Below are 57,671 nucleotides of genomic sequence, written 5' to 3'. Positions count from 1 at the left end.
ATTAAACATAGAGTTGCCGAAATAATCTGGAAAAAGCAGCGTGTTTTCATCGACAACCTTTACAAATCCGGGAGCTCCTCCCCGGTGGGAAGCATCCGCGTTCCCTTCCGAGCTGATACTCCCAATAAAGAACGTGTCCGCATTGCGAATCCACTCTTGTTGTTCTGGACTTACATGATATCCTCGATGCGCGGACATCTGAGTTCTATGGAAACCGCCACTTGGCTGCAACGATCTTTTCTGTATGTACTTCGGGCAGTTTGCATACACTTGCTCCGTTGATACTGCCAATCGTCGATCCGCATCGAATTCTCCCTTTCCGTTAATCCTCATTCGAATCCTTCTGTTGAAATCAATCGCCAGCAAGCCGATCTCAGGGCTCGATAACAAATTCCCGACCAAGGGATCGCTCGTAACAGGGCTGGATGTTATGGTTAAAGCTGCCTCAGACTTTACGTCGATAAATCCCGGTTCGCCCGTTAGAAACGAACTCCATACTCTTCCATCCCGATCAACGGATGACGCTATGATGAGTGATTGCGTCCTTAGAAATGGCATCGCCCCTTTGAAAATAGTAGGCTTTATGTTCGTACCGTTATGTTGTGCAACGATATCCGCACCAGCTAGTTTTTGTACAGTCAATTCTCCTGTATGGTACACGCCGCTCATTTTTTCTCACCTCCTTTTAACCTTCATAAAGGTCATACGGGTATTATACATTAATTTATTTAACCTTCAAACATTATTTTTGGGTATTATTAAAAATAAAGCAAAAAAATGAGCCTTAGAAATAAATCTAAGACTCATACGTTATTGATTTCGACGCCTTTCCAAGAAAGCCGCCACCTTCATTCGGTTGCCGCACGTTTTTTGGCTGCACCATCGGCGGGTGTTGTTTTTGCTGTTGTCATAAAAGTGAAGCACACAATCCGGATTCTCGCACTTCTTTACGAGATGAAGATCGTAATGACTGAAAAAAACGATTGCCGCCTCTGCAATGGGGATGAGAAGATCGATCGGCTTATGGATCTTAACATGTCTTTCACTGGCAAATCGGTTATCCCTTCTAACCAGCCTAGTTGTAATGACCTGATCCGTAAGAAGGCTATTGATGTGCTCCATATCTTCCTCTGAAGCCTTGTCCTCTTCCTTACGTTTTTGAATCATCGCCAACAAACTGCTTCTGAGCGCTCTGGCAGCCGTCACGACCGGTTCTCCTTGTCCGCCACTCCCCCATCGTTGTTCATATTCCTCTGTTTCTTCTTTACTAAGAAGATCCGCTTTGGGTAACCAGGCCAGTACATCCGAAAAATTCTCCAGTAAATCTACAGGCTTTCCATCAACAACAATTTTCGTGTTTATAAAATCCAAGACCGGATGGTTACCAATAAAATAAAAAGCAGGGGCAATTTTTTTAGGCATGTTAAACTCCTTACTCCGCAACATCTTAAACAGCTTTTCGCTGCTCTTCTTCATAACAAAGGAAAAAGTACGACCTTATCCGAGGCTAATGCCTCGAGAATCATTATACACCGCGGAAGAGGAATAAAAATAGAGTTTTCACTTCTTCACCTAGGGTATTAATAATTAAGTTAAGGTATCTTTCCAATATATTTGCCTTCAATTCATCATACATATCAAATAATACCCAACCTGTAGCAACATCAAATAAGTAATCACCATACATAGTCATTAAGCCGAAATTGTTTAATCCAGTAATTTTACTTTCTTCATTAATAAGTAATGCGTTACGTTGGTTGCCTTCGATCCCAAGACCAATTCCTACCTTACGGCCCTTGCCCACTTTTGACCGGCTGCCTTCGTGTATTTATTTAGCTATCGTTCTGCGTTAGCTTAAGCTGCATTGTATGGTTCAAATCATAAAAACCACCCAAGTTTAACACGTTAATATCAAAAAAGGCAGCCAATCCCTTCTGGGCGGCTGCCTTCGATTATTTGTTGAAGTTGACTTTAATAAAATGAGAGGTTACTCATTTTTAGTCCTATAAGGATATTTTATTTTTATGCTTACTTCACTAATAAATGTTGACCCCAGTAGCAGGATAGCGCTGTATATTTGGAACACTGTCATACTAACACACGAACTTTAACTTGGTTACGCTATAAAATACCATATATCGATTCCCCGTTAACTTACCCGTTACTTGAATGAACAAATAAAGAAGTTGCCGCGAGACAAGCTTCCTCTCTATCGTATCCATTAGCTTTATCAACAGTGGTAGTAGTTTTCTGCAAACTCTCAAAAATTTCGATTTCTTTTCACTCCAAGTCCTTTTACTACATCAAAGGAGTAAAAAAGTACGACTCCCTTACTTCTTCAATCGTCAAACCTGACAGTACCGACTCGGGTTGTGTATTTAGCGGATCTCGACTCGCATCGGCTTCCTTGTCACGCATTTTGACGAAGAGCCACTGACTACCACCAGTTCTCGTCAGTGCGTAACCTCCTTTGAGTTTCTTTCCTTCAAGCCAGATCGCGATGTGCCCTTCCTGCTCAAGCTGATGCAGCAAAGAGGAATCACCAGGGTCTTTTAAGCTGTGAAACGTTCCTTTATCCCACACAATCACCGTTCCTCCCCCATACTCGCCAGCAGGAATAACTCCTTCAAAATCCGCATACGCCAAAGGATGATCTTCCGTTCGAATGGCCAGCCTTCTATCCCGTGGATTTGTGGAAGGGCCTTTCGGAATCGCCCACGATTTTAATACACCATTAAGAGCGATTCGGAAATCGTAATGAAGCGTGGTTGCGTCATGTTTTTGAATGACGAACGTTTCGTTGTCTGCTCCCAGTACCCGTCCCCTAGGCTCACTTGTTTTCCGGAAATCCCGTTTTTCGTTATATCCCTTCAGGAACGATTTACTCATAAATTCGCCCTCCATCCCGGTTTTTCATTAATTTAACCATTGACACGGTTTTCAATCACAGCTAATGAGACCATGTCACGGCGTTCACCCCTGAAACATCTGAATGTTCTTTATAGGTTGGGGTACGCTACTAATGGAGGTGTGAACAAGTAAATGAGAAAAATCATGATAATGCTCTTGTTGTTTCCTGTGGTTTTTGGAATTTCGACGGTGGAAATTTATGGTGAGTCATATGAAAAGCAAGGGGAATTGGAGCAGAAGGACACGATAAAGCCTTATAAACGCGGCGGAATTCGTTCGCCCAGAGGAAGCTATGATCCCGGAATCGGCACCCCCGGCCGTACTGCTCCGACGAGACCGGATAATGCGGCTCGCAATCCTACTCCTCCAAGAACGATACCCGCACCTCGAACCGGTTTCGGTGGATTTTTCGGCGGAATGTTTGGGGGATTGGCACTGGGGACAATCCTAGGATCGCTGTTCAATCCGTTCGCTGGTTTTTCGCTCGGTTTTCCATTGCTCTCACTGCTCAGCTTCGCGTTATGGATCATCTTTATTTTTGCCGTCTTTCGGATGTTTCGCAAGCGTAAAGGATATTAAATGGAATTCTGCGTTGTAAACCGATAAGATTAACCTAATCCTGATTTAAATCAATCTAAGAAACCGACATCTGTCCCACTCGGCTTTGATCATTCCATCGTCTCCTAAATTATTTAAAAATTTCATTATTCTATATGCGGGCGCTTCACCCTTTTTTTAAAATGAATGTCACCAGAGTTTTGAATAATGTTTGTTTTAATTTGGTCTTCAGCTAATTCAACCTCTAAGAATGAATATTAAATCCACTACCCCGTGGCTCCTTAATTGGTACATGGATATCACTTACTTCCCTCACGCAATGTCCGCATCTCCCCTTCCGCCTTAGATGATAGGCGCAAATAGCCAAGCCAAGCGCCAACCCCCAGATTGGCCATGTAAGCTCAGGAGCATAGGTAACTATATTCCCTTCTGGAAAAGCTCCTTTTATCAAAAGGCGGTTATACATCAGACCTGATATAAAGACAACAATGGATATGAACGTCGCGGGTATAATTGTCATCGTAGGCGGGACTTGCTTGCCGGAAATGAAGGGGAACCATCGAGGAAAGCCTTAACTACTTCTTCAGCCAAGTGTATTCCCCTTCCTTAGCAGAATGTCCTTATGAATCTGTCTGTAAATAAATCAATCTAGACTGTAGCACCCGTAGCATCGATCCACGCGGTGTTTGCCGCATTTCTCCAGATCGGTTTGCCTAGAGTTGAGTCTCCATAAAACTGCCACGGATACAGATTGGTCGTAGGACGTGCAGCGGTTGTTCCACTTAGGATCTGCATAGATGGAACCCATGTTAAACCCCAATCATAAGACACTTCAAACTTGCCAAGAATAGAGGCTCTTATCATCATGCCGCCCATAAGCATCTTATTAAATGAGCTGCTTCTGAAAAAGGCCGTGCCCATCGTGTTCTTAGACTGTTCGAGTAATCCAACACTGTCCGGATTCGTCACATCATTAAATGTAACCGTCCCGTTAACCATCGCTGTACCCGCTTCAAAAATGTTTAGTACACTGCCCTGTCCAGTGACGTCGATTGCTTTGGCCGCTTTCCATACCCCGGAAACCGCGTTGTTTAATAAAGTAATTCTTGATTGTAAACCATTGGTAGTTTTGATTATCCCTAATGGTTTCTCTGCGGCTGTTGCGCTTGCCGTAGACAGGAAGCTTGAATTGCTTATCGTTAAAATAGCTTGGCCGTATGCTCTAATTTGATGTATGTACTTCGATCCTTCGAAGTCGATTCCATTAAAGTCAATGTTCGCTACGTTCCCGACAGCACCCGTCAAGTAATCCTTCCCTAAAACAATAACTCCTATAGCGTCATTGTCCGCTCCCTGATTGTCTCCACCCGTTAATTGTCCGTGGTTAAAGTGGAATCCTCCTGCATCTGGAGCGACCCATACTGATCCGTCTTTCCCTCGGAACCAACAGTTAAGGAATGATAGGTCACTTCCACTTTGTAGACCTGTTCTGAGGTTAAGTGGGAGTCCTCCAAGATTAGATCGGCAATTAACGAACATGGAGCCGTAGCATTTATTTACTAAATCGAATGAGATCGGCATCCTTTGAACAGTTACGTTTTTCACTTCAAACTGTCGCATACCATCGAGCTTAAGGGCTGCCGTTGTTCCTGTAATCCAACTTGTGGTACCTTCAAAATCAATCTCGCGAATATATCCAGAAGGGTTAATACCGCTCCCTGATGCTCCCGGCCCTATCGTCAAACAATCATACGTATAGGCGTCCGGCTTTATCTTCGTGAGATTCCCACCTGCACCATAGATCATGACGTTATTGCTTATGACGTTAATACCAGCTGTTGTTCGATAAGTCCCGGCTGGAATAAATATAGGTACATTCTTCAGAACACCATCATTAAATGCGGCTTGCAGCGATATTGTATCATCGGCAATACCATCACCAACTGCAGAATAAGGTGGGTATTTGGCATTGATAATTTCACAGTGCATGATTTTTCAAGTACATTATGTTGCACCTCTCTTTCATAAAATTTCACGTCTTTACTGTTCCTTTTCTATACTTGAACACCGTTTTGCCTTGCGTAAACGATCATATTCAACCAAGCGAGCTCAGTTTGAGTTAACTTTCGAGAATAGGCTTTTTCTACCCAAGAGTATTCCGAAATTATCCCCTTGTTGTAGAGTCCATCCAGCGCATCTCCAAGCATCTGCCATTGCCAGTCATGTTCGAGAATCATAGTGTCCTCCTCCATCACACATGCGTTATATTCATTAATAACATCTTCTACAAATTCATTAAATGTCTTACCGATTAATTTAAAAGCATCCATAGGGTCTGTCTTATGTGCAGGATCAAGTATATAATGACCCGTAATCGCGGTTGCTGAGTTAAGACCGAATTTCCAACAACTATAAGCCATCACCCACACATACCGCTTGTACGCTTCCGATAGATCTACATTACCACCGTAACAGAGTTCTATCCCTCCTGCAGCATCGTTCGAATCTGCTCCATACCTTTGATTATCGGTCGTAACATCGTAGACCACATGCCATGCTTTCTCAGGTGGAGCTGTCAGAAAAGGAATACACTCAATGATCTGCTTGTCATCCACAAAGATATGCGCTGATGCTTCCATTTCATTGCGACTATTCTCATAGTATGAGACATTACTAGCTGCTGTTGATCCAGGGTTTCCGGTGTCGTGACTGACCACAAAACGGCATTGATCCAGCAACAAGCGAGGTCTTCTCTTGCTAGGTCCTGTTAGATATCGCGGGATAATTTCGTATTTCATTTTAAAGTCACTCATGCTTATTCACCTCACGTTTTAATTTACCTTATTCATCAACGGACTTGCCTGATACCATTAGTTGCCCTAGGTCATTTGCAGCATTTCCTTTATTCTTTAACGCCTAGATGACTTGTTTCAATTGAGTTGGTGAGCCATCACAACTACCACAGCCATGAGAAACTTCTTGAAAATACCTAGGAACATCGCTCCTAATACTCCTGTTGAGGTTGTTACCACTGCTTGTTGTGTGGTTGATATACCTAGTAGATAGATTAATGTTTTTTGAACATTTGAGTACACTCATCTCCTTGATATAAAAATAGCCCCAATCGGCTCGGAGGCAATTAATAAAATAAGCTAGAAAAATGGATGAAAATATATTTTACATCCATTAACAACATAAAAGGACCTTCTGAGGGCTCTCTCAAGACGGTCCTCTTTACGTTCGAATTGCTATCTTCTACAATGTGTCAAGAAATTAATAATTTCGATATTTGTTCAAGGAGGCTTAAAGACGTTTTAAAATCATCCTTACCGTTGGAAGCTGATTGCTCTTTTAATAGCAAGTGCGCGATATTTCCTCTCTGATATCCTATATTGCTACCGAATTCATAAGTACCAACAACTACGGGCACCTGCTTAAACAAAACAATAAACCGGCACCTCAATCGGGTCCCGGTCTTCATGATCACACTTATGACAATTCCACCTCGGTACTCATTTAGGTATACCGAAGTTCGGAGTTCCATCCTCATTCCAATTCAATACTTGCGCGTGTGTATGACGGTTGGGATCATACAGCGGATCTCCTACTATTTGCTTGTAGCTTCTGGAATGGTACACCAGAATATCGGTCGATCCGTCCTCCGACAAGGTGAAGCAGTTTTGGCCCGGGCCGTATTGTCCGGTTTCTTCGCTCGTCTGGAAAACCGGCTCCGGCGATTTGGTCCATGAATGCGGGTCCAACAAATCACTAGTGTCCAAAGCTGTCATCAGCCCCATGCAATAATTGCTGTCCGTGGCGCTTGCCGAGTAGCTGATAAATATTTTGCCGTTCTTCTTGAGTACCGCAGCCCCTTCATTCACCCGGAAGCCTATGGTTTCCCACGCATATTCCGGTTTCGTAAGCAGGACCTGCTGGTCTCGAATCGTCCATGGATCGGACATCTCGGCGATATACAGATTGGAATTCCCTTGCGTGTCAGGGCCCTGCTGCGCCCAAACCAAATACCTTACTCCACGATGCTCGAAGGTTGTAGCATCCAATGAGAAGGACTCCCAATGGGTCCGAAGCTGCCCTTTTTCCACCCATGTCGGTTCCAGCGGATTGGCCGCATCATTTTCAAGGACGTACATGCGGTGCTGCCATACTTCCTTCTCGTTCTCATCCGTGCTTCCGGCGGCAAAATAGATGTACCATTTGCCGTCGATATAGTGAATTTCAGGCGCCCAGATATGCGCGCTCATTATGCCCTTCACGTGTTTTCGCCAAATGACCGTCGGTTCGGCGGCCCCAAGCTCCTGAATCGTTCTTGCCCTTCTAAGCTCGATACAGTCGAACTCGGGAACGGAAGCGGTGAAATAATAGTAACCGTCCGTGTGCTTGTAAATCCAAGGGTCCGCCCTCTGCAGGGCAATCGGATTGCGGAATTGCCGCTGAATGCTTAGCCTGCCGTTCTCCTCAGTAATTGGCAAAAATAGCGGCCTCTCATTCGGAGTCTTATTCGGTCTATGAATGGCTAGCATTAATTCCCCCTCGAACGTGGTAAACAACATGCCGTGACCGCCGTCTTGCCCGAATAACGTCTCGCAGTCCTGCACCCAAGGCCCCTTAATGTCACCGCTTGCCGAACGGGCGATGCCGATCGCATAACCGTTCACTCCGTGGCTTGACCACAGCATCAGAAGATCCCCGTTTGCCGCTCGATGCAAGAAGGGCCCATCGGTTACGTAATTCTTTTGATTCCTCCCGCTCCCAACAGCCCACGGCGCATCGGAAGCATGAAATAGAAGCACCGGCTCTCCGGAAGCGGTTTTCAAGTCTTTGCTTAATGCAATAGCACACATCTCGCCGTCCTGTACCTGCAGCCATTCATGGCAAAATATCATCCAAGGATGGCCAGCCTCGTCGACATACAGCGTCCCATCCAAGCATTCCCAATCCTCAGGTGTAACAGGTCCGTCTGAATGAAGCCTGAAGGGCCCACCCGGATAATCGGATACAAGAATTTGCGTACCCCTGCACTTGCCGTTCGCCTTAAAGCTAGCAAACATAAAATACATGCCATCATAAAGGTACACTTCAGGCGCCCAGTAATGCCGATCCGCCCAGAAGCCTTCTTCCGGCCGAAAAGCGGGGAATGGTCCTTCCCAGTGGTCAAGGTCGTTGCTCACATACACATCAAAGCCAGTCGCTTTTCCTTCCCATACATTTTTATCCGTCGTTCCGTAGAGATAATATTTCTTTTCATCTTTGTCAGCCAGTACGAACGGATCACGGATTTGAATTTGTTCTTTGGTCAGCATAGCACTCCTTATCTCCAAGAGACAGTATATCGTTTCATAATTAATACCACAGAGTCATGGGAGAATCCTTTATTTCTAACCCTTAACTCCACTCGAAGCAATTCCTTCTATAAAATACTTTTGAGCGAATGTGAACAGGATGATGGGTAACAGCACGACAATGGAAGCCCCCGCCATTTGGAGCGAATAATTAGCTCCCGCAACCGATGTGAAATATTGAAGTCCCACGGTTACCAATTGTAGCTTCTGGCTCGAGATAAATATAAATGGACCCGCAAAATCATTCCAAATGTAAACGAAAGAGAAAATGACCATTGTCATTAAAGCCGGAACCGCAAGCGGGAGAATAATTCGATAATAAACACGATAATGTGAGCAGCCATCAATAATTGCCGCTTCTGTGATCTCTTTAGGAACCCCCATAAAAAATTGTCTCAAGAGAAATAAAAAGAACACATCGAACACAGCTGGAATAATAAGCGCCCAATGGGTGTTTAACATGTGCAAGTACTTATATTATAAGTATCTTGCAACAATTGTGGTATCAGAGGGTATAGCTAATGTAGATAGGGACAGGAAGAGCAGCACGCTTTTTCCTTTGAAATTTAAACGAACAAACGCATAGGCTGCCATTGTGACAACAATCCCGCGCAATAAAATAGAAAGTACTACCACTTTAAAAGGCAGTTAAAGACCATAGGTTATTTGCCATTTAGCTTCGTAATCAGAATATGTAAGTGCTCATTCAGGCAACTTCATTTTGATGTAAACTACCCCCAACCCCTTCAATACAAATAAAATAACCACCCTTCGAAGGTGGCTAATCTTTATACATTCGTTCAACTGCTCTCAGCTTATCTTCCTCAGTAGGTAAGTTATTCAGCTATTCTGACCGTTACTTGAATGAACAAAAAGAGGAGCTGCCGCGAGATAAGCTCCTTCACTATCGTTCACGGTTTACGTAAACAAAACTTGATGTTTATATAACTCCAATGTTAATCTTCTTTTTACACTTATTCATTCTTTCATTCATTACTTATAATATGAGGTTGATAGTGGTATAAAAACACCAGTTTCTTTTGTATCCTTATCAGTCGCATAGTGCACAGTAACTTCATCTAGTCCTGCGATAGTAGCTTCTATCACTTTCAAACCATCATCAACCGTTACAGTATCTTGTTTTAATAATCTTGAGTTACTATCTACAATTTTAATATCGACATCAGTTCCAATAGCAGCAACTTGCAAATAAAGGGTTTGGAACTTTTTCTTAGGTTTTAATGTGAAGTTAGAATCTGATGTGCCTATCTCTCTGATAACTTCGACATAATCTTTGTTTTTGTATTGTGTTAATTTAGGATCTTTAACAGCTTGATAAAAGACTTGATCGGCGTTAATAGGAGTGCCTTCAACTTTTTCACCAAATAATACGCTGCTAGTTGCAGCATCATAATCAACAGCCACATTCAAGGAGTTTGCTATGGCTCTGGCTGGCAAGTATGTGTTTCCGTTAAAGGTAATAGGAGTAACTACACTTCCATCTGCATCTAACAATTGTATCTGTTTCCCATTTACTTTTACTTTTAGGTCATTGTTTAAATATGCTTGGATTTCCTCCAAGTTCGCACCTGCGTAAACACCTGCGCTAGTACTGAGTAGAAGTGACGCTCCTATAAGAGTAATAATCGATTTTTTCAAGATGATTTCAATCCTCCTTAATTTTTCAATATAATGAAAACACTATTTGATAATACCACAATTTACCATATGCATGAACATTAAATTTAAAAATCCTTGTTAGGAAAAGTAGGCAAGATCACATTTTGCTCAAAAGGGGGAAGAGTTAGTGTATCCCAGTGATTTAGTTCTTCTTTTATGTCCTCGATTGTAAGTTCTTCTATTAATTTTGTTTGGATTTTTATTAAATCTCCATCCATTAAATCAAAAACAGTTTCTCTTAATAAAAACTCTAGTTTCTCTTTTGTAGTCATAATTTCTCCGCAATCTTATACGCTTCTTTTAAATATATTTCCTCGTCTCTACCAAGTTCCTTCTTCCGCTAAACTGCCCGTTAACTGAGAAGACTGCCCGATCTATTGTTTTCGGATGCCTTCTAAAATGGTATTTGTTAGTTCAGTTAAACTCTCGTTACTTTCAAACAAAAGAGGAGCTCCGAAAAGCAAGCCCCTCAACTATCGTTCCCCGGTAGTTGAATCGTTAAAATGCATCATAAACACCCATAAACTTACTCCAGAACGCTTGGATTCGGTCCTTTTATATTGAAATTTAGCGGTAACCAGAAGTTCAATAGAAATTTGGTTTTTCCCTTTTTCACATTAAAAGTCGCGTAAATCGCAGCTTTTTTGATTATTTGCTGGATGACTACCTATTGCTTTGCTCGTAAAATTATGTAAGCTTGTGGGAAGAATAACCAGCCACCAGTTGTAGGCATCAATATAACTAAGATCACTGCATATCCAAGTAAATACCATCCAACCATTTTCGGCACAGGACTGTTGTATTTTTTAATATAGAAATGAAGAACGTGTCCCAATACAATCCAAAAGAACCCTGACGATATAAGCCAAAAAAAAGACATCCGATCATCATGTGAGAAAAGAGTGTTCCATACTCCGCTATCGATAATGTCAAGAAAAATATCCCAACGAAGGATGAATCCAATTAAATTGTGCAGGATGCCAGTAGCAATCAGAAAAATGTCTGAGTATTTCCACAAAGATTTCATACATCTCACCTCATCAAATATATTTGATAAAAACAAACATGACCTACGGGATAGTACTTCGATGAAAGTCGTGCTAAACTCAAGGTATCCGCCTCCGTGCGTTGGTGTTTGGTCGTACTTTCATCAAAACCACGGTTTATGGCGGATTTTTCTATTTAATTGTGAAGAAACGGAGTCAAAATGATTATTCCGAACATACTTGATGTTAAGACCACCGGGTCCAACTTTTTTTTAAAACGCCCTAACTATCCTAAATTCAGATCGCAACTAAGGATGAGATTCAATCTTTAATGATGGAATATTTTCCTCTAAACACTCCCTTAGGCGCCTTTTTGGTGGGCTGGGTTATCCTAATGTTTACCCTCGCTTAAAACAAGCTGCGGCAAAGGAGCTAGAAGTTCCTACTGTCAGGCAAGGACTTCCTCTCAATGCTCTTCATTTTGCTTCTGCCGATTTGTATAGATGATAATCAAAATGGCTGCAAGCAGATTTGGCCAGAAGCCGCCTACCGGCGCCATAATGCAAGTGATCAGAGCGAACACCAGCAAAAGCCATCCGAGAAAACTCGGAAGTGCCTGACGTTTCGCTGCGTTCCAGACGATGAGACAACCAAGAATCGAAAGCGGAATAGCAAAGCTGCCGGGTTGTGTCCAAAAAGTGAGCTGTAGGGGTATATATTCATTTATCCAAGGAGGGACTATCGTATTCCAGAAACCGGACCTAGCAATCGTTGTCCATCGCTCGGGGGTTGTATTAAAGTCTCCTATGATCCCAAGGAGCAGGTGTAATGTTCCAATTACAATGAGAATGTAACCCGCGATCTTTGCAAGAAGATGTGAGGTGATTACTTTTGAATTCATGGCTTTCACTCCATTCTTTAATTTGAGCGGTGGAAGCCTGCTGGCACTCCTTGACCGAGGAGTTTCTTACATGCTGCTTCGCCTGCCGCTGCTCCAATTGCCCAAACAGCCTCTCCACCCTGTCAAAATGCTCCAGCAGCCGTTCCTCTACGAACTTTGCGCCTACACCGCACGGCTCATGAGCGACCGCGGCAACACAACCTTTCACTTGTAAGCCCCTACGTGCACCGTCAACTCATTACCGGTTTGCGTCAAATCCAAATCCGCCTTGGCGGCGAAAGAAATGGCCAGCTCGGGAATGACCGCTTCCCCTTCCTCCCGAATCGTCTCTGTGCGGCCCCGGTACATCAGCGCTGAAGGTTACGAACCGCCGAACACAATATGCCGGATCCGGTTCAAGTAGCCGACAACGTCCGCCAAACTGTGTGCCGCATTGTGCTGATAACGAGCGTGCGCAGCCCCTGCCCCGCCAGCTTAAACGCCATCGTTGCTGCGATGCTCGTCTTGACGACTCCGCCTTTGCCTCGTGTAAATGATGATCCGTATGTCGAACCGCCACTTTAGTACGATTTCGTAGTATTAGGATAAAAAATCCGACATGAACCGATCACTCCTCGATGGTGATTTTCCTAGACGACGCTTTCTTCTCTTGCGGTTTCAACGATCCATTATCTTGGAACGCACGCGCGACCTTGAGTATTAGAACCGTGAATTGTTCCAGCTCTTGTGTAGTAAGTACTTCCTCTACCCGACTTAACATCGCCTGCATGATCCCCCGCCACTCATTCGCGAGTTGCCGCCCTTCCTGCGTCAAGTTGACGAGTTTCACCCGCTGGTACAGCGGGGAAGTGGTGCGGGCGATATACCCTTTGCGTTCAAACCGCTTGGCGATGCTCGTCATCGAGCTGAGCGGAGCCCCATTTCGGCGGCCAGCCCCAACATCGGCATATCGCCTCGAAACAGCAGGATCAGCAGCGTAAACTAATCCGAACGCGTTAAAGGCTCCTTTAAGTCGGAAGTGAAGGGATTTAATTCCACTTTAGTACGAAATCGTAGTAATGTCAAATCTGAAAAATAAAGTTGTAAACAAAAGAGGAAGTGCCATTTAAGCTCTTAGCTAGTATAGTTCAAGTAAAACAAGGGTTCGTGGAGAGTAATATATCAAACAATCATTGGGAGACATCCGACGCAACGGTGCTGACTTGCCATGGGACGGTAGTGCATTTCGATGAGCAAAAACCATTCTTTTTCATTTAGTGCACCGAATCGCGGATGAGGCTTGGTATTCTGCATAGATGCCTTTTCAAGCTTCGGTATGATTTCTTTCATTCGATCGATCACGGTATTCAATTTGACGCCTGATGTGATTATATTAAAACGCTACTGACAACAGCATGTCAGTAACGTTTTAACATTTTTTCAGCTTCATCGCGAACCCGATTCCGGAAGGATTCCGGCTCCAGCACAACGACATCCGCTCCCCAACCGAGCACCCAATGCAGTAAGTCCTCGGGCTGACGAACGCGAAAGTTAACAAGTAATCCATCCGGATGATCCTCTGCTGTTTCCATGTAATAGTTGTTCGATTCCTTCACTTTATCCGCAATGTCACGATTAACCAGAATGCATACACATATGTTGCGGTCATCCTGGGGCTTGTAATCATACAAATTAAAATCGGACGGTACATTAAATCGGTACTCCAAAATGTTAAGTTCAGCCATCCTAGACAACCGGAAATGGCGAATTTCTTGCCGTAGATCACAATGGGCTATAAGCATCCATGTTCCTTGAACAAGCACAAGTCCATAAGGTGCGGCAACACGAACACTATGACGATTCCCATCGACTTCGGGCACACTCTTCGAATAACGGAATCTTACCTTCCGCTCCTCCAATATTGCGCGACGGATCGTTTCGATATACTCTTTCTCTTGTCTGTAAGTTTCGTCTTTACCAGAAGTCAGCAGCCGCATGGTCTTACGTACCCGACATGCCTCTCTGCGAACATTCTCTGGCAGGATGACTTCGATTTTCCCACGGGAAGTTTGGGCCTTGATGCCATAGTTGGCGTCAAATTTTTGTTCAATAAAATCCATCCCTATGAGTAAAGTCACAGCTTCTTCCACTGTGAAACTGATCGGCGGCAGGAAATACCCCTCCATTAAGGAATATCCCCGGCCGGTAGACCCTACCAATGGCACTCCCGCTTCGCTAAGAGCCTGCATATCTCGGTAGATGGTCCTCAGACTTATCTCGAATTTAGCTGCCAAATCCTCAGCTCGCAAAACCTCTTTACGTTGCAACTCAAGCACGATGGCTAACAAACGGTCTGTTTTGTTCATACTACTGCAACCCCCTCATGAAATCGTATCTTCTGTTACCATTCTAAACCAAAAAGGCAAGATTCAGCTCAGGTACGTGTTCTGGAGTATATTGCAGAAAAATTCAGCCGGCTACGGTTCAGGATATCTCAATTTAACTAATAACTCCCCGTTACTTCAATGAAACTAGGGAGCAAATGCCGCAGCAATTTGCTCCCTAGTTATTCCACTATCGTACTCCGTTAGTCCAATGATGTAATGTTTATCAAACTTAAAGCGGACTTGGAACGCTTTTATCTTAGTTTCCCGGTTCCTTATCATTCTGAAAATCTGCAGTCGACTACCTAAACCCGAATAAGCTTATCCAGGTTTCGTACGGTAAGAAAATTGAATCGTACCGAGGAAGCTTAATCGCAGCTGGGAGGCAATCACACTACAACCATCGCCTAATATAGATTCCTTCATCTAGAATGATCACCAATCTCCTCCACCCTGCTAAAAAAAAGCGTTCACCCGCATGAGTGGACGCCTAATTACCAGTTATCGATAAAGTACATGGCTGAGTAAAATCAAATCCATTGCTCCCTTGAATAGCAGTACCGGCAAATCCCGAAAGGGTAACATGGCCTTCCCTCGCAAGAGAGCTCAGGATCCTAACGGAATGGGGACGAGCTTCCACTGAATATTCGTGTCGGTATCAGCGGTGCCTATCAATCTAACGAGCCATTCTTCATCCGATTGCGCGTGCAGCCGGCCCTGGACGGCTTTATTTTCGATAAACTTCCACGTCGTATCCTTATCGGCCAATTTCCATTTGACGTTGTCGCTCGTCTCGGTGCCTGGCGCTTGATAAACGTCGGACCCGTCCGCTGTTGCATACAATCTCGTCCCAAATTTCATGTTCTGGATGTAATAATACCCGTCGCCTGCATCGATCAGCTGCCACCGGATATGATAGCCGCCCCACTGCGAGTCGCTAAGTGCCACGTCTCTGCCGATCGGCGTGTCGTTGTACAACCGGCGCAGGCCGTTCGTATTCCTCTTATCTCCTTCGTGCTCGATAAAATAATAGGTCGTCCCCACATCTCCGGGCTTCCAATAAGGTTCCGATTCGGTCGTCCAGTCGTTCGTGCCATCGGTCGAAAGCTTCACATCGGGTCCCTTGACGCCGTAATGCCCCGTCGTCCAATAGGGAATCTTCCGCTCTTGCAACGTATTGACGATCGTGACGGCAATGTCATGCGTACCGTTAGCGATCAAAACCTTCGAAACGCCGAGCCGATCCAGGAACTTCCCGCTGGCGGCCCACTGTTCGACGTCCTTGATCCCGTGGTGGCCGATTTTCAGAACCTGAATCCCGTCCAAATCGTCGTTTCGATCCGCTATCAAATCGGATTCGGTCAACGATTTCCCGTCGCCCATCATCAGAATGGATTTCGTCCCGTACGTGATTTTGAGCACGAGCGAAGCGTCATTGACGTTCGTATAATCGTCTCTGCCCCCGTCGATTCTCTTGGTAAGGGGTCCGATCACCTTGACGATCAGGGGTTTATCATTGTAGTTCGTGTTCATGATATAATCGTCTTCCGCGAGGTACTCGATGGTCAAGCTGCGGTTCTTGGCGGCGTTCTCCAAATTGGCGTATTCGGAGTTGGTTCGATTGATGGCCCCATGGGGATAATAAACTTTCGTGTTGTCGACCGGAAACCCGGTATAGAGGAAATCGAAGAAACCTCCTATATGATCGACATGCTGGTGGGACCCGACCAGATACTGGATCGAATCGATGCCCAGGTCGCCGAGTTTAGCCGCCAATGCTTCGCCATTCTGATTGTCTACGACCATGACTTCGCCGTTCGGGAGCTCGAAAATAAACGAATCATTTCGCCCGTCGTCATGCGACAGCATATGCACATTCAATATACCGTCTGTTTCCGATTCGGTCGAAGAAGATACGCATGCGGACTGCGCTAATAAGCCAAAGATCAGAAATAAACCAAGTATCATCCTTAACGAATGGAATTTCATAGGCTTCACCTCATCTCCCCAAAATGAAAGCCCCGAGAAAAACCCGGGGCTTTGTCCATATGTCGGCTATATTAGCCGTTCTGCAACACGAATTTTGCTGTCGTGTATGCGTATTGCAGCGCCGCGTCACGCATACCGTCCGGCAGTGTCCGCACCGAATTGTGCGCTTCATACGTGAAGTCGCCCGGGTAGCCGACTTCACGCAGCGTGGACACGACTTCCTTCCAATCGATCGTGCCCTGGTACGGCAGCAAATGCTGGTCGTAGATGCCGTTGTTGTCCTGGATGTGCAGCGTCTTCAGCCATTTGCCCAGCATGCGGATCGAAGGTGCCTGACGCAGACCCTGCCGGTGGCCGTGACCCGTATCCCAGCACGCGCCGAATAGCGGATGATCGAGCTTTGTTAGCAGCTCCGCCAGCTGTTCGGGGATCGCGCAATAGATTCTGCGGTAGAGCCCCGTTTCGCCGCCGGTCCGGTCGAAAATGTTCTCCAGCGCGATCCCGACGCTTGTCTCTTCCATAACGGGAAGCAGTTTGCGATAAAATTCGACGTTGTATTCGAGAACTTCCCGGTGCGATTCTTCCCCTCGGAGTGACAGTGGGCTCGGATGGAAGACGACCCACGGCACGTCCAGAATGCCCGCCATCCGCAGCGACCGCGACGCCATTTCGAGAAACGACTCGACATTCAGGCTCATGACCATTTCGGTAAAAGAGCCCCCATGGACAGGTCCGTGCATTTGCGTAAAGCGCACCCCGTGAGCATCGGCAGCTGCTCGGATGTTTCTCGCCCACGCCTCCTCCTCTTGCCAGGTCATTTTTGCGACAATCTCCTGATAATCCCAATAATTGAAATCCAGCGAGAGGAAGCCCGCTTCCTTGCATCTGCGAATTTGCTGCTCGATCGGATGATGGATTTCGAAAACGTTCAACGAGTTGGAAATATTCATACGTATATGCCTCCCAAATGATGTGAATGAATGTTACCGAATGTATTAAGCAAGCTGAAGGGACGTCACGAACAGGGTGCTGCCTTTTCCAAGCGAAATGGTTCTATTGCAACTCGCGTTCATCGTTTCCCCTCATGCTCAAGCTTTCTCTTCTAGCTTTTGACAGCTCCCGAAATCCCCTCGTAGAAATAACGCTGCATGAAAATGAACACAAGTATGACGGGAACGAGAGAGATCGTCGCCCCGGCGGCCATCCCGGTCCAGTCGGTGCCGTACAATTCTGTAAAGGACAGCATGCCGACCGCCAGCGTCTTCAGTCCAGGCTTCGTAATGGTCAGCACCAGCGGAGTCAGGAACGAGCTCCATGTCCAGATGAATTGCATGATCGCCGCAGTCGCGACAATAGGCATCGAGTTCGGCATCGCCACGCGCGCGAACGTCTTCACGAAACCTGCACCGTCAATGAGCGCTGACTCCTCGATTTCTTTCGGAAATCTGGAGAAAAAGGCGGCGAACAGCAGGATGAACAAGACATGCGCACCTGACGACTCCGCAAAAATCAGGCCAAGATACGAGTCCTTGATCCCCAAAAACTTGACGAGCTGGTACAGCGGAATGATCGTGTAGCCTTTCGGAATGAACTGCAGCGACACGATAAATCCGATCATCGCCGTCCGTCCCGGAAACGCCACCGTTCCGAGCGCATAGCCCGTCAGACAGCTTAATATCACCACGATCACGACGGTCGACAATGTAATGACGACAGAGTTCACGAAATACTGGGAGATGTTCGCCACATCCCATGCCCGAGAGTAGTTCTCCCACATGAACACCTCAGGGATTGGATTGATGGCAGCTTTATAAAATGTGACGTTGTCTTTCAGCGAGGACGACACCATCCACACGAACGGATAGATCCAGACAATACCGACGGCGATCAACAAGAAGTGAATGATCGCGCGTGCCGTTTTGGAGCTTGTCATGCTTCTCCTCCTCTTCCGGCGAGTTTGCTCTTCTTGCCGTCGCCTCCCGCTTTCATGCCCAGCCAACCGAAGAACAAGCTGATCAGCAACACGAACAATCCGAGATATACGCCGGCGGCCGAAGCGTAACCGACTCTAGCGCCTCCAAACTGGGTGGCAAACGCGTACTGGTAGATGAACAACTCGATTGTTTCCGTATGATGATAGGGGCCGCCGTCGGTTAACGTTTTGACCAGGTCGAAAACATGCAGGCTGCCTCCGAAGGTCAAGAGAAGAATGGTCGCCGATACCGGCTTCAGAAGCGGCAGTGTAATCTTCATCAGCATCTTCCAATAGCCCGCCCCGTCCATTTTTGCGGCTTCGTACAAATCAGCCGGAATCATTTGCAATCCCGCCAACCAGTAAATCATCACGACACCGATATGCTTCCACGAACCGACCAGAATGAGCATGATCATCGCCAGCACAGGGTCCAGCCAAAACCGGATCGGCTCGTCGATCCAGCCGAGACTTTGCAGAAACTGGTTTGCAAAGCCTTGAATCCCGAATATGTTGTTCATGATAATGCCGATGATCGACGAAACGGTCACGACCGGCAGGAAATAGAGCGTGCGGTAGATCGATCTCCCCTTCATGGAGGCGTCATTCAGCACGAGCGCCAGCAGGAACGAAACGACAATCGTCAGCGCCGTGGCAGAAACCCCGTAGATCAAGGCGTTGTAAAAGCTGTTCCAGAACATGTCGTCGCGAAGCAGCTCGGCGTAATTGGCGAAGCCCACGAAGTTGACGAGCGGCCCCAGACCGTCCCATTCGTAGAAGGAATAGACGTAGCTCATCACGATCGGATACATGGACGCAAGCAAAAAATAAAGTAACTGGGGCAATATAAAAATGTAGGCCCAAATATACTTACGGCGAAGCTGCGGATTGATTTTTGTTCGTGTATTCCCGGTCCGCATGCAATCCCTCCTGATTCTCCCGAAAAAAGAAAAACACGGCTGCCCGCAGTATCCCGGGCAGCTTAAGGTTGCGAGAAGCCGTGGCTCTTTTTTGTCTTGTTAGTCGTTACTTCTTGTAGTTTTCCCCCGGCACCCAATCCGAGAAAATAAAGTCTTCCGGCTTCACGGCACCGCCGGATCCGCCGATGGCGCGTTTCAGCGCGTTGTTGTTATCTTCGGTCAGCTTTTGGAGTGGTTTCTCTAAATCCTTGAGCTGGCCTTGGAGGTAACCGAGGAAGATCGTGCCGATGTTCTCTTTCGGCGCGTAGCCTCTGTATTGCGACATCACTTCAGTTGCGGCGGGATTCTTCTTGTAGACGGTCGGCGTCAGTCGCTTGAATTCCACCATCATTTGAGAGATTTTTTTATATTGCTCGAACCGCGGCTCTGCACCTTTAACCAGTTCGATTTTTTTGGAAGGCAGCGTTTGACCGGATTTGACCACTTCGGCATACATATTCTCGTTCAGATACTCAAGGAAGGTCTTCACTTCCGGCCAGTGCTTCGTTTCTTTCGAAACGTATAGGCTTTCACCGGAACCGCCTTCGAAATATTGAAACTGCGGACCGCCGTTTTTGGACGGGATAGGTACGACTCCCCAATCCTTGGCCGTGAAGGGTTCGGCGCCGCCTTTGTCATCCGAGCTCAGGTAATCGCCGCTCCAGTTGCCCCCGATCATGAAGGCGGCTTCGCCTGTTTTGATCAATGAGTATGCTTTACCTGTATCCGCATCGATCGTGGCGGGATGCAGCACTTTCTGGTCATAAGCCTTCTTTAAGTATTGCATCGTTTCGATATATCCCTGCGTGTTGTAGTTGTATTGACCCGTCTTGTAGTTAAATCCGGATTCCGGCGTAATCGGTGCCGAAAGCTGGTTCAGCAGGAACGTAGACAAATAGTTTGTCGCTGCGCCGAAAGCCAGCGCGTACGTTTTGCCGCCGGATTTCTTGTTGAGCTCTTTCCCGAACGTGATGAACTCGTCCCATGATTTGGGAATGTCCGCTTCCGTGTAGCCTAGACCTCCAAGTACTTTTTTGTTGTAATACATCATCAGCGCACCGTGCAGGGAAGAATACAATGGGAACGTGTAGACGGTTCCTCCGATGCTGCCGTAGCCTTCCGCGAACGTGCCGTCCGTATAATTGCCGTGGGTGTTCGCAGGGAACACCTCATTGAGGCTGTGGACTTTGCCCAGCTTGACCAGCTGCGAGATCGTATACCCGGTCGGGCGGACGAAGACGTCGGGTAATTCGTTGCCGTTGATCGCCGCCTGGAATTGTGCAACATCGCCGCCTCCTTCTGGCATATTTTCCAGCTTCACCATAATATTCGGATACTTCTGCTGGAATCCTGCGATCACGCTGTCAAACGTGGTTTTCCCCAGGCGGTTCCACATCGTGATCGTCACTTGCTGCGGCGGCGCCGCTGACCCGTCCTTCTTCGGCTCCGAGGCAGCATTTCCGGAATTTTCTTCCTTCGTGCAACCTGACAGAATAACGCCGATAAGCATGATGACCGATAACATTAAATGACCGTATTTTTTCATGACTCATGTATTCCCCCTCGTAATTCGAAATGGTTCAACCGTTGTACATTTGATTGCATTCCAATAAGGCGTTTACATGGTAAGGAACTTGAATAACCCTCCTCGCATGTTTCACTGGAAAATCAATCTGCATGCCTGATTGATATAGGTTCATTGTAACAACGAGATATGAGTCAAGTAAGTGACGAATCCGCTATTAACCTGTACGATTCTGCTGACTCTTACGGCTTTGTAAACGGATGGTAAAAAGCGTGTTAAATCGCTGTAAACATAGGAATATTGCGCACAAATAAAAAATCATTCAGGCTGAAGCCTGAATGATTTTTCTTGTTACACATCGATTCGGCTATGCTAACGAGCTCTCTTTCATCCCTTCCAACTTGTTCTGTTTCCGGTACATGCCGGGGCTTGTGCCATAGAATGACATGAACTTCCGGGTAAAGAATGCCGGCGAATTGAAGCCGACTTCCGTGCATATATCCAGAATCGATTTATTCGTGGATAGAAGGAGCCTAGCCGCCTGCTTCAGCCGATGCTTCTGGAGGATGTCCGTGATCGAGCGGCCGACCTGCTCCTTGAACAAATGCGTCAATCTCGACGGGGACAAGCATACCATTTGGGCAAGGTCGTTCAGCTGGATTTGCTGCGCGTAATTTTGCATCAGAAATTGAACGACTTCCTGAATCCGCGGATCCAGCACAGCTTGCTCTTTCTCCCTCTGATGCTTGGAGAGCAGCAATATGATTTCTTCTAGGGCATTCACGGCCAATTCTTCCGACATTGGTCCGCCAGACTGGTTGTGATGCAGCAATCGTTCGAAAGCTTTGTGCACATTGTCCCGGACAGAGGACTCGTCCAGCCGCAAATAGAGAACGCCACCCACATTCTCGGTGAAGGACAGCCAACTGTAGAAGCTCGGCCGCGGCGTGAAATGACACCACATTTTCTCCCATATGCTGTTTTCAGCGGTGTAAAATTCCTGCGGCGTTCCGGGAGCGATCAGTACGACGTCGCCGTACTTGCATTCGTACGCATGGGAAGCGCTTTCGACAATACCAGTGCCGGAAACGGTGTACATGATCAGCCAGTCCCGCGTTCCTTTGGGACGATGACAGAAGTAACCGTGCTCCTTACGGTAGAATTCCGTCGCAAGAACGCCCGGAGGCCGGTTTTTGGGAGTTACGAAATTTGCGGGATAATAAGGTTTTCCGCTCAAAGTCCTCATCCTTTCCTTACCGTTATGAAAGAGTTATTATCAGCGGTTGTTTTTATTATAACGCAAGTTTCTTAAGTTTTGCTTTAAAGAATCAGTAAAAATTCGCAATGATGCCTTGCCTGCTGACCGGCAGTTTGGTGTCATAAAGGTGGGAAACGTCACCGATGCCCAGGCAGCGGGGTACCGCCCACTGCTCGGAACGGGTATCCATTAGAATCGTCGTCACCGAGCTAGGCGCCAGCCAAAATCCAGACCACAGCAGCGGAAGCGGCATTTCCAGCAGGTGTGCAAGCCATGCGAGGGCAAAACCCATATGGCAGAAAACAGCAATTTTGCGCTCGTTCGGCTTCAGAATACGGTACCGCCCTCCTTCCCTGCGGAAACCCATTTCCTCCATAAAGCGGTCCGAATGGGACCGGATTTCTGCGAAACCCTGGCGGATGGCCGGGTTAGAGAAAGGCTCAGCCTCATGAAAATTGTCGCTCGTCAACAGCGGCATCCGGCCGCGTATAATTTCTCCATCCACATTCCAGGCCGGGATAGGGCGGCCCTTAGTATCGAGCGTTTGCCAGTTCTGAATCTCGGCCAACCAGTCTTGCGTTTCGAACGGTAAGCCTATCAATTCTCGGGTATAGTTCATCGTGTGCTGAGCTCTCTGCAAGGGAGAGCAGTAGATGCTGTCGATGTTTTCCCGGAGCATCCGCTGTGCCAGCGCTTTTGCCTCCAGGTGCCCACGAGGAGTGATAGTGTCGTTCTCGTAGTCCGGATCGGCGTGCCTAATGATGTAAATGCGCATGAGTACAACTCCTTCAATGATAACGAAGTAAATCGTTTTGTTTGTTCGGATGGGACGGCATCGATGTATCAAATTCCCAACTGATGAGAGCTGCGGTAGCATCCATCTCTTCCATAGTCTGGACAAGCGACTGGTCGCGGACGTTTTTCAGGTGAAAGCGGAAAGTACTGACAGGCCGCTCAGTTCCTCCCGAGAAGTCCTCATGCTCATGATCGACTTGACTTTGTCGATTTGAATGTCATAGCCGACAGCCTGCCTGCTGATGATGGCGCCCAGATTGCCCGGACGGTACTCCACCTGTATCTTAACCTCGCGATAGCGGCGATTGTGCAGAGTCCGACCGCGCTACTACCCATATCGAAGCTGCGATCGTGAGGCTCGAGATGTTCGAGCCGTTCCTCAGAATGGCGCCCGCGTCCCAAAAGCCAATCAGATCAAACCGTCGAGTACTGCCGCAAGCTCAATACGGAGAGGAACTCCCATCGGTAATGAGCCATATATCGTTCATCGATGCAGTCCCCCTGCCTGAAATTATATAGGACCTGGTCGGGGCGATGTAACGTCGATGCGGCTGTGAGATCTTCACAATTCCGCTAATTTTTCTTCGCGGGGTTGCGCAGAGAAACTTCTCCTTCAGCGTTATGGTATATATATGCGAAATGTAAAGGGCGCCCTACTGGACGCCCTTTGTTTTCTGATTTAAAAACGCTATCACTGCTGATTTTCGAAATTTCGCTCTAAATATGATACGGTTCAGCGCGCTGTCTAGGGGTCTGGATTTAATCCGCAAACTCCCTTATTCTCCATTAATGAAATCACTGAGTATTCCATTTTGCTTTGCTTTAACCATTTCGATGATGAATTTGATGGCGATCACAAGAGGTTCCGTTGAACCTTTTGCGCGGCATAGAATAAGTGCCCCTTCGACTGCACTGAGCAAAAATACAGAAAGCTCGTAGGCAGTATCCTTTTCGAAATTAAATTGAACAAGGAAGCCAGTGATGTCCTCGAGCCAACTTTCATATGCTTGCCGACAAACCTTTTGTAAAGCCGGAGAATCCGGAACTGATTCCAATGTCACTGTTGTTATCGGACAGCCCCGTAAATAATCCGATTCTTCTAAATCTTGAATAAAATGAGATGCCAGACGACGGATCCATTCTTCAACCGTATGACAATTGCTAGCTGCTATTTCAATTTGTTTACGAACCAATGATGTGGATTGTTTTATGGCTTCGATGGCGAGTTCTTCTTTACCACCTGGAAACAAAAAATACACCGATCCGCGCGGAGCACCACTCTCCTCAACAATTTGCGATAAACCTGTCCCCTGATAGCCCTGTTGTTGAAATAATCGGGATGCTGTCTCGATTAACCGATCACGCGAATCCGTCTTTGGTTTAGGCATATTTGTTCCCCCCTTGACCAATAACTATACTAATTGTTATAGTTATACCGAATGGTATAGTTTCCTTTTAGAATTATTATAGCACTTATCTCAATAAAGGTTAAATATGATGAGCTATGAATAGAGGAGTGTTGGAATCGTGAACATATTTGTAACTGGAGGATCTGGATTTGTTGGCAAAAATCTGATACGCCGACTCGTTTCTGAGGGTCATAATGTATGGGGACTGGCCAGATCCAAAAAAAGTGTTCAGTTACTTGAAGAGCTGCAAGTCCAGGTTGTACATGGTTCTTTGGAAGATATACCAACATGGAGCCAAGCATTGCAAGGAATAGATGTCGTCGTACACTGCGCTTCCATTATTGAAGTATGGGGAGAGTGGAATACCTTTTATACCTTGGTGACAAAAGCTACAGAGAATCTCTTGCTGGCAGCTGACAAACAACATGTGGGACGCTTCATCTACATCAGCTCGGAATCTGTTATGCAAGATCGCAAGCCGCTGCTAGGTGTCGATGAGACCACTATTTGTCCCAAGAAACCAAATTCTTTTTATGGTCAATCCAAACTTCTGGCTGAAAAGACCATACTTGCCTATACAGGTAATATACATTGTGTCATTCTTCGCCCAACCTTTATCTATGGACCCGGCGATTCCTTCTCAGATATGCTTCAAAACATGGTTGCGAGCAACAAATTCACATGGGTTGATCACGGCAAAACCCTGATCGAACGTGTCCACGTTGATAATGTGGTGGAAGCTATTCACTTAGCTCTGCAAAATGGGAAAGATAAAGGCATCTATCTTATAACGGATGGTCACGCAATTACGGCTCGGCAATTATTTACGCAAAGAGCAGAAAAAATGGGGATAACTTTACCACAGAAAAATATTCCTGGAGCACTCGCCAGTGCTTTCGCTTACTTGACCGAATTTATTTGGCGACTTTTTCATATAAAAACAGCACCTCCTCTTACCCGCTTTGAAGTCGCGTTTGTATCGATGCCAAGGCAATATCGAATTAATAAAGCAATACAAGAATTGGAGTATCAGCCACTTAAAACTAGCGACCATTGTTGAAACATAACTCAACTTTTGCAGCTTTAATCTTTGATCAAACCCTTGATGTAGCTGGGCAAACCGATCCACTCGCGGAGATGACTAAATACAGGACTCTCCTGTTTTGTCTTGGCTTTGGCCACCTATAGGAAAATTTCATCATTTACTACAACGTAGTTTGGTAATCCAAGTCAGTTCAGAGCAAAGGATATTTGTTCTTATCTTGCGAAAAAGACAAGAACTTACATCCTTAAAATAAAAAAAACCGCCAATTTATTTGACGGCCACTCCATTTTTTTGGGTTCAGTGGTTCTTGTTGTAACTTTCTGCTTTAATAGTCGAATATGCATCCATATAGTTTGTTTTTAACCAGTCAGCAGCACTGAAATCAACTTTTTTTGATATCCCAGCGTATTTTACTACTGTTGGTACAACACTGTTTAGTGGAACGGTTTTATACGCATAAGGCAATTGCTCATTGTAATCATAGGTGAAAGTAAAAGGTGTGCTTGGCGGGTTCGTTTTACTCATATTTTCTACCCCGACGATATGTGAAGACCAAGCCCATTTCCCGATTGTTGATTTGTCATACCAAGTGATTCCCTTGGTAAACAAATTATCACCATTATTATCCCAGCTGCTTCCTATATAAGATCCGCTGCTATTTGTTACTTTTGAATTTACAATTAAACTATGGTTGATCGCATCTTTAAATAACTCATTAAAAGGTGCACTCATATTTCCAATATCGTCACCTTGACGCTCTGCACCTATCAGCGGTTCATTAAAAGCATTATAAACATTTGTATCTGCTGCAATCGAAGCACCATTTCTTGCATTCACTCCACGTGATAATGTATCTCCGCCATATTTTGAGATAGCATATACACTATCCATTACATTCTGATGCGTCGAATTATCAAAATAATTATTAAATACATGGCCAGCTCCTTGACGAATCATTGGCAAACGTTGTCCAACATTCGTATAACGATTGTACGCCATAGTCAATCTAACTCTTTGATTTCCATCTTTGACCTCGACTCCAGTAGGACTAATATAGTTCGTATAATCCTTATCGCCGGAGCCTACCAAATGAACTTTAGAGTGATAGGCTGCATAAGCCATAATCTGATTTTTGGTAGCGCCTTCGTTACGCATTTTATAGTAAACGCTGGTTGATGGGTCCAATGCACCTGCTGCATACTTTTGCTCCATATATTCGATTGACTGATAAATAGAACTGCTCTCATCTGGATCTTCAGTTGCTTCTAATCCGAATTCATTCCAAGTAAACGATACATTGGATGAACCGTTTTCCATGTCAATCATTCCATCTGCCGCTATAGAAAACTTACAGTGGTCTATCCATACATTGTTAGCGCCATTCACCTTGATAAATGACCAACCTACCTCTTTATGCTTCCCCGAGTCGTCCCATTGCCACATTTCATCAAAATTGAGATTTCTAATGACAATATCGTTAGATGAACCCTGCAGTTTTATTTCCGCATGCCTAATAGTCTTGCCTGATGTTGAGAAGATGGTTAACCCATCTACATTTGAAATGCTTAATTTAGATATTCCAGAAGCGATTAACAATGGATTCGTGAATCCATTCGATGGTTTCGAATAATTTGTAATGAAACTATACTTTGATTTTTCAGTTGAATCTAGAGCTAATTCAGTCCATCCTAAGTTAATATTATCCGTAACTTCAATTACTTTAACAGTACCTTTACTCGCATCCAGAATGGCCTGTAAAAACTCTCTTCCATTACTAACTGTACGATAATAAGATGTTCCCACATAACTACTTCTATCATTTACTCCTAAAGAAGCATAACCAGGTACGGATAAAAAGCTAGTATCATAGCTCCTTTCAACCTTAGTCGTATTAGGTATTGAAGTAATCACTGCTGCCTCTACTTTACTACCTGCAACAATATAAGATGAAGTCATCAATAGACTTCCCATCACCAAACTACTTAAGACTTTTTTCATCATAATAAAATCCCTCCTTCAATTAGTAACTACACCCCGCAATCCCATTATCTATCACCTATTTCATTGTCGATTCCCCCTCTTATAAAAGCGCTTCCAATCTTCCCAATAACGATTCCTGATAATACCCGAAAAGATAAATCGATTAAGCGGAGTTATGTGCATCGTTGGGAAAAAAGGTAATAATTACTCGGATTATAGCATGGCGCATAGTATGATTCTATGGGGGGAAGCGCTCATCCTGTACATCAATCAGGTCATGTTTTAGAGGTTCATCAAGGAAATGGTGTTTGCATGCAAATTCCCTCCTAGGTTCGATTCTTTGTCTTCTCCACTGAATTAAAAAACCGCCCCAATGGCGGATTCCGAACCCTTATGATGTTTTTGCCTTGTTGCTTTTGTGAGTTCCCTTTCTCTTGGAGCCCACTAATTATCTCAGCCGTCTCGGTATTGCTGTTGAAGTGGTTGTATGAGCTCCATTCGGAAGCATCGATGCTGTAGGAAAAACAACAGGAGGAGTATCAGGAACCATCACAGCTGGTTGGCGGTGAGCCGCTAAGCTTTGTTGAAGTGCTTCCATCAGGTCAATGACTGGGGAAATTCGAGGCTGCTCAATCGCCCTGTTTTGAATCTTGGCTTGAATGAGCTGTTGGAGTGCAGCTTCATAGTTGCTTCGATAATCGTTTCGGAAAACCCCGCTGATTTGGTTGATTAATTGCACGGCCATTTGAAGCTCGGACTCGGTAAACTGCCCATCCCCTTCGAGTCCAGGCACTTCTCTCACTGCTCGTATTTCCGTTGGATAATAAATGAGATTCAGCACAAGACAATTGCGATACAATCTTAGGACGGCCAAATGCTCACTTGTTCGAAAGGAGATCTTAGCTACTGCGACCATTCCCGTTTGCCTCAAAGCAGCATGAAGAAGTTTATACGATCTGCCACCGAATTCAGCCGGTCCCAAGTAATATGCATTTTCGTAATAAATCGGATCTATGCTATCCTGGTCCGTAAAGTGAAGAATTTCAATCGTCCTTAACGAAGGAAGTGGTAACTTGTCCATGTCTTCGTCCGTCATCGTAATGTAATTCCCTGGAGTATACTCGTAGCCTCGTATGATCTCTTGCTGCTGAACCTCGCGGTGACATGAGGGACACCATTTTTTGTACTGTACGGGCTGCTGACAAGATGCATGCAAGCTACGAAAACTTGTCTTTTGTTCTTCCGACGCTTTATACATGCTAACCGGAATATTCACCAACCCAAAGCTGATTGTGCCTCGCCACATTGCCCGCATATTCAGTCTCCATTTCCATTTTTCCTTACATTTCCCTTAAGTAAGCAATATTAACCAAAGCTCGCGACAGCAGCCAGCTGGAGCAAATACTGATCGCGCTTTTTCGGATACGATATGCAAGTGAAATTCATGGGAAAACAAAAAAAGCCCCCACCAGGCAAACGCTTGACTTTATCAGGGTCATGCCCTTTAACTAAATATGCTCGAACTTCTTCACTCACCCTTACCATAGGGTGAAATCCTGCGAATTCACTTAACGATAAAAAGCCATTATCTCCATTGTCAATCTTTTCGACGGGCGACATGGAGAACAGCGCCCCAGTGGCGGCGAACCGACTTTTCTTGGCGACTATTAAGGCGAACTCGGATTTCGTTGAAGAGTTTTTCACGTTTCCATTCTTTCATAAGTATGTGTCCGGAGAAGGTTTCGAAGAGTTTAATGTACTCGTCAACATGATAAATGCGCTCCCAATCAAAATGTCGTATGTGAACAACCTCAAAAAGGCCGCTTTTCTCAATCTCATCTCTTTGCACGTGAAGTTCCCCTGGTCGCGGCCAATCGTTATTGTCTACCGATTTAACTTCGCCGATCTCATAGTAAACGGTTTGAATTTCACGGAAGAATGGGTCTCCACCGTCTGGAAAAACGTGATCTGCGTTCCAAAATGCCAGGTGTCCGCCGGGACGAAGGATCTCCCATGCCTTCATGTACCGAACTTCGGGATCAACCCAATTCCAAGCGGTTGCAGCGAATACCAGATCAAACCCATTCTCCACTTCCGGTTGCCAGTCTTCGAAGATCCCGTTGATTATGTCAATATCCATTCCGACAAGGTTTTGACGGGCAACTGCAGCGAGTTCAGCGCCAAGTTCAATGCACGTGATATTAAATCCACGCTTGGCTAACGGAAGAGTAGCCTTTCCTGTAGCACAACCCACTTCCAACAAACGATCACCAGGATTCAAATTTGTCGCATAGATTAAATCATCGAACAATTCTTCCGGGTAATCCGGACGTGCCTGCTGATAAATATTCGCGGCTTGTTCAAATGACTCGCGTAATTTTTTATTTTCATTCTTCGAGTTCATAATACCTCCTTATACTCAAGCTCATTTTAGATAACTTTGGGTTTCCAGATATAAAGTGATTCTGCGTTGTGTTGTATCCTGCACGTTAGCTGAGAAAGCTGCCGTTCTATTCTGTCGGAATCCTTCTCCTGATGTCTATTGAGCTATAGTTCCTCGGTAGTTTAATGAACAGTTCCTAAAAATGATACAAACATTTCTTTCTTCTGATGAAATTCAGGGGAATCAGAAGGTAACAAACCACATGCATACTCTATAACCACTTTCCGACCGAACAGAACTTTTTCTGAGGTTTTAACACCACAATCTTTGCAGTTGAAACCACATCCATCCGATACGTTTTTCCATTGTCCCTTAAACGTGTTTATAGCTCTGTGTTCCGCAAAGTTTACAGTTACCCATGGTGCTAATATAATTCCTGAAACGATAAAAATAAGGACTACACTAAAAACTATTTTTTTCATGTTTCCCCCTACATTGTCTTACCGTGCTTTTCATTTATTTGTTTCTTCAATATATTCAAGATTCCTGCCAGTTAACGTAATGAAGCTGCCGATAGTGCCGGCAGCTTCATCCATTGATGTTAATTCTATAGTTTTCCGTTAGCGTATTTGCCAATAAAATATATTGGATTCCATCATTTATTTAATCGACCAGGGAATGGGTGTAACCTGATTATTCTCCCAGTCTTCCCTGATTACCGCGTAACCGACGGAGTCGAACAACTGCCCGGCTAGCCTCCAAGATTTACGGTGATACGCTTCCAACACGAACAACGATTAACAAACAGTGCCTGCATAGGTAATCCAAAGTTCTTTTAGCAGAGTATCCGTATTTAATCTGGTTCATTTATTTTTTAAATTTGCTTTTTACATACATATAGAAATTTTTCATCAACGCAACAAAGCCGTCCTCTCGGACGGCTTTGATTGTTTTCACTTCTTACAGCATGCTCGCGAAGTCGATCAGTACTTGCGCTTCCTTGATCTTTCCTTCTCTTCCGAGTGCTTCGACCTGGTTGATATAAGCGTTAATATTTCCTTTACTCAGCTTCTCTTGAAGAGCGTTCACGATACCGTGAGCTCCAGGCCCTTCCACTAGCTGCTTGGTCAGGCGGCTGAGTCCGTCCAAGGTGACAATCACCTCGTAGGAAACTTGTACGTATGCCATATTGCCCGCCGCATCCTGCGCATGCACAGTCAGCGTATGGACGCCCGCGCCGAGTTTGTAAGCTTCCATGGAGACAAGCGGTTCGGTGCACGGATTATAGACGACTCCGGAAACCGAATCGGAGGCGGTGCATGCCACCGTAATCGTCTGGTCAACGCTGTAAGTGCCTGCTCCTGTCACTTCCACAATCGGAGCCGTTTTATCCAGCCGGATGACAAGCTCCTGCTCCCGCTCCTTGTTGCCGCTGTGATCAACAGCAGCGTACCGAATCGTTGTAACGCCTTCCTGGTTGATAGGAATCGCGGCAGCAGAGCCGCTTACGACCGTTTCCTCCTGTGTCATAGCGCCCTCGAGAAGGTAGACGATTTCCTTGACACCCCGGTTGTCCGTCGACACCAGTTGAACCGTCACGTCCTCCTTGAACCAGCCGGACGCATTTGTGGTGCCGTAAACCGCCGTCGTTACCGGGGGCACGCTGTCTTTCACCAGTAGGAACCGGTCGACTTCGCGCCCGCCGACGGTACTCGTAACGAAAGTCAGCTGATCTCCAACGATTTCAATCGCGGCGTACATTTGCGTCATTTCCTCGTCGATAACTTGCGTCCAATCTCTGCGTGTTAAGCCGTAGAACTTAGGACCGGTCGAGCCGGGGGTGACATAAGCGGTACCTTTGCCCAAAGCAGCAGACGCGCCATTCTTCATCGACGTTCTCAAATAAATATGATCGTGGCCGTTCAAGACGAGGTCGACGCTGAACTCGTCGAACACCGGAGTCCATTCCCTGCGGACGATTTCCGTATCGTAAATGCTGCCGTACGGGCCGCGGTGGAACATAACCACTTTCCATTTCTTGTCGGTCGCAGCGAGATCCCCTCTCAGCCATTCCTTCTGCTCCGCGTATTGTTCTTCGCTGTTCAGCATGACGAAATGGACCTCGCCGTAATCGAACGAGAAATTAGTTCCTTTGAGCGACTCAAGTCCGTTGCCCGGCTGGTTGAAATGGTTCGTAAAGTCGCTCTTTCCGTTTATTCCCGTCACTTCGTGGTTCCCGAGTGTCGCAACGAGCGTCGTATTCATCAGCTCGCGCTGCGCCGCCTCGAACCACATGTTCCATTCGTTCTCCTTGTAACCGTTGTCGACTAGGTCGCCCGCATGCACGATGAAATCGGGATCGGACATGAACTCGAACGCCTTATCCACCGTCGCGCCCCACAAGGCGTACCCGGCTTTATCCGAAGCTTGAGAGTCGCCGAAGAACAGGAACTTCACCGTATCTTCCAGCGTGGAAGCGGTCTTGAACGAACCTTGTGAACTGTAATTTCCAGCTCCGTCGCCAAGCCGGTACACATACTCCGTCCCGGGATTCAGATTTTCCACGAGCGCCTTATGCACTCGGACGGTGCCGATATCGTACGTAACGAACAGTTCGGACGTTCCCGTAAGCTTCCGTACATTAGTGCCGCTCCAGTCCGTAAATCCGACCAGCTCCGAGACTTCCACTTCGGTTCCCTGGGCATCCGGATGCGTGTGCCACGTAAAGCCGTGTGACGTTGTAGGATTTGCTCCTATCGTCGCACTGACGTTGTACGGCGTCAGCGAACCGGTCCGCTTCGAAACGGCGAACGTCATGACCGAGCTGTAGAACGGTTCTTTAAAAGCTTGCAGCTTGTACATCTTGACGGATTGGGTAAGCGTGCTCGTCACAAGCTTCCCTGCCTCGTCCGTGATGCCGACAACCACACCGTCCGCCATGACGGTTGCGCCGGCGACAGGCTCGCCGCTTTCATTCGTTACCGAGAACTCGGTCGGATACCCCTCCACAACACCGGTTGTGTTCCATCCAAGCGTCAGAGGATATTTGATCAAGGACTGGATCGGCAAGCCAAAAAATACAGCGCTCGCTCCCGGCGCGGACGCCAATGAAATTTTACCCGAACGGAACGCAATGACATTGCTGCCCTCGGCCGTTGGCTTCACACGGTATCGGATGTGCGCGAGCACGTCGCTGTCTTTGAGCGAAACGCCTTGCAGGCCCGCCAGCTTCACGAGCACTGTTCCTGCCGCAGCGTCAATATTCGACTGTACCTGACTTGCCGACAGCTTGTCGCCCGGTACGACCTGCAGGCTGTCAACCTTGGCCGGATCGAAGGCGTAACTTATCTCACCGCCGCTAATGCCTTCCATTCTAAAGCCTTTAATATCCAGGCTGTGCGTATTGCCCGCATACACTTCAGCCGGGGTGTCGAACACGAACTTGGAAGACCCCGTATCCACATTGAACGTCCATTCCTTCTCCGCCCGGTTTCCTGATAGGTCGCGAATCTTAACCATGGCCTTGTGGATACCGTCAGCAAGCGGAATTTCCGGCGTGTAGCTGATTTTTCCTTCCGGCGGATACAGCGTATGCGGAACGAGTACGTCATCGACGTAGAACGAAATTTTGTTAGGGTCGATAAGCGTCGTTCCCGGATGCTGCTGCGGATCGTAGCCGGCGTCTTCGCCGATCGCCCGGATGACCGGTTTATTCGTATTGACCGTTCTGCCTTCAGCCGGCGTCATGTTCTTAATGATCGGTGGCTCGAAGTCGTCGTTCACCGGCCCGTAAACCGCCCGGATATCGTCGACGTAGATGGCGCCCGCGCCCTTGACTGGCGGATTTTTGGATGTCGTCATCAGGCGAACGGGAAGATCCAGCGTCAGTGGAGGCGTAAGACCTGTCGGCACGTCCGCTTCAACATACTTCCAGCCTTTCCAATTGACACCCACCGTTTCCGATGTAAAGTTGATCGGCGTCGCGCCTCCAGCACCGTCCTTATCCCGCATTTGCGCACGAAGCCAGTTTCCGCTGTTGTCTCCGTACACCCACAAGCTGATCTTGGTCGGATAGCCGGGAATCCTCAAGTAGTTCGTCCGATTGATCGTTTGCAAGTAAGCTCCAGTCGTCCCGATTTTCCCGATAAAATCGTATTCCAGCTTCAGCGCCGCGCTGCCGAATCGTACGTACTCGTCTTCCGTCGTGACACTGGCGATCGCTTTGTTGTAATTAGCGCCAGCCGTACGCAAATACCGGGAAATCCCGTTCTCGAAGTTTTCCAGCATATAAGGCGGCGTTCCTACGTTCACAGTCATCGACGTCTCGACTGCGCCGTACTTCGCGTAAATTTTGCCGCTTTTGCCGCTGGCGGTCGTCGCGCTGAAGACGCCGGCCGCGCTGAGCGTTCCGATGTCCCCTTCGACGCGCCACTCGAAGCTGCCATTGTCGGCCTTGATTTCCTGTCCGTTGCGCAGCGCCTTAACAGACACCGTAACCGTGGATCCGGATTCAACCGCTTTCTCCGTATCCGGGAATTTCAGCTCTGTCAGCTCCGCGACCACTTCGACTTCGCCCGTTCCCGCAAGACCGCCGGCATTTACTTGAATCTCCGCCGAGCCTGCTGTCGAACCTGCCGTAAACACGCCGTTCGTATCGATCGAGCCGATCGCCGGATTAACCTGCCAAGCCGGCGTTCCTTCGAACGCAGCCGGATGTCCGGCTGCGTCGACCGCGGCGACGCTAAGCTGAATCTTAGAGCCGGCCAGTACCCGCTCCAGATTCGGCTTCACGACGAGCTTCGCTGCCGAACCTTCCGGCGCCTTGTTGACGAGCAGCAACGAGTTACCGGTCGCCCGTTCTCCGCCATCGGAGCCGCGGTTTAGCATTTTGAACATCAATTCGCCTGGAAGCCGCGCAACAAAGGTAGAGGAGCCGCCGCCGTCCAGATTGATCGCATTCGTGACGCCCAAGTTTTGCATCATTTGGCCGAGCTCGCTTGTTTCCACGCCTTCGCTGAAGCTCGGCGCTCTTCCGTCAACTTCCATCATGACGATCTTACCGTCTGCCTTCGTGCCTATGGCCGTGCGAGGATGAACGCCGGATGGCTGAACGTTATCTAGCAGAACGCCGTCTCTAATCATCATTATTCCGCTCATCGCCACTTTGGCGCCGCCCCAGCCGCTAGCCAGCTCGAACGCCGCGGTCACTTCGTCTCCAGCTTGCAGCCCCTCGATGATCGACCGTGCCGCGCCATGCGCCGAGAGAACGATTTTGCCTGGCGACAGCGGAGAATTCCCCTGATCCTTGCGGAATTCCGCCACCTTGAGCCGCATCGTCTGACCGCTTCGGACGTCCCCTTCCACAATGTCCAGAATGACTTCGTCACCCAGTGATGTAGTCTTGGTCGAATCGGCGTAGTCATTCGTATAGAGGACAAGCTGATTATCCGCGCGGTAACGGTTAATATGCGTAATCGTACTCGTCACGCCGCCGATCGTTACCGTCCGCGTCAGCTTGGGGGTAGGACCGATTTTTGTCGTGCCGTCTTCATTCATGACGAACACGGCATTGTTGACGTCAGGCGTGTTCAGAATTTTGCCTTCGCCCATGAACAAGCCATTCGGAACACCCATTCCATGATTGCTCAAATCGTAGAAATCTCCGTTAATGCCGGCAATTACCCTGTTGCCGGGTTGATCCGCATAGGCTGCCATTTGCGTAACGCCTTGCATCCCGTACACTTTGCCGGATTTCGTGCCCGCCTGAAGCTCTAACATCGGATTCGACGGATCGAACTCAACGGTATGTACTTTCTCAAGCCCTCTGACCAGCTTCATGTCATACCAGTTGTAAACCGCGCCAGGCGCGAGCTCCATTTGACGGTGGTCCAACACTTGCCCATAAGGATAGGAGGGCAGCTCCGCCGCGCGCGTCGATCCGTAGGGCAATAATAAGGAAACAACCATGAGAAGACCCAAGAAACCCGCGATTGTTCGTGTCCATTGTTTCATTTCGCTTATAACCTCCGAAATTTAAATTTTGTCAGGCAATCTATGAAGCTTCTACCCTCCTTCTGCCACTACTAGAATCGTAACATCCGATTGTCATCGAAGAGCAATGGGAATGTTGTCGCTTTGTAAAAACAGACCCCCGTCATGAATGTCGGACGGAGGTCTGTTCCCATAGATGCCTTATTTTTCTTTTTGGACGTTCAGCTTCTCCTCTGCCGTCTGTCCCGTATAGGTTGCCGTGAGCGTCGTATGTCCTTTCTCGAGAGCCGTAACATTGCCGGACGCATCGATGGCCGCGATATTCGGATCGCTGCTCGCAATTGTTGCGCTAGCTGTGACATCGGCGAACGTATCGTCGGAATAATGCGCGGTTACAGTAAGCTGTACCGTTTCGCCAGCCCTCATCGGTTTGAGCTTATCGATGGAGATTCCTCGCAACGAAGAGGTAACGTTCAGACGATATTCGGCTATGCGTCCTTCGAAGGATGCCGTGATAACCGTTTCGCCCATGCTCGCCGCGGTTACGAGTCCTGTTTCATCCACCGTCGCGACGACCGGATTGCTGCTCACAAACGTTACGCCCTCGTTCAAGGGAACACGTGTGCCGTCGGCATACACCGCCGTCACGACCGATTGCAGCGACTCTCCCGCCTTCATCGGCGCAAGGCCGCCGATTTCGAGGCTTGCAACGCTGCTAGCCACGGAAAGGCTGTAGCTGGCGGCGATCGTACTGTAGCTCACCGTGATAACGGTCTGGCCATAACCGATCGCCGTGACGAGACCGAAAGGGCTCACCGTCGCGACGGCCGGATTGCTGCTGGCGTAACGAACACCGGCTGTCCAGATCACGCGGGATCCATCATTGTAGATCGCGGCAACCTGAGCTTGCCGGGTGTCGCCCGGATTCATCGGCGCGAGTCCGCCGAGCTCCAACGCCATGACTTGGAACGGCTGGCCGGCCGCCGTCTGAAGCTGCATGTTGGCATAGTAGCTGTTCAGAATCTGATCGAATTTCCAGCCGTTCAAGCCGAGCATGGACGCGGCGTATTGGCTCATGCCGACGCCGTGCCCGTTGCCGCCTCCGTAGAAAGTTATGCCGGCAATCGAGCCTGCCGCACCCCGGATCACATCGAAAGTGAAAAACGCCGAATACAGAATGCTCGGGTTTCGGAGCGTGCCAGCCGGATCGTAATCTGCCGATCCGCCTTTGGCCCGGTAAGCAAGGATATCAGAAGCGCTGCCGGTCATCGCTTTGCTCGGACGGATGAGGAAGCGGATGTTGAATTCCTTAATGATCTTATAAGTGCCGGTCGTGCCCGTAATAACGAGCTCCGTAATATTGCCGCCTGCTCCGCGTTTCGCCACGGAGATGTCCGTCAGCGTCCCGACGCCACCCGGCGGAATGGGCTGGCTTGCGAAGCTTCCGTCCGGCTGTCGGGAGAGGATAAAGGCGGGATCCGCCGTGTAACGGGCCACCAGGTTGGCGTTGATCGTATTTTGGAGCTCTTGGCCGGTAAGGCCGATTTTCCAGCGAAAGTACAGCGATTCGGAGTCAAACCCGCGGTAGGACAAGTCCTTGTAAAAAGCGTTCAGCGCCTGTTCGTCGGACGTGTTGAGCTCTAGCATTTTCGAAGGATCGGCCTTGTCGTACGTGTAGCTCCTCGCGATCAGATAAGGAATCGGTGTCCCTGGAAACGTCGTCGCGCCCAAATCGGACCACACCTCATGCTTCGATGCGCCGAAGCCGCCGGAGGTGGAATAGAACCGGGCATCGACGAGCTGGCCGCCGCTCTTCATAATCAGCCCTGCCGTCGCGTTCACGGCTTGCGTCGTGAGGGCGTTCTCGGCGCTGTTGTTGAACACTTGGCTCAGCGTGCTGTCGTCGATATGGAAGCCGCGGTCCGCGAACCGATTGCTATAGTAGTCGGTCAGCGCGTAAGTCCGGGCTGCGACGGCTTGCGCCTTCAGCGCTTCCAGACCGAAGGAAGCAGGCATTTCGCTCGGAACGACTTGGTACAAATATTGTTCCAGCGTAATGTCGTTGACGAGTTTCAGCCTGTCCGGTGTCGCCGCAAGGGAGATTTCGAGCGTGTTCCGATAAAGCGGATTGCCTTGCGCCCGTCTGAACGTCATGATCTGCAGCAGCGAGCTGTCCGGGCTCAGTTGCGTGGCGTACATGCGGTTAGCTGTGCGATACAGCTCAGCACCATCCATCATGACGACAATTTGACCGCTCACTGTCGTGAACGTAACGAGCTTGGCCGCCGGAATCGCGAAGCTTGTGTTCCCTTTCTTATCCAGCAGCGTATAACCGTTCGCCGATTGGATATCCAGCTTCGCGTGGTCGAACGTCGTGTTGTCCGTAATGTCGGCGATGTCTCTGCGGATGCCGACGCGCATGCGGTCTGCCGGCGTTACTCCGTTGATAACCAGCTTCGCGATTTGGCCAGCATCGTTCGGGTACGCCGTGACGTTCTCGGCGCCGATCATCACTTGAGACAGCGAGCCTGCGTACGTTTGCCCGCCTACGACGTGCTCGACGGTGTAGCCAGACGCCAGCGGCAAGACACCCGCTAACTCCAGCTCTAACGTTCCTTGCGCCGTGTTCTTCTCCATGATCTTCTCGGTCAACGGCGCCGTGAATGCCGCAGCCGAGTTCGCATACACAGTGCTCGCTCCTCCGGTCAGAGGGAAAAGAACGGACATTAGCATTGCGGCAGAAACTAGCAAATTTGTAATCTTGCGTCTCATCACTTCCAGTTGTAGAACATCCACATCTTCTCACTCCTTTTGTTGTGGAACTCTTGTAAAGCGCTTCCATTCTTTCATTCATATCATAAAAGCTTTGAAATATAATTTCAATATATTTTTTATTTATAAAATATTAATTTATTGTGTGAAAGAAAATCCTGCGAATGAGCGAGCATTCGTGAGAAAATCCATATTCTTCGAGGGAGCGCAACAGGCCACCGTGTTTATCTCCGGCAGCCTGTTTGATCTTTGTTATGAAGCTAACTGTACCCGTTAGCAGAGCAAAGGGACGTACAACTACGTTGCGGTCTCTTTTTCGGGAAATTGTTATGGGTGGTGCAGTCCTTTTTTTTTGTTCAAAATTGGGAGTTCCTCTCCTCATGACGCTGGGGCTATGCGGTTGATATGCTGAGACCAGAAAACATGATCGGAGGCTGGTTGTTGGATGGGAATTATGATGTTTCGCATTTCAGTTGTTTATTTCTTTATCGGGGTGGTTCTGGGCATTCTCATCCATGTGATGCCGGAACTGGCAGTCGTGCATCCTCATTGGAACCTGCTCGGATGGGTGTCATTCGCTCTCGGCGGGATTGTATATTGTCTCTTCCCTAAGGCGGGGACAAGTAAGCTGGGAAAAGCACATTTTTGGCTTCATCTTCTAGGTATTCCCATTCTGCTTTACGGATTGCTGCGCGTGGGGATGGGGCAGCCGGCGGAGCCATTCGCACCTTTAGGCGGTCTGCTTTATTGTAGTCGGTGTGTTGTTATTATGGTCTAATTTATTAGTGCTATCTTTATCTAGTCCTGATTTAATACTGCAGTAAACTGCCCGTTAACTTAGTTTCCGATGAGTTCAAAAATAAGATCTTGGACAATATTAACTATTCTATTAATTGCTCATTTTTGCAGCCCTCACGGCTAAGCGCGACCTAGCGGTTGATTATACATTACACTACGGTGTGCTATCTTAGCCTGGCGTCCATTTTAAACTCTTTTTAACCAGTCCATGATTGTATCTACTGTTTCCATATATCTCTGCCCTACGAGCACACCAGTATGAGTTGTGTTCCAAAGCCCTTTATATGCAGCACGGAGGTGCTCCGCTGTCACCCTACCCCGACGGTCGTCATCATCACAGTTTACTGCTTTGATAACCAAGCACGGGCAAGAAATTGAATTGCTGTCTATTGATATACCCTCTGTTTCGATTGAAAAAGAAAAAGCGCTAAATGCCTTTGATGACTCCATTGTCAGATACTTTCTTTGAAATTCAATGTCATCTGCCGTTTCATCTATGCTTGAAAGCTCTTCACGGGCCGGGGCAGGCAATATGATACCAGGTATCATCTGAGCTAATTCTTTGTATGGTACTACTTTATGAACTTCTTTGCTTATGACTGAATCGATCAACACCAACCCTGCGATCTCAACGGTTTCAGCCAACTTCTGGCTCAGGATCCCCCCCATGCTAAATCCGATAAGAATCGGCGAAACTTCACACTCAGCGATAACCTCTTTAATATCCTCCAAATAATCCTCGAAATTTATCTTAGTCATATCCAGCAGCCTGCTTTTGTAGTGACTTCTCAAGTTCATGACATAGCATTTCCACCTTTCACTGATAAAGTGAGGAATGTATTTGCTCCACATCCAACTTCCTGAGTAGGCACCGTGTACAAAAAGCAAAGGGGGCCTTTTATTAGTTGCTTTCGGGAAGTTTTCCCCCTCGAATATCTCTAAAAATATATCGTTTTCCCCAATGTATTTCTCTGTATGATCGGGCAATTCTTTCGTAAAATCTCTCACGATGATTTCCTCCTCGTAATTTTGTTTGACATCAAACTATTTATTTAAAAAAATTTAAAAGTTGTAATAAATCTTTTTTAAAACGTTAAGCAGATCTTCTTTTTCTTTTTCAGAGATGTTTAAGTAAAACACGTCTAACATTTCTTTAGATATTAATTCAAAGATCGGTTTCAGTTCACTCCCCTTATGAGTTAAAGTGACATAAACAACCCTCGTGTCCTCTCTGTCCCTTTCCTTTGTCACATATCCGAGCCGGACCAACTTGTCAACAAGTGCTGTGACTGTAGATTTATCCTTATTAATCCCTTTTGAAATGTCCGCCATAGTGAGTCTGGGCTTCTTAAACAGCTCATAGATGATATCACCATGTGAAGTGCCAATACCGTCTATCCCATACTTCACCATCTCTGCTACAATAAACCGATTAACTTTCTCTCTAATTTTGGAAATTAATGAAATGGCATCTCTATTTTGCATAACCACATTATAGTTTGATGTCAAACCAATGTCAAATGTACTTAATGCGCTTCCCGCGGTGGGGGGTAAAAATGGTGATTTTCCGCTTAGGAATGCGCATGGATACGTTCTTGAGATTGTTTTCCCTCGCACCCGAGATTACGATATACTCCTGATTGGATTCGCTCATGCTTAACATCCTTCCGTTAGTGTTAATTTCTACTTATATTCACATTGTACCATTCATCGTGCATTGAAAGTCGGGCAGCCCGAACTTGCACCTGTTATTGTTCTAACCGGGAATTAATGATTAGAGATAGCTACCCTCTCATGCTCTCCAATCTTCAATCGATTAAATAATAATGGGAACTGAACCCCGGACTATGTAAAGAATACTTTAGCCCTTCAATTGTTTAACTATCATTCTCCGTTACTTTAATGACTTTGTCACAATTGCACATAAGCAGCCTAATATTGGGAATAGACTTACTCTGTTTGGAAACATTATATATTAAGCAACTAACAACAAAAATAAAGGAGCGGATTATGAAAAGTCCAATTCAATTTTATGAATCCAACGATATAGAGCATACGCCCAGATTAACTGCTCCTGAAGTTGCAAACCTTTGGTCGCAATACCAAAACGACACCATGGCAATTTGTATCTTCAAACATATGTTACAATTTATCATTAATAAAGACGTTAAAAATATAATTGAATTTGCTGATGACATTGCAAAACGACAAATTGAACAGATTTCCTTTTTTTTAAACGAAGAAAAATTTGCCATTCCACATGGTTTTACAGACGATGATGTTTATCCAAAAACCCAACAATTATTTAGTGATCAATTCTGTTTAATTTACATCTATATTATGAGTGTTAATGGATTGGGTGGATATTCTGCCGCTCTAGGCACGTCTGTACGAACAGACATTAGAGAATATTATGTTAAATGTCAGAATGAAACAATGGAACTATTCAATAAATCGTTAGATGTTGCCCTAGAACAAGGTATAATATCTCGACCACCTTCAATTAACCCAAATAATCAAGTTGAATTTGCTGAGAAACAAAGTTTTCTTGCAGGCTTTTTCGGAGAACAAAGACCATTAAATTGCATTGAAGTTACCCATCTCTTTTGGGATTTAAAGAAAATACAAGTCAGTAAAGCACTTACCCTTGCTTTTTCCCAAGTAGCAAAGTCAGAGGAAATTCGTGCGTATTTCTGGCGAGGGATTCAAGTTTATAAAAAACAAATTAATGTTCTCGAGGCAATCCTTGCCGAACATAACTTACCTGTTCCTAAATCTGAGGACGCAGAAATATTGGCTTCTATCGAGCCAACGTTCTCTGACAGACTAATGATGCATCATAAAGCACTTCTTGGTGCCACAACAGCGGGTTTTTACGGTACAGCAATAGCATCAGTACAAAGATCTGATGTAGCATTAGCATATACTCGCCTTGTAGCTGAAATGTTGAAATTAACAGATGACGGTGCAAAAATAATGATTAAACATGAATGGCTTGAGGAACCCCCATATCTTGAGGATCGAGAACGCTTAGTAAAAAGGAAATAATATGCATTTATGAAACGAGAACAGGGAATCAAAAGAGTTTATGGTGAATTGTATGCCCAGGATTCGACAAATTCTTAATGGACCTGTACTATTCTCGATCGTCAATTTGGAAGCCATGTTAATAGCGCTTTGAGTAGTATTGTTTATGAACAATTCCAACGTAAATAAGTCCAATGAGCTAATTGACTTTAGCCATTTGGACTTTTCTATTTGGTGAACTCAATCTTGGTTTCAGGAAGTTCATCGAACTAATAGGTTACAAGATTTAAGTTTTGTATTCGAGATAAAAATTAAAGAATTCTCCTTCATCCCGCTGCGCGTGTAGCAGGTTCGTGGCAGTTCTTCTTTCCGTTATCTTTCGAAGTAGGCTAGACAAAAGCAAAAGCAGGAACCGGTATCCCTCTTTCAACTGTAATGGAATTAACCTCTCTCCAAGCCTCCAGATAGATTTATAAAATCTAATAGAAATAATCAACTTTTTAGCTGAAAAACACTTGTCGTTACTTTATTATCCCTTATTAATCAACTACTTTGGCGCAGAAAAATATTTTCGGGTATCGTAGCGTATTTGTTTCGGCAGGACTCGCTCCAAATCCTCATTCAACCATTTCAGTGTCTTGCTTCGGAGAAACGACCTCATATGTTCTTCTGCCTCTAGCATAACTAAATTTATCGTGCAAGGAGGCGTATCTGCTGTACAAGATGTACACTCCTTATCTCGGTACAGTAGGCCGTTTGCAATTATGTTTTTGCATTGAAAAATAGGATTTATGCCTTCAATTGCATCGATTACGTCCAAAAAAGAAATTTCTTCTGGAGACTTGGACAAACTATAACCGCCTTTAACACCAGGAGTGGATTTAACGATACCAGCCTTTGTTAATTTGCCAAACATCTTAGAGAGGTACGTTTCAGAAATTCCTTGAAAAGCGGAAAGTTCTTTTATACCAACGCTGGAATCTGGTGGAACTTCGATTAAATATACAAGGCAGTGCAGTGCATATTCAACGCCAATACTATACTGCATAAAAAACACCCACTCCTTATTACGAACTTAGTTAATATTTATATTAAGATATAAAAGAAAAAAAATGTCAAATCTGTTCATACCCTTTCTACACTATTCCCATTAATAGGAGTTTGACAACTGATTTGTTAAGGATTATATTATGGATATGACTAATCGTCGATTAGGTATGACGACAATTGTATTTTAAAGGAGAGAAATTAAAATGAAAATGCTTATCATTAATGCCCATCCCAAAATTAAGTCCACATCTTCTGTCACCTTGAACGTTCTCGATCATTTTTTGAAGGTATATAAGGAATTAAACCCTAGTGAGACCATCGAACAAATCGATCTATATAGCGAAGAGGTACCCATGGTCGATCAAACGGTTTTGAGCGCATGGGAAAAATTGGCGCAGGGTGAACAGATCACCGCTGAAGAGCAAAAAGTGACTTCGCGTATGGCTGAAGTCTTACAACAATTTAAAAGCGCTAATAAGTATGTCATTGCCATGCCGCTGCATAACTTCAACATTCCGACAAAGCTCAAAGATTATATGGATAACATCTTCATTGCCCGCGAGACTTTCAAATACACGGAGAATGGCTCAGTGGGTCTGCTGAATGACGGCCGGAGCATTCTTGTGATCCAAGGAAGCGGTGGCGTCTACACCAATAACGATTGGTATACGGAAGTTGAATATTCTCATAAATACCTCAAATCCATGTTTAATTTCTTAGGCCTTGAAGATTATCAAATTATTAGAGCTCAAGGTACTGCTATTAGAAATCGGGAAGTCGTATTAGAAGAAGCCTACAAAGATGCTGACCAAGCTGCCAAACATTTGTCTGGTTTAGTTAGGTCATAAGGGGATGCTAAAAGCTATTGAGAGTTGTTATGGATTCTCAATAAAGAGTCTTCTTCGGGACTTAGGATACCTGCACTTATAATTCGGTGAACACATTATCTAGCTGATCAACAATAACCCCTGCATTATCATAGGCTGTTATCATCCCATACGAGGTTGCCCTCATGTGTGGTAACATTGGGACAGCCTCTTTTTCATCTACATTCAGGTTAACGATTTTTCACATGAGCAGCATCGCTCTTCTCTTCAAGACGACATCAAGAATGGAATCTTTCCAGCAGCGTTCTAACCAAAACAACTGACTTTAGTGATAGTCAATGCCTTCGGAGGTTCACCCTCCTATATCTCAACGGCTGTTATCATCTCCCCTTTGTATAACAAAAAATATTATACATATACTTCCATATTTGTGTTAATCATTTCAAGAGTGGTTGGTGGGAGAGTATAGCAGTAAAATGTTGGAATAAAAATGAAAAAACCTCCATATTAAGGAGGTTGGTTGATACAATCTATATTTCAAACTCATTGATTCCGTTCCAATTCCTTTTGTTGCGCATCAAGCTTATTTTTTATCTCATCAATTTTAGTTTGGAGCCAATCCTTCGTGTACACTTTCATTAGAGCCTCTCGTGAGGTATCAATTGCGTTCAAAATTATTTCAATATCAGCTTCAGTTAGATTGTTATTATTTAACATAAAATCACCTCCGTTGCTAATTATCTCCACAAGTTGTGAACATAATACAAACACTTCATTTTCTGACACATAACAAAGGAATGTTAGGTCAAAATAATAAATATGGAGGTGATATATAATGACGCAAAATGACAACCTAACGTCATTGGAAGTGAAAAATAACGATCGTGAGAGTATAGTACCATCAACAGCTTCCCTCACAACAGAACAAGTTAAAAAGTATAATGACCGCATTGAAGAAGAATCTAGACAAGAGATAATCCATCCTAGTGTTGATGGCAATTAATTTGGTTTAAACCTACTGAACCGGGGGCCTCATTTGACTGAGGGTGACGGCCAGACCCTTGATTCTCTCCAAAACACTACAAGAGCAGAGATGGAATTGATTTTTTATAGAATTTAATCAAGTAATAAAGCAAAGAGGAGCTTGGTCGATTGATTTCGACTGAGATCCTTTTGTATTGGACCCAGCGTTCTCCATCTTCTCTCGGGGGCCATCGTAATTTATGCTCCATATGTTCCTGCATCTCACGGGGAGACGAACCCATGACTAAAAAGAAGAGCAAGCCGCCTGAATTTGAACTGCCACATGCTAATCCGGTAAAAGTCAAAATCGAACCCTCGTCTCAGAAATAACTTTTTTATTCAGCTTTAGAAAGTAATAAAGAGCCTCCATACTGGGGCTCTTTATTATATATACAATCTATGGGATTAGATTACCATGAATTCGGAATAAATATACTTTACAGTTACAGAATCGGCTAGCTAATAGCGCTGTTGCTCCGTATGAAATGAAATTTGGAACCATACTTCATTTGGGCAAATTTATTAAATAACTTTTGTACCATTCCAATTTCGTTATCGGTTAAGTTCATAATGGATATATACTTTTGCGTATTCTGATCCCTTAAAAAATCGTCCCATCTTAACATTCGGTTATTTTGAAGAGCTTCGTCCAGGGAAATTTGGATCCATTTCTTTATGCCGCCCGTACATATTTTGAAAGGGTCTGGTATGAAATAATTCGTATCATTTACAAGCCCTGGTTTTAACATCAATAAATGCACAGCATTTAAAGCATCATCCAATGCTGAATGGCTTTGCCCTATGAAATGAAGGCCATGATCTTCTAAAGCTTGTTGCAATCCTCCTTCAAAAAAACGAGTCATGTCCAATAAATGAGTAGTTACCCATTCATTTTTAATACGATTCACTTTGCAATCAACTAGTAAAGTAAAGAAATCGCTGCCGCCCCATGCAATCAATTTAAAATCGCTGCCGCAAAATTTTTTAAATTTCTCTATAACTACCTCAAAAGGCTTACTTTTTAATAATGTTTCTTCTGTAATACCGCAAAACTGCAGTGCAAATCTATTTAAAGGAAATTTAGGACGAATAAAGCTTTGGAACGTATCGACAATTTCCAATTGCTCATTTAATTTTACAGCCCCTATTTCAATAGTCTCCATAGGATATATATCGTAGTGTCTCCTACCATTGAACTCCATATCCATAACTATATAATGCACTCGCTTTTCACCTCTTACCTTTTCTAATAAATGATCTACTTAAATTAAAAAAAGACCATGATTGATCCAGCATATGCCGAACAGACTTGGTCATGCGATTTATTATGAGAACCATCAGCCACGGCTTCTCCATGGAAAGAGTGATCCTCACCAGCTCATTCACCCATGAAATATGAAGATATCATATTCACATCGATCATTTCAAGTATTAGGTTTTTCCAGACTTACCAATGTACATACAATAGTCCTATGATGATAAGAATTGATTATAATGATTTGTTAAATTGTGGTGCCTGGTTTGGGATGCTACCATGAAAATAAAACGATTGGAGTGGTAAAGATGAAAAGTTTTACATCTGTGAATATGATCAACAATTTCACTATAGAAAACACTTTAATGCTTAAAAGAAGGATAAATTGGAGGAATAGTTCGTGGAAAAGTTAAAAAAGTTTCTAGCTTACTACAAACCTTATAAAAAAGTGTTGTTTGCTGATTTGTTCTTTGCAGCACTAGCTTCGATGACCGTACTTGCCTATCCCTTGCTGGTAAATCAAATAACCAAAAACGCAATAAGTGACGAAGGAATCGATGTTACGTTAGTTTTTAAAATGGTTGGCATCTTTTTATTTCTGATGGTCGTGGAGTATGTCAGCAACTTCTATACCGACTATTTTGGGCATGCGATGGGGGCAAAAATCGAGTCTGACATGCGAAAAAATTTGTTTCAGCATGTTCAAAAGCTCTCGTTTTCGTATCACGATAATGCCAGAACTGGGCAACTGATGTCTCGGATAACTACAGACTTATTCGATGTATCCGAACTTGCACACCATGGACCAGAAGATACGGTAATCTCTTTGGTGAGAATCCTGGGCTCGTTCATTATATTGCTAAGTATAAATTGGGTACTCGCGTCAGCTATTTTTTTGATTTTACCTTTCATGTTTATTTTTGCCTATCACTATAGCATCAAGATGAAGCACGCTCTTAAAAAAAATAAAGAACGTATCGCAGATATAAACGCTCAAATTGAAGACAGCCTTTCTGGGATTCGAGTTGTGCAATCGTTTGTAAATGAAGACATCGAAGTGGATAAATTTAGAAGCAGTAACTATCGTTTTTTAGAAAGCAGGAAAAAAGGATATTTGGTGGAAGCATTGTTCTACAATGGTTTGACTGGGTTTATTTCATTGATTAACATTTCGGTTGTTGTCGCAGGCGCCATTCTTATAAGTTATAACCAGTTGCTTCTAACCGAGTTGATTACCTTTTTGTTATACATAAACACCTTAATTGACCCTGTGAAGAGGTTAGTGAACTTTACTCAGAATCTTCAAAATGGGGTGGCTGGCTTTGAACGTTTTATGGAAATTATGGCGATTGAGTCGGACATTACCGATGCCAAAGATGCTACTGAGCTAAGCAATGTAAAGGGTTCAGTGGAATTTGTAAACGTAGGCTTCCAGTATGCCAGCGACTCGAATTATGTGTTTAAGAATATAAACATTACAGCAAGACCCGGTGAATATGTAGCACTTGTAGGACCTTCTGGAGTTGGAAAAACGACCCTTTGCAGTTTAATCCCGCGTTTTTATGACACCAGTGAAGGTACAATAAAAATCGATGGTACGGATATAAAAACCATAAGGCTAAAATCATTGCGTGACAATATTGGGATCGTACAACAAGATGTGTATTTGTTTTCGGGTACGATTAAAGAGAACATCTTGTACGGGAAGCCTGGGGCTACCGATGAGGAAATGATCAACGCTGCCATAAATGCTAATGCTCATGAATTTATTATCGGACTTCCGGATGACTACAACGCCTATATAGGTCAACGTGGCGTAAAGCTTTCAGGCGGTCAGAAACAACGCATAAGTATCGCACGTCTATTTTTAAAAAACCCTCCTATCCTTATATTGGATGAAGCCACTTCCGCCCTAGACAATGAGAGCGAAAGGGTGGTTCAGGAAAGTTTTGAAAAGTTAGCTAAGAACCGCACTGCCTTTGTAATTGCACATAGGCTGTCCACAATAAAAAGTGCAAAAAGGATTATTGTCTTATCGGAAGATGGGATTGCAGAGGAAGGTACACATACAAAGCTTATTGAAAACAATGGTATATATGCAAAGTTCTACAAAATGCAGTTTGATCAATTATAGTATAACGTTTAAAGACGTAGATACTTTTAATTACTAGAATACAACCTAAAAGACGCTAAGCAAATATTTCTTTGTTAGCGTCTTTTAAGTTAGGCTAAAATTCCTTCCGTATACTGAACAATCCTTGGTGTTTGGTTTTTATGGGTTTATTATAATCTTACTTGCATTTAATAAAAATTCTTTCATATAGTTAATTGATATTCCACTATGAAACCTTCTAATTTCAAATAATGTCCATTCTTCAATATGTTTTATTTTTGCTAAATAAGTTCGGTTTCCTTTGGATTGTTCATTTAAAAAAAGATTATACGTATCAACTTTCTCTTGAGCATCGCCTTCCATTATTTGTTTAATATTTTTTTCATAGAAGATACTTGTCCTATCCGCCCATGATATTAGTTCGCTTCGGGGTGTTGTTGAACACCGGATTTCATCAGTACCTTTATAATAAAAGGTATTGTCATTTATATCATATTCAGACAAAAACAGAAGATCTAATAAGCTCCAAAAGTAATCTGCCTCATGTTTAATGTCCCATCTTGAACAATATTTAGGATGTAGTGTAACATGAGTAGAAGTAAACCCCGCATAAAGTAAATTTAAATCATTAATTTTCTTAAAGGAATTGGGAATTAGATTTTTACTTCCTACAAAAGTAACAACTTCATCCGTAAGTATAATTTGTTTAATATCAGTGATTTTTTCTTTTTTAAAGTTAATGAATGTATCTGTCGAAGAACTAAATTTATCTGTTAATAAAATCTCTCCTTTTAGATTTGTGTTTTTTTCTTTGAAGTCTATTAACAAATTACATACAACTTCCTCAAAAACTTGAAAACCATCTATTATTTCATCAAAACTATCCAAGGTGTAGGGTGGAGATACGACTTCTATTAAAGCATTGGAATATTCAGGATGTATCTCCCAGCCTTTGCTAAACAAATAACCCACTTTTTTTACTAGATTTTCATGAATATCCGTCATAGACTTTATTTTATTTATAATCTGTTGTGATGCTAATAAGTAACTTATGAAGTCACGTTCTTTATAAACTATTGCATATTCTTTTTCGATTCCAAACTCAAACCTGTCAGGAACAATTTTCATTGTTATCCCCCCCTCAATACCTCTTTGTACTTGCCCGTTCGTATTATTGTTTGATAATCTCTATATTTCACCTTCTGCAGCAGCAGCTATCTCTTCTGCCTTTCGAACTTCACTGAAAAAATGATCTAACTCATGCTTCGCAACTTCACGTATAAATCCTAGTTCTTCGCCAAATAGCTCAGGAGTCCATGTACGCCCGAAGGAAGCATGGACCACCTCATCAGCCCAATCGTAATCCTGGAACTGAGTCATTAATGGATGCTTCACTTGATCTCTGCAGAATTCAAATTCCCCTACTTTTCCCGGTCGCTTCATCGCCCCTTCTTCAATTCCAATACTTAGCCACGCGTATTGCGCACTCGGGATTTTTTCTATATTGATATCATAATCAGACGTATATTGCGGGCGTGAACGCCAATCCAACCCTTCAGCCTCCAGTGCTGCTTGACCAAACAATGCATGGCGAACCTCATCCCACAAGTGCCTTGCTAAGTCCCGATAGAATGCCCACGGCATTCCTTTTTGTGACCATAATACAGCCGCAATCAGTTCCGCTGCCGTCATCTCTTCCTGACGTACTCTCATCATACCGACAAGTCTGTCCTCATTCGCCTTCTCGAATTTCATTCCCATGCTTGTACGGTAAAGGGTTGTTTCACCCATACGTGCTTCTCGTTGCGATTTTTTGGGCAATTGATAGACCTGAAAGGATCTTATACGTTCTGGTATTTCAGAAGACCTTTTCATTTCGTTACTCATTCCACCTGCTGCAAGGATGCATCGCTTTAATAACGTACACAATTCTTCAGAACCAGCCTCTTCCCACTCCCCTGCGTTCTTCAGGTGAGCAATTGCCGCTTCTCCCCAATTTACTTGTTCCTCCAGATCGAGAAGGATTGAGCGTAATATACGAATAGTCGGTTGATCTACAATTTGTTGTGTACGTTGTATATGGCTCCTATAGGCTTCAATAAGTGCTGGTTTAATCACTGTATACACGCCGGCTAACCATTCGGAATCTGTACGAGCATGAAGAATTTCGTCCAAAAGCAGCGTTAACGTTGGATCTGGTTCCTGCCCAACGTTAGCAAGAGGCGTACGCAGATGACTCACACGTGTACGAAGCTGATCCGCTGCTTCTGCATCCTCATAGATGTGTCGTCCCATCGCAGTTTTGACATCCCAGTTATGTCGTGCTGGCAGCTGAGCTGCACCTATAAACATAAGACGCTCATGAATGAACCGATATCTCTGCAGTATCTTAGCGTTTGCATCAACACCAAAAGCACCAATTGAATATGGATTGTCAATTCCTGTAAATGTAATTTCCAACTTTATTCCCTCCTATGACGAGCGCTGAATAATTTCATTTTCTCTTAATGTGAATTCGTTTACAATAGATAAAGAAAGGAATTCAATGGATTTATTTGATCAGAAAGGGTGCCTCCAATTGAATGGAAAATTGCCTATTTTACACTACTGCGGTGACTTTATTGTTCGACGTAACTGGAAGCTGGGACCACGTATTTTAGACGATAACGAGTTGGTGTTTTTCCCTCAGGGAAATGGAACCATCTACCGAAATGGAGATCAAGTTTATACATTGAATCAGCCCAGTTGGGTTCTTACAAAGGCAGGGGAAACTCACAGCTATCATTTCGGAGAGACTGCAGCTACTCGTCATCTTTTTCTGCATTTCAGTGGTGGTGAATGGTTTGCGCCTACGCTTTTTAGTACGATGTATTGTGATGTAATACCGGTTAGGGAAGGTGGACTACTATCGGTAATAATCAGCCAGATCCTCCACATCGCTCATGAAGAGACAGATACCAATCGGTGCAACATCTTATTGTCAGCTCTGCTTAGCGAGCTTGAATACTTGGGCAATAAAAGCAAAAACACTTCAATCCCCGCTATGAAACATTTAAAAAATAAAAAAGAGGCCGCAACCGACCCCTCCTATCCGCTCGTGGTGAGCAAAGCATTATCCTATATTCGCAATAGGCTCCTTGAGCCTATTACCGTAGCCGAAATTGCAGTCCATTGCCAGTTATCTCATGAACACCTGACTAGAGTCTTCGTACGTGTCATCGGAATTCCTTTGCGTCAAATGATCATTCAACTGCGGCTAGAACGCGCTTCTCATATGCTCCGTCATAGTACACTTAGCATTAAAGAAATCGCCTCGCAGTGTGGATATGCTGAGAACCATTATTTTTCACGAGCTTTTACCGCCTATTACGGTATGACAGCAACAGCATACCGCCAAGAATACGCTGACCCACGTGTCCAACACATCGTTCCTGACGAACGATTGGAAGAGAATTATCCGATTAATGTTTATTTTCACATTAACCCTTAATGCCCGTCATAGAAATGCCCTCGATAATATTTCGCTGGAGAACAAGATAAACGAGCAGTACAGGCATGACGGCAATTGCAGAACCAGACATCATTAAAGTCCAGTCAGTCACATAGAGTCCCTTAAACGTACTAAGCATCAAAGGTACGGTGAAGTTGTCGGTTGAGCTCAGGAAAATGACGGGCTTAAAAAAACTGTTCCAATGTCCCAAGAATGAAACTATCGCTAACGAAGCTAGAGCTGGACGAATGAGGGGAACCATGATACGCCAATAAATTTTCCACATGTTCGCACCATCAACATAAGCTGCTTCTGATAAGTCACGTGGGATACCCATAAAAAATTGCCTCAATAAAAATACACCAAAAGCACTGAACAATGCATCCGGAACAATGAGGGATAAATGCGTATCGAGCCAGCCGAGATTTTTTAAAATGATGTATAGTGGAACGATCGTAACCTGTTCGGGAACCATCAACATGGAAAGAAACAGGATGAAGAGTACATTACGAAAGGGAAAATCAATTTTAGCAAATGAAAAAGCAGCCATAGAGCATGTTAATAATTGACTCAGTACCACAATCACAGAAATATAAGCACTGTTTTTGTATGCTTTATCAAATGGCATAGCTGTTAGAGATCGGCTAATATTCTCCCATCTCCATGGATTCGGAAATAAGGTCGGCGGCACTTGAAAGATTTGGGCTAAGTCTTTTAAACCGCTGAATGCCATCCATAAAAACGGGCCAAACATGACTACAGAGGCTAGAATCAACAGAACATGCAGAAGGATGGTTGATACTTTACTACCTATATGGTTGTTCTTTTGTTTACTGGGTACTGTTCCTGCTGGAACTAATTTCTGATTTACCGTTTTCATGCGAAATCCTCCTTAATCCGCGTAATGGACCCATTTGCGTGAAATATAGGTCTGTGCAATGGTGAAAGTCAAAATGATAACAAAAAGCATAGTAGCCGCTGCCGCACTTCGTCCGAATTGAAAGTTTTTGAAGGCTAGCTCATACAAATGATACACAATCGTATAACTAGCTTTTGCTGGACCACCGCTCGTCATAACGAAAGCCATATCAAAGATTTTAAACGAGTCAATAATGCCAATAATGGTAACAAATAAGGTAGTTGGTGACAAAAGGGGCACAGTAATTTTCCAGAATTGCTGTGACCTTGATGCACCATCGATCATGGAAGCCTCATAGTAATCTCTGGATATTCCTTGTAAACCAGCCAGAAAAATGATCATGTTAAAACCTAATTTTTGCCAAATGCTCACAATCGCCAAGGACGGCAGGACGAGGTTCAAGTTGGTCAACCATTGTGGACCCTTAATGCCGAACAAGCTATGCAGCAGAAAATTGATGATACCGAAGTCACCATTGAGCAGCCACATCCATACAATCGCGACAGCGACAGAGCTTGTAACTACTGGCATGAAGAAAAACAACCGATACATAACACGATATCTCACTTTGTTCAAAGCAACAGCGACCAATATCGCAAGAAAAATACCCATCGGGACCGTTAATAAGGAATAATAAAGGGTATTCACTAGTGCCTTCTGGAAATCAGGATTATGAAAGGCGTAACTGAAATTATTAAATCCAATAAAAGTCGCAGGCTGAAATCCATCCCAATCTAATGTACTTAAAACAAAGGTTGTGATCAGAGGAATAAGTGAAAAGGAAAGCAGTCCGATTAATTGTGGGGTAATAAAGAAATACCCCCAGAATGTATTAGAACGTTTACGGTTCATGCAAGTCCTCCCATATAAATGGTTTCAAAAAAAATAAAAAGGGGGGACGGAATACAAACATCCTTCCCTCCTTCATGTCACACATTACCGTACATGCATCCTATTTTTTCGCTTTTACTTCCTCGATCTTCTTATTAACACCTTCGCTTATTTTCTTTAATGTCGTCTGAGCATCCTGTTTGCCTAACAGCAAGAGGTCGTAGTTATCTTTCACGATATCAGAAGCTCCAGGAACACCTGATTCGGAAGGCCATAGGGCATAACCAATCTCACGAGCATCGAGGAAATATTGAGCATGTGCCGGCTGTGCATTCTTATCCAATACGAGATCATCTACACCGCTAATCGAAGGAACGGCATTTCCCCCTTTAAGACGGAAGTTTTGACCATCCTTGGAAACAAAGTAAGATAGGAACTCATAAGTCTCTTTAGCATGAGCTGTCTTTTTATTCATAACCATGTACGCTGTTGGAATGCCAGCTGGTTCCATTTTTTTGCCAGTGTTAGTTGGCAGTGGGACAATGTCGTATTTTAAAGAAGTGTTTGCATTAAACTGCGGAACCCACCAACGACCAGCAATTCCAAATCCGACTTGGTTCGACATGAACATAGCATCTGGGCCTTGTCCTTTCGGAAGTGAACCTGAGAATACGAAGTTTTTGTTCTTTGTGTTTTCCGCAAGATATTGGAATGCTTCTACCGTTTTCGGGTCCTGATCTCCAATGAATTTGCCATCCTGAGGCTTATCGTAAGCTTTACCTCCGTTTAACGTTACCCATGAATAGACCGGGGATGACCAATCTTCAAGTACAAGACCATATTTATTTTTAGACTTTAGCTTTTCCGTTAACTCTTGTAGCTTCTTCCAATTCCACTCCCCTGCTTCGTACAATTTCTGTGGATCGTCGGTGATACCGGCTTCGGCCAATACTGTCTTGTTGTAGTACATAACTAACGGATTACAGTCAACTGTGATTCCATATATTTTATCGCCTTTCTTCGAACCGCCCCATAATCCTTCAGCAAAATCCTCGGCTTTGATTGGGCCATTGCCAACTTTCATCAATGGTGTCAATTCTTCGATTGAACCGTTACTAATGAGTTTAACGACAGTTTGATCTCCAGCATAAAATGCGTCTGGCGCAGTACCACCCTGCAGTTGAGTAATGATCTTCTCTTCGTAGCCATCGTTCGGTACGGCTACCAGCTCCCATTTCACATTCGGATGATCTTTGTTATACTGATCTGTCAGTTCGTAAAAGCGCTTTAACTCTCCCGGATTACCCCAAGTACTCCACTTTAATTTGATAACCTCACCATTTCCAGCCTTAGGCGTTGGTCCCTTCGTTGCATCTGCTGTCTTGCCGCCTGCCGGTGCAGAAGAGCTGCAAGCAGTAAGAATCATCGTTAGCGTCAGGACGGAGCTGGTTGTTAACCCCCACGTTTTTTTCATTACCATTCTTCCAATCGACTCCTCTCACATAATTAGATATCTCACCACTGGAATAAATTGGACTGCTATGAGTTAAACATATTTTAAATTACGATGGTAGCGTTTTCAATGAACTTTCGCGAATAGTAGATGGATTTTTTTGATCTAGAATATATTATTTCCCTTATCCTATTTTCGTCGTATTTTGATGAATAATGTGGAATTTTGGTCGTTACTATTCGACAATATCTGTGAAAACGATGTCAAAAAAGTTAACCTTAAGAAAATGAAATTGATCTATACTCAATTTACAATGAAACTTTGACCCTTAAACATCATACAAAGGTGCTCTATCACATATTCTAAATTCTGATGCTAAACTCTTATTATTAAATAGATGAGCTAATGACTTCTTAAATATCTTAAATATTGTTTTTCTTCTAAAGTTACTGCAGCATTAATATTCATAGGAGTTGCTTAATCCTCATTTTAAACTTAACTTGTATGAAGACGTTCAAAAAATTAGTCGTTGGGGGAATTCACTTGGCGAAACATAATGAAATAAAGTTAAGTCATAAGCTTCAACAAGCTTCCGTGAAAGTCGGGTCTGCGCGAACTGCAGCGGCTAAATGGGTCATGCACCACGCTAGCCTAGAAGCTTGTTTTCATGGGGCTTATTTCAGCGGCTCGACGGTAGGGCTGCCTGATGACGCTGAGTTATCGGCGACCTCCGATATCGATGTCGTGATCGTTACCACACATGCTGAGCCCCCACTCAAACTTGGGAAGTTCGTCTACGATGGCATCCTTGTGGAGGCCACGTATTTGTCTTGGAACGAACTTTCCTCGGTCGATGAGGTTCTGACGTCCTATCACCTTGCAGGCAGTTTCCGTGCGGATTCGATCATTGCTGACCCCACCGGACATCTGCGCAGATTGCAAACACAGGTATCTCACCACTTTGCTGAGCGGGTGTGGGTGCGTCGCCGATGTGAGAACGCTCGGCAGAAGATCGAAAACGCACTGCAGGCCATAGATACTTCTGCACCGTTTCACGACATGGTGACGGCGTGGTTATTCCCGACCGGCGTAACAACGCACGTCCTCCTTGTGGCCGCACTTCGCAACCCTACTGTGAGGCTTCGCTACCTCGCCGTACGCGACGTGCTTACGGAATACGGCCACGCTGACCTCTATCCAGATCTGCTGAAGCTGTTAGGCTGCGCTCATCTGACCCCCAAGCGCATCGAACATCATCTCGACAAGCTCGCCCTAGTATACGACGCCGCTGCAACCGCTGCCAAAACACCTTTCTTCTTTAGCACCGACATCACCGCCACAACACGGCCAATTGCAATCGACGGAAGCCGTGATCTCATCCGGGCCGGCTACCACCGTGAAGCGGTCTTCTGGATCGTCGCAACTTTTGCCCGCTGCCACAAGATTTTGGTTGCAGACGCCCCGCCGGACCTGCAACGTTTTTTCGCTCCAGACTTTGAGGCTATCATCGCCGACCTCGGCATCACCTCCACTGACTCCTTCATCCGCCGTGCAGAGGACGTCATGCAGTTCCTACCGAAACTTTGGGAGACCACCGAGGAAATCCTATTCGCCAACTCAGGCATCGTGTCTGAGTAGCGCATTTCAAATGCCTGACATAACTCTTCAAGTTCTTTCGTGAGAATACAGACTAAGACCACCTGCACCCGTAAGGCTAGCCGCAACGAAATAAGCTTCACCACAGAGGACAGATAAAGGAAGTACCGCCACAAAGTACAGCACTGAAGATGGAAAGCAGATCAAAAAGAGAATTATAACTAAATACATGTTTCCTAAATTTGTAAGTCTGTAATATTCCGTAGTCGTGATTTTCAGCCCTTCCATAATTTCTAATCCCAATGCTCCGACGAATACCAAGATAACAAATACAATCCACATTGCTCCATAATGCTTCGTGAGGGGAGACATCGAATATTCCTCCAATAATTCAATCACGTTAATCTGCCTGTTACTTCAATGAAAAAAGAGGAGCTACATCGCGACAAGCTC

Annotated in this window: 52 protein-coding genes and 1 pseudogene (1 of these 53 running past the window's edge); 10 read left to right on the top strand and 43 right to left on the bottom strand. The window is 45.0% G+C overall.

From position 1 onward, the window contains the following. The 4 genes from QFZ80_RS14335 to QFZ80_RS14320 form a co-directional block, all read right to left on the bottom strand. Positions 1–669 carry the 5' portion of a pyridoxamine 5'-phosphate oxidase family protein gene (locus tag QFZ80_RS14335; protein ID WP_307559529.1) on the bottom strand. It extends 252 nt beyond the left edge of the window, so only the first 669 of its 921 coding nucleotides appear in the window; it begins with the start codon at positions 667–669; the stop codon falls past the left edge of the window. Positions 670–810: 141 nt separating this feature from the next. Next, a complete protein-coding gene (locus QFZ80_RS14330) occupies positions 811–1,422 on the bottom strand; it encodes a CGNR zinc finger domain-containing protein (RefSeq protein WP_307546007.1) in 612 nt (203 codons plus the stop codon). A 103-nt stretch (positions 1,423–1,525) separates the two neighbouring features. Beyond that, positions 1,526–1,804 carry a hypothetical protein gene (locus QFZ80_RS14325; RefSeq protein ID WP_307546008.1) on the bottom strand — a complete coding sequence of 93 codons (279 nt, stop codon included), beginning with the start codon at positions 1,802–1,804 and terminating at the stop codon, positions 1,526–1,528. A 494-nt stretch (positions 1,805–2,298) separates the two neighbouring features. Then, a complete protein-coding gene (locus tag QFZ80_RS14320; protein ID WP_307546009.1) occupies positions 2,299–2,889 on the bottom strand; it encodes a DNA polymerase ligase N-terminal domain-containing protein in 591 nt (196 codons plus the stop codon). Positions 2,890–3,042: 153 nt separating this feature from the next. Between QFZ80_RS14320 and QFZ80_RS14315 the strand changes: the two genes are divergently transcribed. Continuing rightward, positions 3,043–3,489, top strand: coding sequence for a hypothetical protein (locus QFZ80_RS14315; RefSeq protein WP_307559527.1), 447 nt, complete (start codon positions 3,043–3,045; stop codon positions 3,487–3,489). Between the two features lie 627 nt (positions 3,490–4,116). On the opposite strand, the gene QFZ80_RS14310 is transcribed toward QFZ80_RS14315, so the two are convergent. The 9 genes and pseudogenes from QFZ80_RS14310 to QFZ80_RS14270 form a co-directional block, all read right to left on the bottom strand. Then, entirely contained in the window at positions 4,117–5,457 is a 1,341-nt protein-coding gene (locus QFZ80_RS14310; protein WP_307559525.1) for a glycosyl hydrolase family 28-related protein, read from the bottom strand. Positions 5,458–5,522: 65 nt separating this feature from the next. Beyond that, entirely contained in the window at positions 5,523–6,281 is a 759-nt protein-coding gene (locus QFZ80_RS14305) for a peptidoglycan recognition protein family protein (protein ID WP_307559523.1), read from the bottom strand. A gap of 699 nt (positions 6,282–6,980) precedes the next feature. Further along, positions 6,981–7,925, bottom strand: coding sequence for a glycoside hydrolase family 43 protein (locus tag QFZ80_RS14300; protein ID WP_307564118.1), 945 nt, complete (start codon positions 7,923–7,925; stop codon positions 6,981–6,983). A gap of 69 nt (positions 7,926–7,994) precedes the next feature. Further along, positions 7,995–8,789: pseudogene (locus QFZ80_RS14295) on the bottom strand (glycoside hydrolase family 43 protein); the annotation flags it as partial. Between the two features lie 75 nt (positions 8,790–8,864). Next, positions 8,865–9,290, bottom strand: a complete 426-nt coding sequence (locus QFZ80_RS14290; RefSeq protein ID WP_307559521.1) for a carbohydrate ABC transporter permease — start codon at positions 9,288–9,290, stop codon at positions 8,865–8,867. A gap of 531 nt (positions 9,291–9,821) precedes the next feature. Further along, positions 9,822–10,487, bottom strand: coding sequence for a stalk domain-containing protein (locus QFZ80_RS14285; protein WP_307546014.1), 666 nt, complete (start codon positions 10,485–10,487; stop codon positions 9,822–9,824). A gap of 86 nt (positions 10,488–10,573) precedes the next feature. Continuing rightward, complete coding sequence (locus QFZ80_RS14280; RefSeq protein ID WP_307559519.1) at positions 10,574–10,780, bottom strand: hypothetical protein; 207 nt, start codon at positions 10,778–10,780, stop codon at positions 10,574–10,576. A gap of 395 nt (positions 10,781–11,175) precedes the next feature. Then, positions 11,176–11,535 (bottom strand): DUF6463 family protein, encoded by a 360-nt coding sequence (locus QFZ80_RS14275; protein WP_307559518.1) that lies wholly within the window; start codon positions 11,533–11,535, stop codon positions 11,176–11,178. 425 nt (positions 11,536–11,960) lie between these two features. Next, positions 11,961–12,395, bottom strand: coding sequence for a DUF6463 family protein (locus QFZ80_RS14270; RefSeq protein ID WP_307546017.1), 435 nt, complete (start codon positions 12,393–12,395; stop codon positions 11,961–11,963). Here QFZ80_RS14270 and QFZ80_RS14265 point away from each other — a divergent pair. Then, complete coding sequence (locus QFZ80_RS14265; protein WP_307559515.1) at positions 12,394–12,609, top strand: hypothetical protein; 216 nt, start codon at positions 12,394–12,396, stop codon at positions 12,607–12,609. The genes QFZ80_RS14270 and QFZ80_RS14265 overlap by 2 nt on opposite strands. Here the strand turns inward: QFZ80_RS14265 and QFZ80_RS14260 are convergent. The 12 genes from QFZ80_RS14260 to QFZ80_RS14210 all read right to left on the bottom strand — a co-directional run bounded on the left by QFZ80_RS14260 (position 12,600) and on the right by QFZ80_RS14210 (position 24,644). Beyond that, complete coding sequence (locus QFZ80_RS14260) at positions 12,600–12,743, bottom strand: hypothetical protein (RefSeq protein WP_307559513.1); 144 nt, start codon at positions 12,741–12,743, stop codon at positions 12,600–12,602. The two genes, QFZ80_RS14265 and QFZ80_RS14260, sit on opposite strands and share 10 nt — an antisense overlap. A 47-nt stretch (positions 12,744–12,790) precedes the next feature. After that, positions 12,791–12,892, bottom strand: coding sequence for a hypothetical protein (locus QFZ80_RS38970; protein WP_373460400.1), 102 nt, complete (start codon positions 12,890–12,892; stop codon positions 12,791–12,793). Between the two features lie 110 nt (positions 12,893–13,002). Next, positions 13,003–13,209 carry a hypothetical protein gene (locus QFZ80_RS14255; RefSeq protein WP_307559511.1) on the bottom strand — a complete coding sequence of 69 codons (207 nt, stop codon included), beginning with the start codon at positions 13,207–13,209 and terminating at the stop codon, positions 13,003–13,005. 583 nt (positions 13,210–13,792) lie between these two features. Further along, positions 13,793–14,740, bottom strand: a complete 948-nt coding sequence (locus tag QFZ80_RS14250; protein ID WP_307559508.1) for a helix-turn-helix transcriptional regulator — start codon at positions 14,738–14,740, stop codon at positions 13,793–13,795. A 624-nt stretch (positions 14,741–15,364) separates the two neighbouring features. Continuing rightward, on the bottom strand, positions 15,365–16,747 hold the full coding sequence (locus QFZ80_RS14245; protein ID WP_307559506.1) for a hypothetical protein: 1,383 nt from the start codon (positions 16,745–16,747) through the stop codon (positions 15,365–15,367). 71 nt (positions 16,748–16,818) lie between these two features. Next, positions 16,819–17,697 (bottom strand): sugar phosphate isomerase/epimerase family protein, encoded by an 879-nt coding sequence (locus tag QFZ80_RS14240; protein WP_307559504.1) that lies wholly within the window; start codon positions 17,695–17,697, stop codon positions 16,819–16,821. 152 nt (positions 17,698–17,849) lie between these two features. Continuing rightward, positions 17,850–18,680: a carbohydrate ABC transporter permease gene (locus QFZ80_RS14235; RefSeq protein WP_307546025.1), complete on the bottom strand. Its 831-nt coding sequence runs from the start codon at positions 18,678–18,680 to the stop codon at positions 17,850–17,852. Then, a complete protein-coding gene (locus QFZ80_RS14230) occupies positions 18,677–19,639 on the bottom strand; it encodes a carbohydrate ABC transporter permease (protein WP_307546026.1) in 963 nt (320 codons plus the stop codon). The genes QFZ80_RS14235 and QFZ80_RS14230 overlap by 4 nt, the downstream gene beginning before the upstream one ends. A gap of 106 nt (positions 19,640–19,745) precedes the next feature. After that, positions 19,746–21,224 (bottom strand): ABC transporter substrate-binding protein, encoded by a 1,479-nt coding sequence (locus QFZ80_RS14225; RefSeq protein ID WP_307559501.1) that lies wholly within the window; start codon positions 21,222–21,224, stop codon positions 19,746–19,748. Between the two features lie 346 nt (positions 21,225–21,570). Then, positions 21,571–22,440 (bottom strand): arabinose operon transcriptional regulator AraC, encoded by an 870-nt coding sequence (araC, locus tag QFZ80_RS14220; RefSeq protein WP_307559499.1) that lies wholly within the window; start codon positions 22,438–22,440, stop codon positions 21,571–21,573. Positions 22,441–22,531: 91 nt separating this feature from the next. Then, a complete protein-coding gene (locus QFZ80_RS14215) occupies positions 22,532–23,236 on the bottom strand; it encodes a histidine phosphatase family protein (RefSeq protein ID WP_307559497.1) in 705 nt (234 codons plus the stop codon). A 796-nt stretch (positions 23,237–24,032) separates the two neighbouring features. Beyond that, complete coding sequence (locus tag QFZ80_RS14210) at positions 24,033–24,644, bottom strand: TetR/AcrR family transcriptional regulator (RefSeq protein ID WP_307546030.1); 612 nt, start codon at positions 24,642–24,644, stop codon at positions 24,033–24,035. Between the two features lie 139 nt (positions 24,645–24,783). Here QFZ80_RS14210 and QFZ80_RS14205 point away from each other — a divergent pair, with 139 nt between their 5' ends. After that, positions 24,784–25,725, top strand: coding sequence for an NAD-dependent epimerase/dehydratase family protein (locus tag QFZ80_RS14205; protein ID WP_307546031.1), 942 nt, complete (start codon positions 24,784–24,786; stop codon positions 25,723–25,725). A gap of 282 nt (positions 25,726–26,007) precedes the next feature. Here QFZ80_RS14205 and QFZ80_RS14200 read toward each other — a convergent pair whose 3' ends face one another. From QFZ80_RS14200 to QFZ80_RS14175, 6 genes are all read right to left on the bottom strand, one after another. Further along, positions 26,008–27,711, bottom strand: coding sequence for a pectate lyase family protein (locus QFZ80_RS14200; protein ID WP_307546032.1), 1,704 nt, complete (start codon positions 27,709–27,711; stop codon positions 26,008–26,010). Between the two features lie 427 nt (positions 27,712–28,138). Beyond that, entirely contained in the window at positions 28,139–29,005 is an 867-nt protein-coding gene (gene ku / locus QFZ80_RS14195) for a non-homologous end joining protein Ku (RefSeq protein ID WP_307559495.1), read from the bottom strand. Between the two features lie 282 nt (positions 29,006–29,287). Further along, on the bottom strand, positions 29,288–30,094 hold the full coding sequence (locus tag QFZ80_RS14190) for a class I SAM-dependent methyltransferase (protein WP_307546034.1): 807 nt from the start codon (positions 30,092–30,094) through the stop codon (positions 29,288–29,290). 161 nt (positions 30,095–30,255) lie between these two features. Next, entirely contained in the window at positions 30,256–30,555 is a 300-nt protein-coding gene (locus QFZ80_RS14185; protein ID WP_307546035.1) for a hypothetical protein, read from the bottom strand. A 478-nt stretch (positions 30,556–31,033) separates the two neighbouring features. Beyond that, positions 31,034–36,085 carry a phosphodiester glycosidase family protein gene (locus QFZ80_RS14180; protein ID WP_307559492.1) on the bottom strand — a complete coding sequence of 1,684 codons (5,052 nt, stop codon included), beginning with the start codon at positions 36,083–36,085 and terminating at the stop codon, positions 31,034–31,036. Between the two features lie 180 nt (positions 36,086–36,265). Next, on the bottom strand, positions 36,266–38,752 hold the full coding sequence (locus tag QFZ80_RS14175; protein WP_307559490.1) for a SpoIID/LytB domain-containing protein: 2,487 nt from the start codon (positions 38,750–38,752) through the stop codon (positions 36,266–36,268). A 529-nt stretch (positions 38,753–39,281) separates the two neighbouring features. Here QFZ80_RS14175 and QFZ80_RS14170 point away from each other — a divergent pair. Further along, positions 39,282–39,614 (top strand): cytochrome-c oxidase, encoded by a 333-nt coding sequence (locus QFZ80_RS14170; protein ID WP_307559488.1) that lies wholly within the window; start codon positions 39,282–39,284, stop codon positions 39,612–39,614. 206 nt (positions 39,615–39,820) lie between these two features. Here the strand turns inward: QFZ80_RS14170 and QFZ80_RS14165 are convergent, their stop codons facing one another. From QFZ80_RS14165 to QFZ80_RS14155, 3 genes are read right to left on the bottom strand one after another with little or no spacing between them, the layout of a single operon-like run. Beyond that, complete coding sequence (locus QFZ80_RS14165) at positions 39,821–40,642, bottom strand: alpha/beta fold hydrolase (protein ID WP_307559486.1); 822 nt, start codon at positions 40,640–40,642, stop codon at positions 39,821–39,823. Positions 40,643–40,696: 54 nt separating this feature from the next. Continuing rightward, entirely contained in the window at positions 40,697–41,119 is a 423-nt protein-coding gene (locus tag QFZ80_RS14160; RefSeq protein ID WP_307546040.1) for a MarR family winged helix-turn-helix transcriptional regulator, read from the bottom strand. A 31-nt stretch (positions 41,120–41,150) separates the two neighbouring features. Further along, positions 41,151–41,288, bottom strand: a complete 138-nt coding sequence (locus tag QFZ80_RS14155) for a hypothetical protein (protein WP_307546041.1) — start codon at positions 41,286–41,288, stop codon at positions 41,151–41,153. A gap of 356 nt (positions 41,289–41,644) precedes the next feature. Here QFZ80_RS14155 and QFZ80_RS14150 point away from each other — a divergent pair, with 356 nt between their 5' ends. Then, positions 41,645–42,682 carry a DUF3231 family protein gene (locus QFZ80_RS14150; RefSeq protein ID WP_307559483.1) on the top strand — a complete coding sequence of 346 codons (1,038 nt, stop codon included), beginning with the start codon at positions 41,645–41,647 and terminating at the stop codon, positions 42,680–42,682. Between the two features lie 526 nt (positions 42,683–43,208). Here the strand turns inward: QFZ80_RS14150 and QFZ80_RS14145 are convergent. Further along, on the bottom strand, positions 43,209–43,709 hold the full coding sequence (locus tag QFZ80_RS14145) for an RrF2 family transcriptional regulator (RefSeq protein WP_307546043.1): 501 nt from the start codon (positions 43,707–43,709) through the stop codon (positions 43,209–43,211). Between the two features lie 205 nt (positions 43,710–43,914). Here QFZ80_RS14145 and QFZ80_RS14140 point away from each other — a divergent pair, with 205 nt between their 5' ends. After that, positions 43,915–44,559, top strand: coding sequence for an FMN-dependent NADH-azoreductase (locus tag QFZ80_RS14140; RefSeq protein ID WP_307546044.1), 645 nt, complete (start codon positions 43,915–43,917; stop codon positions 44,557–44,559). A 522-nt stretch (positions 44,560–45,081) separates the two neighbouring features. Here QFZ80_RS14140 and QFZ80_RS14135 read toward each other — a convergent pair. Further along, positions 45,082–45,255: a hypothetical protein gene (locus QFZ80_RS14135; RefSeq protein ID WP_307546046.1), complete on the bottom strand. Its 174-nt coding sequence runs from the start codon at positions 45,253–45,255 to the stop codon at positions 45,082–45,084. Between the two features lie 118 nt (positions 45,256–45,373). Between QFZ80_RS14135 and QFZ80_RS14130 the strand changes: the two genes are divergently transcribed. Beyond that, positions 45,374–45,541, top strand: coding sequence for a hypothetical protein (locus tag QFZ80_RS14130; protein WP_307546047.1), 168 nt, complete (start codon positions 45,374–45,376; stop codon positions 45,539–45,541). Positions 45,542–46,016: 475 nt separating this feature from the next. On the opposite strand, the gene QFZ80_RS14125 is transcribed toward QFZ80_RS14130, so the two are convergent. Next, positions 46,017–46,784: a 3'-5' exonuclease gene (locus tag QFZ80_RS14125; protein ID WP_307559481.1), complete on the bottom strand. Its 768-nt coding sequence runs from the start codon at positions 46,782–46,784 to the stop codon at positions 46,017–46,019. A gap of 432 nt (positions 46,785–47,216) precedes the next feature. Here QFZ80_RS14125 and QFZ80_RS14120 point away from each other — a divergent pair, with 432 nt between their 5' ends. Beyond that, positions 47,217–48,950, top strand: a complete 1,734-nt coding sequence (locus tag QFZ80_RS14120) for an ABC transporter ATP-binding protein (protein ID WP_307559478.1) — start codon at positions 47,217–47,219, stop codon at positions 48,948–48,950. 138 nt (positions 48,951–49,088) lie between these two features. Here QFZ80_RS14120 and QFZ80_RS14115 read toward each other — a convergent pair whose 3' ends face one another. Both QFZ80_RS14115 and QFZ80_RS14110 read right to left on the bottom strand, forming a co-directional pair. Further along, positions 49,089–50,057 (bottom strand): hypothetical protein, encoded by a 969-nt coding sequence (locus QFZ80_RS14115; protein WP_307559476.1) that lies wholly within the window; start codon positions 50,055–50,057, stop codon positions 49,089–49,091. A 60-nt stretch (positions 50,058–50,117) separates the two neighbouring features. After that, positions 50,118–51,389, bottom strand: a complete 1,272-nt coding sequence (locus tag QFZ80_RS14110; protein WP_307559474.1) for a hypothetical protein — start codon at positions 51,387–51,389, stop codon at positions 50,118–50,120. Positions 51,390–51,507: 118 nt separating this feature from the next. Here QFZ80_RS14110 and QFZ80_RS14105 point away from each other — a divergent pair, with 118 nt between their 5' ends. Beyond that, positions 51,508–52,419: a helix-turn-helix domain-containing protein gene (locus QFZ80_RS14105; RefSeq protein WP_307559471.1), complete on the top strand. Its 912-nt coding sequence runs from the start codon at positions 51,508–51,510 to the stop codon at positions 52,417–52,419. Here the strand turns inward: QFZ80_RS14105 and QFZ80_RS14100 are convergent. The 3 genes from QFZ80_RS14100 to QFZ80_RS14090 form a co-directional block, all read right to left on the bottom strand. Then, on the bottom strand, positions 52,409–53,299 hold the full coding sequence (locus QFZ80_RS14100) for a carbohydrate ABC transporter permease (RefSeq protein WP_307559469.1): 891 nt from the start codon (positions 53,297–53,299) through the stop codon (positions 52,409–52,411). The genes QFZ80_RS14105 and QFZ80_RS14100 overlap by 11 nt on opposite strands. A 12-nt stretch (positions 53,300–53,311) precedes the next feature. Further along, entirely contained in the window at positions 53,312–54,190 is an 879-nt protein-coding gene (locus tag QFZ80_RS14095) for a carbohydrate ABC transporter permease (protein WP_307559467.1), read from the bottom strand. A gap of 100 nt (positions 54,191–54,290) precedes the next feature. After that, positions 54,291–55,643: an ABC transporter substrate-binding protein gene (locus QFZ80_RS14090; protein WP_307559465.1), complete on the bottom strand. Its 1,353-nt coding sequence runs from the start codon at positions 55,641–55,643 to the stop codon at positions 54,291–54,293. Positions 55,644–56,165: 522 nt separating this feature from the next. Here QFZ80_RS14090 and QFZ80_RS14085 point away from each other — a divergent pair. Next, positions 56,166–57,260, top strand: a complete 1,095-nt coding sequence (locus QFZ80_RS14085; protein ID WP_307559463.1) for a hypothetical protein — start codon at positions 56,166–56,168, stop codon at positions 57,258–57,260. A 27-nt stretch (positions 57,261–57,287) separates the two neighbouring features. Here QFZ80_RS14085 and QFZ80_RS14080 read toward each other — a convergent pair whose 3' ends face one another. Further along, a complete protein-coding gene (locus QFZ80_RS14080) occupies positions 57,288–57,590 on the bottom strand; it encodes a hypothetical protein (protein WP_307559461.1) in 303 nt (100 codons plus the stop codon). Positions 57,591–57,671 lie beyond the last annotated feature (81 nt).

Origin of the sequence: Paenibacillus sp. V4I7 (genome assembly GCF_030817275.1) — a bacterium.
GTDB lineage: Bacteria > Bacillota > Bacilli > Paenibacillales > NBRC-103111 > Paenibacillus_E.
This window is presented reverse-complemented; position numbering and strand designations above follow the sequence as displayed.

Coding starts and splice junctions, on each gene's coding strand:
- QFZ80_RS14330 (WP_307546007.1), bottom strand. CDS start 1,422: ATGCCTAAAAAAATTGCCCCTGCTTTTTATTTTATTGGTAACCATCCG.
- QFZ80_RS14320 (WP_307546009.1), bottom strand. CDS start 2,889: ATGAGTAAATCGTTCCTGAAGGGATATAACGAAAAACGGGATTTCCGG.
- QFZ80_RS14315 (WP_307559527.1), top strand. CDS start 3,043: ATGAGAAAAATCATGATAATGCTCTTGTTGTTTCCTGTGGTTTTTGGA.
- QFZ80_RS14310 (WP_307559525.1), bottom strand. CDS start 5,457: ATGCACTGTGAAATTATCAATGCCAAATACCCACCTTATTCTGCAGTT.
- QFZ80_RS14305 (WP_307559523.1), bottom strand. CDS start 6,281: ATGAGTGACTTTAAAATGAAATACGAAATTATCCCGCGATATCTAACA.
- QFZ80_RS14290 (WP_307559521.1), bottom strand. CDS start 9,290: ATGTTAAACACCCATTGGGCGCTTATTATTCCAGCTGTGTTCGATGTG.
- QFZ80_RS14280 (WP_307559519.1), bottom strand. CDS start 10,780: ATGACTACAAAAGAGAAACTAGAGTTTTTATTAAGAGAAACTGTTTTT.
- QFZ80_RS14275 (WP_307559518.1), bottom strand. CDS start 11,535: ATGAAATCTTTGTGGAAATACTCAGACATTTTTCTGATTGCTACTGGC.
- QFZ80_RS14265 (WP_307559515.1), top strand. CDS start 12,394: ATGGCTTTCACTCCATTCTTTAATTTGAGCGGTGGAAGCCTGCTGGCA.
- QFZ80_RS14270 (WP_307546017.1), bottom strand. CDS start 12,395: ATGAATTCAAAAGTAATCACCTCACATCTTCTTGCAAAGATCGCGGGT.
- QFZ80_RS14260 (WP_307559513.1), bottom strand. CDS start 12,743: ATGTACCGGGGCCGCACAGAGACGATTCGGGAGGAAGGGGAAGCGGTC.
- QFZ80_RS14250 (WP_307559508.1), bottom strand. CDS start 14,740: ATGAACAAAACAGACCGTTTGTTAGCCATCGTGCTTGAGTTGCAACGT.
- QFZ80_RS14245 (WP_307559506.1), bottom strand. CDS start 16,747: ATGAAATTCCATTCGTTAAGGATGATACTTGGTTTATTTCTGATCTTT.
- QFZ80_RS14240 (WP_307559504.1), bottom strand. CDS start 17,697: ATGAATATTTCCAACTCGTTGAACGTTTTCGAAATCCATCATCCGATC.
- QFZ80_RS14235 (WP_307546025.1), bottom strand. CDS start 18,680: ATGACAAGCTCCAAAACGGCACGCGCGATCATTCACTTCTTGTTGATC.
- QFZ80_RS14230 (WP_307546026.1), bottom strand. CDS start 19,639: ATGCGGACCGGGAATACACGAACAAAAATCAATCCGCAGCTTCGCCGT.
- QFZ80_RS14225 (WP_307559501.1), bottom strand. CDS start 21,224: ATGAAAAAATACGGTCATTTAATGTTATCGGTCATCATGCTTATCGGC.
- QFZ80_RS14215 (WP_307559497.1), bottom strand. CDS start 23,236: ATGCGCATTTACATCATTAGGCACGCCGATCCGGACTACGAGAACGAC.
- QFZ80_RS14210 (WP_307546030.1), bottom strand. CDS start 24,644: ATGCCTAAACCAAAGACGGATTCGCGTGATCGGTTAATCGAGACAGCA.
- QFZ80_RS14200 (WP_307546032.1), bottom strand. CDS start 27,711: ATGATGAAAAAAGTCTTAAGTAGTTTGGTGATGGGAAGTCTATTGATG.
- ku (WP_307559495.1), bottom strand. CDS start 29,005: ATGCGGGCAATGTGGCGAGGCACAATCAGCTTTGGGTTGGTGAATATT.
- QFZ80_RS14190 (WP_307546034.1), bottom strand. CDS start 30,094: ATGAACTCGAAGAATGAAAATAAAAAATTACGCGAGTCATTTGAACAA.
- QFZ80_RS14185 (WP_307546035.1), bottom strand. CDS start 30,555: ATGAAAAAAATAGTTTTTAGTGTAGTCCTTATTTTTATCGTTTCAGGA.
- QFZ80_RS14180 (WP_307559492.1), bottom strand. CDS start 36,085: ATGAAACAATGGACACGAACAATCGCGGGTTTCTTGGGTCTTCTCATG.
- QFZ80_RS14170 (WP_307559488.1), top strand. CDS start 39,282: ATGGGAATTATGATGTTTCGCATTTCAGTTGTTTATTTCTTTATCGGG.
- QFZ80_RS14160 (WP_307546040.1), bottom strand. CDS start 41,119: ATGCAAAATAGAGATGCCATTTCATTAATTTCCAAAATTAGAGAGAAA.
- QFZ80_RS14155 (WP_307546041.1), bottom strand. CDS start 41,288: ATGAGCGAATCCAATCAGGAGTATATCGTAATCTCGGGTGCGAGGGAA.
- QFZ80_RS14150 (WP_307559483.1), top strand. CDS start 41,645: ATGAAAAGTCCAATTCAATTTTATGAATCCAACGATATAGAGCATACG.
- QFZ80_RS14145 (WP_307546043.1), bottom strand. CDS start 43,709: ATGCAGTATAGTATTGGCGTTGAATATGCACTGCACTGCCTTGTATAT.
- QFZ80_RS14140 (WP_307546044.1), top strand. CDS start 43,915: ATGAAAATGCTTATCATTAATGCCCATCCCAAAATTAAGTCCACATCT.
- QFZ80_RS14135 (WP_307546046.1), bottom strand. CDS start 45,255: ATGTTAAATAATAACAATCTAACTGAAGCTGATATTGAAATAATTTTG.
- QFZ80_RS14130 (WP_307546047.1), top strand. CDS start 45,374: ATGACGCAAAATGACAACCTAACGTCATTGGAAGTGAAAAATAACGAT.
- QFZ80_RS14115 (WP_307559476.1), bottom strand. CDS start 50,057: ATGAAAATTGTTCCTGACAGGTTTGAGTTTGGAATCGAAAAAGAATAT.
- QFZ80_RS14100 (WP_307559469.1), bottom strand. CDS start 53,299: ATGAAAACGGTAAATCAGAAATTAGTTCCAGCAGGAACAGTACCCAGT.
- QFZ80_RS14095 (WP_307559467.1), bottom strand. CDS start 54,190: ATGAACCGTAAACGTTCTAATACATTCTGGGGGTATTTCTTTATTACC.
- QFZ80_RS14090 (WP_307559465.1), bottom strand. CDS start 55,643: ATGAAAAAAACGTGGGGGTTAACAACCAGCTCCGTCCTGACGCTAACG.
- QFZ80_RS14080 (WP_307559461.1), bottom strand. CDS start 57,590: ATGTCTCCCCTCACGAAGCATTATGGAGCAATGTGGATTGTATTTGTT.